The sequence below is a fragment of the Sphingomonas paucimobilis NBRC 13935 genome (assembly GCF_000739895.2).
GTDB lineage: Bacteria > Pseudomonadota > Alphaproteobacteria > Sphingomonadales > Sphingomonadaceae > Sphingomonas > Sphingomonas paucimobilis.
This window is the reverse complement of record NZ_BBJS01000061.1, coordinates 1-57,671: the sequence shown is the minus strand read 5'-3', so window position 1 is coordinate 57,671 and position 57,671 is coordinate 1. Positions and strand designations below refer to the sequence as shown.

General features: G+C 66.4%; 46 protein-coding genes, 2 pseudogenes, 1 riboswitch and 1 other annotated feature (1 of these 50 running past the window's edge). Of the genes and pseudogenes, 33 read left to right on the top strand and 15 right to left on the bottom strand.

Going from position 1 to position 57,671, the window contains the following annotated elements:
• Positions 1–311, top strand: the 3' portion of a protein-coding gene (locus SP6_RS18335; protein WP_007405519.1) for an acyl-CoA thioesterase. Its footprint begins 97 nt before the window's first position; the window shows 311 of its 408 coding nt (coding positions 98–408); its start codon lies off the left edge, out of view; the stop codon is at positions 309–311.
• A 36-nt stretch (positions 312–347) separates the two neighbouring features.
• Here the strand turns inward: SP6_RS18335 and SP6_RS18330 are convergent, their stop codons facing one another.
• Both SP6_RS18330 and SP6_RS18325 read right to left on the bottom strand, forming a co-directional pair.
• Entirely contained in the window at positions 348–1,259 is a 912-nt protein-coding gene (locus tag SP6_RS18330; protein ID WP_007405600.1) for a fumarylacetoacetate hydrolase family protein, read from the bottom strand.
• 28 nt (positions 1,260–1,287) lie between these two features.
• Entirely contained in the window at positions 1,288–2,415 is a 1,128-nt protein-coding gene (locus tag SP6_RS18325) for a cupin domain-containing protein (RefSeq protein ID WP_007405580.1), read from the bottom strand.
• Between the two features lie 103 nt (positions 2,416–2,518).
• Here SP6_RS18325 and SP6_RS18320 point away from each other — a divergent pair, with 103 nt between their 5' ends.
• From SP6_RS18320 to SP6_RS18265, 12 genes are all read left to right on the top strand, one after another.
• Positions 2,519–3,529, top strand: coding sequence for a carbon-nitrogen hydrolase family protein (locus tag SP6_RS18320; RefSeq protein WP_007405576.1), 1,011 nt, complete (start codon positions 2,519–2,521; stop codon positions 3,527–3,529).
• A 17-nt stretch (positions 3,530–3,546) separates the two neighbouring features.
• A complete protein-coding gene (locus SP6_RS18315) occupies positions 3,547–4,302 on the top strand; it encodes a maleate cis-trans isomerase family protein (protein ID WP_007405585.1) in 756 nt (251 codons plus the stop codon).
• Positions 4,303–4,364: 62 nt separating this feature from the next.
• Positions 4,365–4,748, top strand: coding sequence for a hypothetical protein (locus SP6_RS18310; protein ID WP_007405623.1), 384 nt, complete (start codon positions 4,365–4,367; stop codon positions 4,746–4,748).
• Between the two features lie 55 nt (positions 4,749–4,803).
• The gene (locus SP6_RS18305) at positions 4,804–6,957 is read left to right on the top strand and encodes a thiamine pyrophosphate-dependent enzyme (protein ID WP_007405619.1); all 2,154 of its coding nucleotides are present in this window, start codon (positions 4,804–4,806) and stop codon (positions 6,955–6,957) included.
• Positions 6,954–8,543: an indolepyruvate oxidoreductase subunit beta family protein gene (locus tag SP6_RS18300; protein WP_007405618.1), complete on the top strand. Its 1,590-nt coding sequence runs from the start codon at positions 6,954–6,956 to the stop codon at positions 8,541–8,543. The genes SP6_RS18305 and SP6_RS18300 overlap by 4 nt, the downstream gene beginning before the upstream one ends.
• A gap of 49 nt (positions 8,544–8,592) precedes the next feature.
• Positions 8,593–9,075 (top strand): MarR family winged helix-turn-helix transcriptional regulator, encoded by a 483-nt coding sequence (locus tag SP6_RS18295; protein WP_007405570.1) that lies wholly within the window; start codon positions 8,593–8,595, stop codon positions 9,073–9,075.
• 115 nt (positions 9,076–9,190) lie between these two features.
• A complete protein-coding gene (locus tag SP6_RS18290) occupies positions 9,191–10,804 on the top strand; it encodes an AMP-binding protein (protein ID WP_007405543.1) in 1,614 nt (537 codons plus the stop codon).
• A complete protein-coding gene (locus SP6_RS18285; protein WP_007405522.1) occupies positions 10,804–11,973 on the top strand; it encodes a thiolase family protein in 1,170 nt (389 codons plus the stop codon). The genes SP6_RS18290 and SP6_RS18285 overlap by 1 nt, the downstream gene beginning before the upstream one ends.
• Positions 11,970–13,142: an SDR family NAD(P)-dependent oxidoreductase gene (locus tag SP6_RS18280; protein WP_007405501.1), complete on the top strand. Its 1,173-nt coding sequence runs from the start codon at positions 11,970–11,972 to the stop codon at positions 13,140–13,142. The genes SP6_RS18285 and SP6_RS18280 overlap by 4 nt, the downstream gene beginning before the upstream one ends.
• Positions 13,139–13,936 carry a cyclase family protein gene (locus SP6_RS18275; protein ID WP_007405510.1) on the top strand — a complete coding sequence of 266 codons (798 nt, stop codon included), beginning with the start codon at positions 13,139–13,141 and terminating at the stop codon, positions 13,934–13,936. Before SP6_RS18280 ends, SP6_RS18275 begins: the two co-directional genes overlap by 4 nt.
• Positions 13,937–14,057: 121 nt before the next feature.
• Positions 14,058–15,557, top strand: a complete 1,500-nt coding sequence (locus SP6_RS18270) for an APC family permease (protein WP_007405564.1) — start codon at positions 14,058–14,060, stop codon at positions 15,555–15,557.
• Positions 15,554–17,086 carry an aldehyde dehydrogenase family protein gene (locus SP6_RS18265; protein ID WP_007405597.1) on the top strand — a complete coding sequence of 511 codons (1,533 nt, stop codon included), beginning with the start codon at positions 15,554–15,556 and terminating at the stop codon, positions 17,084–17,086. Before SP6_RS18270 ends, SP6_RS18265 begins: the two co-directional genes overlap by 4 nt.
• Positions 17,087–17,095: 9 nt before the next feature.
• On the opposite strand, the gene SP6_RS18260 is transcribed toward SP6_RS18265, so the two are convergent.
• The 3 genes from SP6_RS18260 to SP6_RS18250 are packed head-to-tail and all read right to left on the bottom strand — an operon-like array spanning position 17,096 to position 20,101.
• Positions 17,096–18,388 (bottom strand): NAD(P)/FAD-dependent oxidoreductase, encoded by a 1,293-nt coding sequence (locus SP6_RS18260; RefSeq protein WP_007405528.1) that lies wholly within the window; start codon positions 18,386–18,388, stop codon positions 17,096–17,098.
• Positions 18,389–18,402: 14 nt separating this feature from the next.
• Positions 18,403–18,825, bottom strand: coding sequence for a RidA family protein (locus tag SP6_RS18255; RefSeq protein WP_007405610.1), 423 nt, complete (start codon positions 18,823–18,825; stop codon positions 18,403–18,405).
• A gap of 25 nt (positions 18,826–18,850) precedes the next feature.
• On the bottom strand, positions 18,851–20,101 hold the full coding sequence (locus tag SP6_RS18250; RefSeq protein ID WP_227876566.1) for an ornithine cyclodeaminase family protein: 1,251 nt from the start codon (positions 20,099–20,101) through the stop codon (positions 18,851–18,853).
• Between the two features lie 78 nt (positions 20,102–20,179).
• Here SP6_RS18250 and SP6_RS18245 point away from each other — a divergent pair, with 78 nt between their 5' ends.
• Complete coding sequence (locus SP6_RS18245) at positions 20,180–21,214, top strand: AraC family transcriptional regulator (RefSeq protein WP_037568986.1); 1,035 nt, start codon at positions 20,180–20,182, stop codon at positions 21,212–21,214.
• Between the two features lie 210 nt (positions 21,215–21,424).
• Here the strand turns inward: SP6_RS18245 and SP6_RS18240 are convergent, their stop codons facing one another.
• Positions 21,425–21,925 carry a DUF6644 family protein gene (locus tag SP6_RS18240; protein ID WP_007405567.1) on the bottom strand — a complete coding sequence of 167 codons (501 nt, stop codon included), beginning with the start codon at positions 21,923–21,925 and terminating at the stop codon, positions 21,425–21,427.
• A gap of 54 nt (positions 21,926–21,979) precedes the next feature.
• Complete coding sequence (locus tag SP6_RS18235) at positions 21,980–22,465, bottom strand: DUF6644 family protein (RefSeq protein ID WP_007405535.1); 486 nt, start codon at positions 22,463–22,465, stop codon at positions 21,980–21,982.
• Positions 22,466–22,676: 211 nt separating this feature from the next.
• Between SP6_RS18235 and SP6_RS18230 the strand changes: the two genes are divergently transcribed.
• Positions 22,677–24,086 carry a winged helix-turn-helix domain-containing protein gene (locus tag SP6_RS18230; RefSeq protein WP_126053208.1) on the top strand — a complete coding sequence of 470 codons (1,410 nt, stop codon included), beginning with the start codon at positions 22,677–22,679 and terminating at the stop codon, positions 24,084–24,086.
• A gap of 99 nt (positions 24,087–24,185) precedes the next feature.
• Positions 24,186–25,622, top strand: coding sequence for a serine hydrolase domain-containing protein (locus SP6_RS18225; protein ID WP_007405594.1), 1,437 nt, complete (start codon positions 24,186–24,188; stop codon positions 25,620–25,622).
• A 6-nt stretch (positions 25,623–25,628) separates the two neighbouring features.
• Here the strand turns inward: SP6_RS18225 and SP6_RS18220 are convergent, their stop codons facing one another.
• Complete coding sequence (locus SP6_RS18220) at positions 25,629–26,858, bottom strand: hypothetical protein (RefSeq protein ID WP_007405574.1); 1,230 nt, start codon at positions 26,856–26,858, stop codon at positions 25,629–25,631.
• A gap of 358 nt (positions 26,859–27,216) precedes the next feature.
• On the opposite strand from SP6_RS18220, the gene SP6_RS18215 reads away from it, so the two are divergent.
• Positions 27,217–29,742, top strand: a complete 2,526-nt coding sequence (locus SP6_RS18215) for a TonB-dependent receptor (protein WP_050794195.1) — start codon at positions 27,217–27,219, stop codon at positions 29,740–29,742.
• A gap of 54 nt (positions 29,743–29,796) precedes the next feature.
• Here SP6_RS18215 and SP6_RS18210 read toward each other — a convergent pair whose 3' ends face one another.
• Genes SP6_RS18210 through SP6_RS18200 form a run of 3 tightly spaced genes read right to left on the bottom strand, consistent with a single transcriptional unit; the run spans position 29,797 to position 32,361 of the window.
• Positions 29,797–31,101, bottom strand: coding sequence for a glycoside hydrolase family 183 protein (locus SP6_RS18210; protein ID WP_007405548.1), 1,305 nt, complete (start codon positions 31,099–31,101; stop codon positions 29,797–29,799).
• Between the two features lie 23 nt (positions 31,102–31,124).
• Positions 31,125–31,967 carry a hypothetical protein gene (locus SP6_RS18205; RefSeq protein ID WP_007405533.1) on the bottom strand — a complete coding sequence of 281 codons (843 nt, stop codon included), beginning with the start codon at positions 31,965–31,967 and terminating at the stop codon, positions 31,125–31,127.
• Positions 31,968–31,998: 31 nt separating this feature from the next.
• Positions 31,999–32,361 (bottom strand): DUF6152 family protein, encoded by a 363-nt coding sequence (locus tag SP6_RS18200; RefSeq protein WP_007405525.1) that lies wholly within the window; start codon positions 32,359–32,361, stop codon positions 31,999–32,001.
• Between the two features lie 366 nt (positions 32,362–32,727).
• On the opposite strand from SP6_RS18200, the gene SP6_RS18195 reads away from it, so the two are divergent.
• The 6 genes from SP6_RS18195 (at position 32,728) to SP6_RS18170 (ending at position 40,494) form a co-directional block, all read left to right on the top strand.
• The gene (locus SP6_RS18195; RefSeq protein WP_007405541.1) at positions 32,728–34,764 is read left to right on the top strand and encodes a TonB-dependent receptor; all 2,037 of its coding nucleotides are present in this window, start codon (positions 32,728–32,730) and stop codon (positions 34,762–34,764) included.
• Between the two features lie 135 nt (positions 34,765–34,899).
• The gene (locus SP6_RS18190; RefSeq protein ID WP_037568982.1) at positions 34,900–35,388 is read left to right on the top strand and encodes a hypothetical protein; all 489 of its coding nucleotides are present in this window, start codon (positions 34,900–34,902) and stop codon (positions 35,386–35,388) included.
• Positions 35,385–36,104 carry a HupE/UreJ family protein gene (locus SP6_RS18185; RefSeq protein ID WP_007405531.1) on the top strand — a complete coding sequence of 240 codons (720 nt, stop codon included), beginning with the start codon at positions 35,385–35,387 and terminating at the stop codon, positions 36,102–36,104. Before SP6_RS18190 ends, SP6_RS18185 begins: the two co-directional genes overlap by 4 nt.
• Positions 36,101–36,721, top strand: coding sequence for a hypothetical protein (locus SP6_RS18180; RefSeq protein WP_007405568.1), 621 nt, complete (start codon positions 36,101–36,103; stop codon positions 36,719–36,721). The genes SP6_RS18185 and SP6_RS18180 overlap by 4 nt, the downstream gene beginning before the upstream one ends.
• 157 nt (positions 36,722–36,878) lie before the next feature.
• The gene (locus tag SP6_RS18175) at positions 36,879–39,047 is read left to right on the top strand and encodes a TonB-dependent receptor (protein ID WP_007405581.1); all 2,169 of its coding nucleotides are present in this window, start codon (positions 36,879–36,881) and stop codon (positions 39,045–39,047) included.
• On the top strand, positions 39,034–40,494 hold the full coding sequence (locus SP6_RS18170) for a PepSY domain-containing protein (RefSeq protein ID WP_113667912.1): 1,461 nt from the start codon (positions 39,034–39,036) through the stop codon (positions 40,492–40,494). Before SP6_RS18175 ends, SP6_RS18170 begins: the two co-directional genes overlap by 14 nt.
• 53 nt (positions 40,495–40,547) lie before the next feature.
• Here the strand turns inward: SP6_RS18170 and SP6_RS21725 are convergent.
• Positions 40,548–40,625, bottom strand: a pseudogene (locus tag SP6_RS21725) (integrase core domain-containing protein); the annotation flags it as partial.
• Between the two features lie 101 nt (positions 40,626–40,726).
• Positions 40,727–41,035, bottom strand: coding sequence for a hypothetical protein (locus SP6_RS18165; RefSeq protein WP_007405627.1), 309 nt, complete (start codon positions 41,033–41,035; stop codon positions 40,727–40,729).
• 86 nt (positions 41,036–41,121) lie between these two features.
• A riboswitch (cobalamin riboswitch) is annotated at positions 41,122–41,341 on the top strand.
• Between the two features lie 180 nt (positions 41,342–41,521).
• Between SP6_RS18165 and SP6_RS18160 the strand changes: the two genes are divergently transcribed.
• From SP6_RS18160 to SP6_RS18125, 8 genes are all read left to right on the top strand, one after another.
• Positions 41,522–43,699 (top strand): TonB-dependent receptor, encoded by a 2,178-nt coding sequence (locus SP6_RS18160; protein WP_007405563.1) that lies wholly within the window; start codon positions 41,522–41,524, stop codon positions 43,697–43,699.
• Complete coding sequence (locus tag SP6_RS18155; protein ID WP_007405498.1) at positions 43,686–45,311, top strand: PepSY domain-containing protein; 1,626 nt, start codon at positions 43,686–43,688, stop codon at positions 45,309–45,311. Before SP6_RS18160 ends, SP6_RS18155 begins: the two co-directional genes overlap by 14 nt.
• A gap of 53 nt (positions 45,312–45,364) precedes the next feature.
• On the top strand, positions 45,365–46,036 hold the full coding sequence (locus SP6_RS18150; RefSeq protein ID WP_007405605.1) for a glutathione S-transferase family protein: 672 nt from the start codon (positions 45,365–45,367) through the stop codon (positions 46,034–46,036).
• The gene (locus SP6_RS18145; RefSeq protein ID WP_007405595.1) at positions 46,023–46,385 is read left to right on the top strand and encodes a tRNA-binding protein; all 363 of its coding nucleotides are present in this window, start codon (positions 46,023–46,025) and stop codon (positions 46,383–46,385) included. Before SP6_RS18150 ends, SP6_RS18145 begins: the two co-directional genes overlap by 14 nt.
• A 220-nt stretch (positions 46,386–46,605) precedes the next feature.
• Positions 46,606–47,535 carry an alpha/beta hydrolase gene (locus SP6_RS18140; RefSeq protein WP_007405593.1) on the top strand — a complete coding sequence of 310 codons (930 nt, stop codon included), beginning with the start codon at positions 46,606–46,608 and terminating at the stop codon, positions 47,533–47,535.
• Between the two features lie 784 nt (positions 47,536–48,319).
• Positions 48,320–48,375 (top strand) — a sequence feature (sul1 is cis-regulatory element that is thought to sense ions involved in sulfur or methionine metabolism; They are found in Alphaproteobacteria).
• A 71-nt stretch (positions 48,376–48,446) separates the two neighbouring features.
• Positions 48,447–49,928, top strand: coding sequence for a SulP family inorganic anion transporter (locus tag SP6_RS18135; protein ID WP_007405565.1), 1,482 nt, complete (start codon positions 48,447–48,449; stop codon positions 49,926–49,928).
• Between the two features lie 59 nt (positions 49,929–49,987).
• Positions 49,988–50,989, top strand: coding sequence for a threonine aldolase family protein (locus tag SP6_RS18130; RefSeq protein WP_007405556.1), 1,002 nt, complete (start codon positions 49,988–49,990; stop codon positions 50,987–50,989).
• Positions 50,986–51,906, top strand: a complete 921-nt coding sequence (locus tag SP6_RS18125; RefSeq protein WP_007405584.1) for a DMT family transporter — start codon at positions 50,986–50,988, stop codon at positions 51,904–51,906. The genes SP6_RS18130 and SP6_RS18125 overlap by 4 nt, the downstream gene beginning before the upstream one ends.
• Here the strand turns inward: SP6_RS18125 and SP6_RS18120 are convergent.
• Together SP6_RS18120 and SP6_RS18115 are read right to left on the bottom strand one after the other, a co-directional pair.
• Positions 51,816–52,655 (bottom strand): Rossmann-fold NAD(P)-binding domain-containing protein, encoded by an 840-nt coding sequence (locus SP6_RS18120; RefSeq protein WP_227876569.1) that lies wholly within the window; start codon positions 52,653–52,655, stop codon positions 51,816–51,818. The genes SP6_RS18125 and SP6_RS18120 overlap by 91 nt on opposite strands.
• Positions 52,656–52,810: 155 nt before the next feature.
• The gene (locus tag SP6_RS18115) at positions 52,811–54,517 is read right to left on the bottom strand and encodes a M28 family peptidase (RefSeq protein WP_007405590.1); all 1,707 of its coding nucleotides are present in this window, start codon (positions 54,515–54,517) and stop codon (positions 52,811–52,813) included.
• 139 nt (positions 54,518–54,656) lie between these two features.
• Here SP6_RS18115 and pepN point away from each other — a divergent pair, with 139 nt between their 5' ends.
• Both pepN and SP6_RS21565 read left to right on the top strand, forming a co-directional pair.
• Positions 54,657–57,260, top strand: coding sequence for an aminopeptidase N (gene pepN / locus SP6_RS18110; RefSeq protein ID WP_042469432.1), 2,604 nt, complete (start codon positions 54,657–54,659; stop codon positions 57,258–57,260).
• Between the two features lie 308 nt (positions 57,261–57,568).
• Positions 57,569–57,671 (top strand): annotated as a pseudogene (locus SP6_RS21565) (IS481 family transposase); the annotation flags it as partial.

Below are 57,671 nucleotides of genomic sequence, written 5' to 3'. Positions count from 1 at the left end.
TGGAGGATCTGTTCGCCGACGTGGTCGGCACCGACTTCGCCGCGATGCACCAGCGGCTGGGGCTGGGTGTGCCGACCGTCAGCCTGGAGGCCGAGTTCGTATTGCCGAGCCGGCTGGGCGAGATGCTGGACTTTGCGCTCGACGTGACGCGCATCGGACGCAGCTCCGCGCATCTGTCGGTCGATGTGACCTGCGATGGAGCCCCGCGGCTGCGCGCGACGGTGGTGCTGGTGTGTATGGCGCTGGAAAGCGCGCGCGCGCACCCTTGGCCCGACGATTTCCGGATGGCACTCGAACCGGTCGCGGCGTGAATGCCCGGGTGGAGCGGCGCTCCACCCGGCACGCTGTCACCCCGCGACGACGGGATGGCGCAGTCGGCCGATGCCGACGACCTCGCCCTCGATCACGTCGCCGGGCGTGACCCATTCCTGTGGCGAGCGGCCGGCTCCGACCCCCTCGGGCGTGCCGGTGGCGATGATGTCGCCGGGCTCCAGCGTGATGCCCTGACTGATGTCGGCGATTAGCTCGTCGACCTTGAACAGCATGTGACTGGTGTTGTTGCGCTGCTTCTCGACGCCGTTGACGGTCAGCCACAGGTCGAGCGTTTGCGGATCGGGGATTTCGTCGGCGGTGACGATGCATGGACCCATCGGGCAATAGCTGTCCTGCCCCTTGGAATAGATCCACTGGCCTGCCCGGCGGCAGTCGCGCGCGCTCATGTCGATCAGCGTGGTATAGCCGAAGACATGCGCTAGCGCGTCCTCGCGGCGGACGCGGCGCGCGGTGGTACCGATGATGCAGCCCAGCTCGATCTCCCAGTCCAGCTGGCGCGTGATGTCGGCGCGGTGGACGATCGGGTCACCCGGGGCGATCACGCTGGTCGGCGGCTTGGAGAAGATCACCGGCTGCTTGGGCAGGTCGGGCGAGGTGTCGAGCGCCTGCGCGCTTTCGGCGACATGGTCGATATAGTTCAGACCGATGCCGAACACGTTCTTGCGCGGGCGCGGGATCGGCGCGAGCAGGCGCACATTGGTGAGCGGCAGCGCGCCGTTGACCGGCCAGCGGCCCTTCGCCTCGCTGAGCAGCGCCGCCAGTTCGGCGAGCGCCACCGGGCCCAGGTCGATGAAATCGAGCATCCGTGCTGGCAGCGGTACGCCGGCGCGCGCGCCGAGGCGTGCGACATCGACGACGATCCCGTCGACGATCACGCCCAGTCGAGCTTCGGCTTCGATCCCGGCGCGGTAAGTGACGAGACGCATGGAAATCCTTTCGAATACGAGGGAAAGATCAACGAAGGACGGGCTGCCGGCCGCCATTCTCCGCCAGCCCCTCCGAACGGTAGAGGCCGAGCGCGCGCATGGTCGGCAGGTCGTGGAACGAGAACAGACAGGCGTCCTCGCTCGCCGAGCCGTTGACATGCTCGTGCCACATCCAAGACGGCACGACGAAGATGTCGCGCTCCTTCCAGTCGAGCCGCTTGCCGCCGACGATCGAGTGGCCGGAACCCTTGGCGCACTGGAAGACGAAATTGCCGACCTCGCGATGCGCCAGCGTGTGCTCGCCGGGGCGCAGCAACTGCATCGATGCGCCGATCGTCGACATGGGCGGGCCGCCGTTGAAGGGATTGACATAGTTCATATGGATGCCGTCATAGGGCGACCCGTCGCTGGCACGGGCGTAGCGCAGGAGCGCCTCATAGGTCGGCTCCCACTCATATTTCAGCAGCGGCGAATAGCGTTTCGACCAGGTTTCCCCGGCGGGCAGCAGCGCCGCGTTGCCCCATGTCGCGGTGGAATCGTCAACCGGAAAGCCGACCGCTTGGTTCAGGTCGGGATGCACCTCGTAAAAATTGGCGTCGAGTGCGTTCATCAGCGGGATGTCGAGCCCATCCTGCCAGATGCATACCGTGCCGTCCTCGGTCACGCCATGTTCGTGCCACGTCCCGTTGGGCGTCAGCACAAAATCGTTGCGACCCAGCGTCATCTTGTGGCCATCGACATTGGTGAAGGCGCCTGACCCCTCCATGATGAAGCGCAGCGCCGAGGCGGAATGGCGATGGGCGGAGGCGACCTCGCCCGGACCCATCACCTGCAATCCCGAATAGAGCCAGCCGACCGCCGCCGACACGTCGCGCCGGCCCGGATTGGCGAGATAGACGACGCGACGCCCCGCCTTTTCCGGGCTGACCAGTTCCAGCGCGCGCAGCACATGGTCGCGTAGCCGGTCGTAATGCCAGACCACGGGCTGGGAGCCCGACTTCGGCTCCCACGGCTCGATCTTGTTGGCGACGGTCCACAGCGCGCCGGCGTGCTGGGCTTCCAGATCGCGATAGAAGTCGATCAGTTCGGCGGTATCGCCGACATTGGCACGCCCGGCGACGTCCTCGCGGAATGCGTCATAAGCCTCGGTCGCCATGCACCGTCTCCTCGTGGAATATTGTTATAGGCTTAAAACATCTTGCCAAGCGCTGTCAATCCGGGCAATCGATGGCGGATCGCTCAGGAAGGATCGCTCGCCCATGCTGAACCTGCCCCGTTTCAAGGCCGCCGCCGTGCAGGCGGCGCCGGCGTTCCTCGATCCCGTCGCCACGGTCGACAAGGCGGCGTCGCTGATCCGCGAGGCGGCGGCGAACGGCGCGGCGCTGGTCGCCTTTCCGGAGGTGTTCGTGGCGGGCTATCCCTATTGGAGTTGGATCGTCGATCCGGTCGCGGGAAGCGCGTGGTTCGAAAAGCTGGTCCGTGCCTCGATCATGGTGCCGGGGCCGGAGGTCGACCAACTCTGCACGGTCGCGCGGGAGGCGGGCGTCCATGTCGTGATCGGCGTCAATGAGCGCAGCCCGGTGTCGCTCGGCACGCTCTACAACACGATGCTGTTCATCGGCCCCGACGGCGAAATCCTGGGAAAGCACCGCAAGCTGGTGCCGACCTGGGCGGAAAAGCTGACCTGGGCGCATGGCGACGGATCGACGCTGACGGTGTACGATACCGCGATCGGCCCGCTCGGCGGACTCGCCTGCGGGGAAAATACCAACACGCTCGCCCGCTTTACCCTGCTGGCGCAGGGCGAACTGGTGCATGTCGCCAGCTATATCGCGCTGCCGGTGGCGCCGCCCGACTATGACATGGCGGAGGCGATTCGGGTGCGCGCGGCGGCGCATTGCTTCGAGGGCAAGCTGTTCACGATCGTCTCCTGCTCGACCGTGTCGGAGGAGATCATCGCTGCGATGGAGACGCTGGTCCCCGACGCGCGGGCGCGGCTGGAGCGGAAGAACAGCGCCTTTTCCGGCATCCTCGGCCCCGATGGTCGCACCGTCGGCGCGCCGCTGATCGACGAGGAGGGTATCGTCTATGCCGAGATCGACTTGTCGCGCTGCATCCAGCCCAAGCAGATGCACGACATCATCGGCCATTATAACCGCTTCGACATCTTCGACCTGCGTGTGAACGCCATGCCGCAGCAGCCGGTCCGCATCGCGGCCGAAACAAAGGCCGAGCCCCTGCCGGCGCTCGCCGACGCCCCTTCATCCTGACCCGCCAGAGGACCGCCATGACTCAGCGCAGCTATCGCATCGGCCAGATCGTGCCGTCGTCGAACACCACCATGGAAACCGAGATCCCGGCGATGCTGCGCGCGCGCGAAGCCGTGCTGCCGGAGCGCTTCACCTTCCATTCCAGCCGGATGCGGATGAAGAAGGTGGTGAAGGAGGAGTTGGAGGCGATGGACCGCGACAGCGACCGCTGCGCGATCGAACTCACCGACGCCCGGGTCGACGTGCTCGGCTATGCCTGCCTCGTCGCGATCATGAGCATGGGGCCCGGTTATCACCGCGAGTCGGCGCGGCGGCTGCACGAGCGGACCGTGGAGAACGGCGCGCCGACCCCGGTGGTGACGAGCGCCGGCGCACTGGTCGAGGGGCTGAAGCTGATGGGCGCCAAGACGATCTCGATCATCTGCCCCTATATGAAGCCGCTCACCCGGCTAGTGGTCGACTATATCGAGAATGAGGGGATCGCCGTTCGCGATTTCGCGGCGCTGGAGATACCCGACAATCTGGACGTCGGCCGCCACGATCCCGAGCGGCTGCTCGACATCTATCAGCAGGTGGATCGGGACGGGATCGACGTGTTCGTTGCGTCGGCCTGTGTGCAGATGCCATCGCTGCCGATCATCCAGCGGCTGGAGGATCGGATCGGTGTGCCCGTCGTGTCTGCGGCGGTTTGCACCACGCATCAGATGCTTGACCGGCTGGGGCTGGAACGTCGCCTGCCGGATGCCGGCGCGCTGCTGGGCGGCAAATACTGATCGTCCATCCGTCCCGCGCTAGGTAGGGCGGATAAGGGTAAGAAAAAAAGAGGCGCATCCGGATGTTCGATGCCCAGTTTGATCCACGGCGTTGCCGGCTTCACATCCGCTATACCGGCTTCTGGTCGGCACATGACGCCCATGCGATCGTTGACCGGATGCGCGCGGCGCTGGCCGGGGCGGCGGGGCCGGCGGCGCGCAGCTTCACCCTGCTCGACGACCTGCGCGACTGGCCGGTCCAGTCGCAGGAGGTCCTAGAGATCACCCGGGGCTTCGCCGATCTGGTCCGGCGCGCGCCGGTTTCGCTGAACGCGATGATCGTCCCCAGCGCGCTCTTGCGCTTGCAGGTCGGCCGCACGCTGCACGATCTGCCCAACTGCTCGATTTTCGATACGTACGAGGAGGCCGACCGCTGGCTGGCGAAGGTCGAGACCGTCGCAACCTGATTGACAGGCTCACGCCCTATATATATGCATATGCATATTATTGAGGCGAGGAACCATGGCAGAGCGATCGTTCGCGCGTGAGGTGGAGCATCTGCGGCTGGGGGAAGGCGACGTCTTCAAAGGCGAGGCGATCCTGGCGATCACCAAAGGGCTGCTCCAGTCCGGCGTTGCCTATGTCGGCGGCTATCAGGGGTCGCCGATCTCGCACCTGATCGACGTGTTGGCCGATGCCAAGGACGTGCTCGACGAACTGGGCGTCAATTTCCAGAGTTCCGCGAACGAATCGACGGCCGCCGCGATGCTGTCCGCCTCGGTCATGTACCCATTGCGCGGGGCGGTGGCGTGGAAGTCGACGGTGGGCACCAACGTCGCCTCCGATGCCTTGTCCAACCTCGCCTCGGGCGGGGTGACGGGCGGTGCGATGGTCATCGTCGGCGAGGATTATGGCGAAGGCTCCTCGATCATGCAGGAGCGCACTCACGCCTTCGCGATGAAGTCGCAGATGTGGCTGCTCGATCCGCGTCCCGACCATGGCTGCATCGTCGACCTGATCGAGAAGGGGTTTCAGTTGTCGGAGGCGTCGGCGACGCCCGTGATGCTGCAGGTCCGGGTCCGCACCTGCCACATGCACGGCAGCTTCGCATGCAAGGACAATGTCCGACCCGCCTTCACGATCGCCGACGCCCTGACCAACCCACGGCGCGACTTGGACCGCATCGTCCTGCCACCGGCCGCCTATGCCCACGAGCGGGAGAAGATCGCGCAGCGTATGCCCGCCGCGATCGACTTCATCCGCGATCATCACCTGAACGAACGGTTCGGGCCGGACGAGGGGCCGGTCGGCATCGTCCTGCAGGGCGGCATGTACAACAACGTCATCCGCGCGCTGCAATATCTCGGCCTTTCGGACGCATATGGCAACACGGCGATTCCACTCTATGTGATGAACGTCACCTATCCGATGATCGATACGGAGATCGCCGAGTTCGCGGCCGGCAAGGACGCGCTGCTGATGGTCGAGGAGGGGCAGCCCGAATATCTGGAACAGGCGCTCCACACCGTGCTGCGCCGCCGCGACTTGGCGACGAAGGTACGCGGCAAGGACGTGCTGCCGATGGCGGGCGACTATACCGCCCAGGCGATCATGATCGGGGTGCAGGCGTTCCTGGAGGATCATGCGCCGCGACTGCTCGGCAATCGGCCGCCGGTGCCCGACGCGCGCGCGGTACTGGCTGACCCGACGGTCGAGCGGCTGAAATCGGTCGTGCCCCCCCGTCCGCCGGGCCTGTGCACCGGATGTCCGGAACGCCCGATCTTCGCCGCGATGAAGCTGGTGCAGGAGGAACTGGGCGAGCATCATGTCTCCGCCGATATCGGCTGCCACCTGTTCTCGATCCTGCCACCGTTCAACATCGGCAACACGACGATGGGCTATGGCCTGGGCCCCGCCTCGACCGCGGCGTTCGGGGTAAAGGCCGGCAAGCGTTCGATCGCGGTGATGGGCGATGGCGGTTTCTGGCACAACGGCCTGACCAGCGGCATCGGCAACGCCGTGTATAACAAGCATGACGGCGTGTTCCTGATCGTCGACAATTTCTATTCTTCGGCCACCGGCGGTCAGGACATCCTGTCGTCGCGGGCGGAGAACAAGACCCGCGCCACCAACAACCCGATCATCGACGCGGTGCGCGGCATCGGCGCGAAATGGGTGCGCGAGGTCGATCGCACCTATGACGTCGGTAAGATGCGCAGCGTCCTGAAGGAGGCGCTGACCACCCCCGATGCGGGGCCCAAGATCATCATCGCGTCCTCGGAATGCATGCTGAACAAGCAGCGTCGCGTGAAGCCGCTGGTCGCGCGTCATATCAAGGAAGGCAAGCGGGTGGTGAAGGAGCGGTTTGGCGTCGACGAAGATGTCTGCACCGGCGACCATAGCTGTATCCGCTTGTCCGGCTGCCCGTCGCTGTCGGTCAAGACGCTCGACGACCCGCTGCGCGACGATCCCGTCGCGGCGATCGACAATAGCTGCGTCGGCTGCGGCAATTGCGGCGAGGTGTCGGAGGCGGCGGCGCTCTGTCCGTCCTTCTACCGGGCCGAGGTGGTGCACAACCCGACCGCGACCGAGCGGCTGGGCGAGCGGATGACGATGGCGATGATCCGCTTCCTCCAGCGCCGCCGCGCCGCGCGCCGCATCGCGGTGTCGGCATGAGCGTGGCACAGGGACTGGTACTGCCGCTCGCTCCGGCCGGTCCGCCGACCGAACGGCCGATCGCGATCGCGATCGTCGCGATGGGCGGGCAGGGCGGCGGCGTGCTGACCGGCTGGATCGTGCGACTGGCCGAGGAGGCGGGCTGGGTGGCGCAATCCACTTCCGTCCCCGGCGTAGCGCAGCGTACCGGCGCGACGATCTATTATGTCGAGATCATGCGCGCGGCGAACGGGCAGAAGCCGATCCTGGCACAGATGCCGACGCCGGGCGATGTCGACATCGTGCTGGCATCGGAATTCATGGAGGCGGGCCGGTCGATCCTGCGCGGCATCGTGACGCCCGACCGAACCACGCTGATCGCGTCCAGCCACAGGTCGCTGGCGATCAGCGAGAAGAGCGCGCCGGGCGAAGGTATCGCCGAAAGCGGGGCCGTGGTCGATGCGATCGGCGTCACCGCACGCCAGCAAATCATCTTCGACATGGACGCGCTGGCGGTGCGTAACGGCAGCGTCATCTCCGCCGCGCTGTTCGGTGCGCTCGCCGGATCGGGCGCACTGCCGTTCGTGCGATCCGCCTATCACGCGGTGATCGCGGCGGACGGCAAGGGCGTCGCGGCAAGCATCAAGACGTTCGACGCGGCGTTCGATCGCGTGGTGGCGGGGCCGGAGGGCGAGCCCGAACCCGAGCCGGTCGAGGCACCCACCGCGACGCTTCCGCCCATCGACCCGCGTTTCCAGATGCTGCTGACGCGGATGCAGGACATGGTGCCGCAGCCGGCGTGGGCGATGGTGCAGGCGGGGCTGGCGAAGGTCGTTGATTATCAGGACGCGCGGTATGGCGAGGAGTATCTCGACGCGCTGGCCCTCGTCGTCGTGGCCGACCGCGCCGCGGGGGGCGGGCCACGCGGATGGGCGTTCACCGAACATGCGGCCAAATATCTTGCCAACGCGATGACCTATGACGACGTCATCCGCGTTGCCGACCTGAAGACCCGCGCCGCCCGCCGTACGCGGATCGAGCGAGAGGTCGGCGTCCGCCCGGACCAGATCCTGCGGACCACCGAGTTCATGCACCCGCGGATGGAGGAGGTCGCTGGAACATTGCCAGCCGGGATCGGCCGCTGGCTGGAACGTCGACCGCGCCTCTACGCCTGGCTCGACGCCCGCGTGAACAGGGGAAGACGAGTGCGCACTTATGCGTTGCTCTGGTTCCTCGCCCTGTACCTGCTGGCGGGGATGCGCGTGCTGCGCCGCCGCTCGCTGCGCCATTCGGTGGAGGTCGCGCATCGCGACGCGTGGCTGGGCTATGCGATGGAGACGCTCGGCCACAATTATGAGCTGGCGGTCGAGGTGTTGAAATGCCGGCGGCTCATCAAGGGCTATTCGGATACTCATGCGCGCGGCCTGTCGAAATTCGACCGCGTGATCGCGACGATCCGCGCCATCGAGCAGCGCGGCGACGCCGCCGACTGGGCGCGGCGGCTGCGCGAAGCGGCGATCCGCGACGCAGGGCAGGATGGTCTGGACGGCGTGATTGCCACCATCTCCTCGTTCACCGGGCCCGGGCCGGTCGCTGCCTCGGCTTGACGGCGACCCGGGGTTCCGCCTTTACGCGGAGCATCGGTGGAGTGAGGGCATGAGCGAACGGGATAGCAAAAGGCGCGTTGGCCAGCCGCCGCATACGCAGGCCGCGCTGGAGGATTTCGTCCCCTATCTGGTCAATCGGCTGGCCAGTGCGGGGCAGAGCGCGCAGAACAAGCGGCTGGCCGCCGCCGGGATCAATACGGTGACGCTGCGCACCCTGTCGGTGCTGCACATCCAGAACGGGCTGACCGTCAACGAAATTACGGCCCGCGCCTTTGCCGAGCAATCGACCGCCAGCCGCGCGATCGACGCCATGGTGACCAACGGCCTGGTCGAGCGGCACGTGTCCGAGCAGGACGGCCGCCGCCGCGAGATCGGCCTGACCGAAGACGGCAGCACGCTGCTCCACGCCTGCTGGCCGCAGATGGAGGAGCATTACGCGGTCATGACCGCCGGCATCTCCGAAGACGACCTGGCGACGTGCAAGCGCGTCCTGTTGCGGATGATCGCCAATCTGCGCGGTGACGACGGATGATCGCGCACGCTTGACTTCAGCCGACAACCGGTAGAAATATGCATGTGCATATTATTTGACGGTCGACCGGTGCAGCCTGACGCCTGATCGTACCGCCGGTTCTGGGGGAGCGAGGGTGAGCAGCGAAACGACGTTCTCGAGGTTTGCGGCGACCGCCATCGCCTTTCGCGACCGCCCCTTTCTGAACGTCCTGCCCGAGACCGCGAACGTCTACGGGATTGAGGCAGGCGAGATCAGCTATGGCGCGATGGCACAGCGCGTGGCGACGTGGCGCGACGTGTTGCATGCGGCCGGTTATGGCCCCGGCACGCGGGTCGGCCTGCTGTTGCAGAACCGGCCGGTGTTCCTGGAAATCTGGTTCGCGCTCAACGCGCTCGGTGCGTCGGTCGTACCGTTCAATCCCGACCTGCGGCTCAGCGAGCTGGAATATGTCATTGGCCATTCAGGCATGGCCACCGCCTTCGTGCTACCCGCCCGCCGTGACGAAATCGCGGTCGCCGCCCGCAACGCCGGCAGCGACATGGCCGTGATCGTGCCGGGCGAACCGGTGCCGCCGCTGGCGAGCCCGGCGATCAATGGCACCGCGCCGGATGCGGCGACGGAGGCGGCACTGCTCTACACGTCGGGTACCACCGGCAGTCCCAAGGGCTGCGTGCTGACCAACACCTATTTCCTCCATTCGGGCGACTGGTATCGCGACGTCGGCGGCGTGCTGGTGCTGCATCCGGGCGAGGAGCGGATGCTGACGCCGCTGCCGGTGTTCCACATGAACGCAATGGCGGTATCGGTGATGGCGATGGTGACGGTCGGTGGCTGCCTGACGCTGCTCGATCGGTTTCATCCAAGGACGTGGTGGGATTCGGTGCGGCGCAGCGGTGCGACCTGCCTCCATTATCTGGGCGTGATGCCGTCGATGCTGATGAAGGCGCCGCCGGATCCGCAGGATCGCGCGCATAATGTTCGCTTTGGCTTCGGCGCGGGGGTCGCGACCGAGCTGCACGCGCCGTTCGAGGCGCGGTTCGGCTTTCCGCTGGTCGAGGCGTGGGCGATGACGGAAACCGGCAGCGGCGGCGTGATCTGCGCCAGTCGAGAGCCGCGTAAGACGGGTACCAGTTGCTTCGGCCGGCCGAGCGCGGACGTGGATATCCGCATCGTCGACGATGATGGGCGTGACGTGGCGGGCGATGCGCCCGGCGAGCTGCTGGTTCGCCGCGCCGGGGCCGATCCGCGCTATGGCTTTTTCCGCGAATATCTGAAGAACCCGGCGGCGACGGCGGAGGCGTGGCAGGACGGCTGGTTCCACACCGGCGATATCGTGTCGCGCGACGGTGACGGCGACCTGCACTTCGTCGACCGCAAGAAGAACGTCATCCGCCGTTCGGGCGAGAATATCGCCGCCATCGAGGTCGAGACGATCCTCGCCAAGCATCCGCTGATCCGCCAGGTCGCGGTCGCCGCGACCCCAGACGCGGTGCGCGGCGACGAGGTCGCGGCACTGATCGTCGTCGATCCCGCCGACCGCAACGCCGCGACGGCCGAGGCGATCAGCACCTGGGCGTTGGGCGAGATGGCCTATTACAAAGTGCCGGGCTGGATTGCGTTCGTCGACGACCTGCCGCGCACTCCCACCGAAAAGATCCTGCGCGCCGCGTTGAAGACGCAGGTGGTCGAGGCGATGGCGCGGGGGGCGTTCTTCGACTTGCGCGCGCTGAAGAGACGGCAGGTGTGATGCGCTGCGCCGCCGCCTATGACGATGTCGTGCTCTGCGCGCCGGTGACGGTGCCGTATGAGCGGTTCTCGATCCGTTCGGCGCACTGGTGGGCTGGACGGGCGCTGCGCGGCCTTGCCAAGGCGGCGGGGCTGCGCCCCGCCGATATCGACGGCTTCTGCTTCGCCAGCTTCTCGGCAGCGCCCGACACGGCGGTGGGCATGGTCCAGCATCTGGGCTTAAGCCCGCGCTGGCTCGATCATCTGCCGACCGGCGGGGCGAGCGGTGTGATGGCGCTGCGCCGTGCCGCGCGAGCGGTGCAATGCGGCGATGCCGAACTGGTCGCCTGCGTCGCGGCGGACACCAATCATATCGATAGTTTCCGGCGCACGCTGGCTGGATTCTCGCGCTTCTCGCAGGATGCTGTCTATCCCTATGGTGCCGGCGGGCCGAACGCGACCTTCGCGCTGATCACCGATCATTACATGCGCAAATATGGCGCGACGCGCGAGGATTTTGGTCGGCTCTGCGTCGCGCAGCGCGACAATGCGCTGAGCAACCCGCTGGCCTTGCAGCGCCGCCCGCTGACCCTTGAGGACTATCTGGCGGCGCGGCCGATCTGCGACCCCGTCCACCTGTACGATTGCGTCATGCCGTGCGCCGGTGCGGAGGCGTTCATCGTGACCACGCCCGAGATCGCGGAGCGTCGCGGCCTGAGGACGGCATGCATCCTGTCGACGATCGAGCGGCACAATGCCTTTCCCGACGATCCTGTCCAGTGGCGGGGTGGCTGGGCAATGGATGTCGATGCCCTGTGGACGGCGGCGGACAGGGTGCCGGCGGATGTCGATGTCGTGCAGGTCTATGACGACTATCCGGTCATCATCGCCATGCAGCTGGAGGATCTGGGGTTCTGTGCCAAAGGCGAGGCGCCGGCATTCCTGCGTGCGACCGATTTCCGCATTGCCGGCGACCTGCCGCTGAACACCAATGGCGGACAGTTGTCGGCGGGGCAGGCGGGCGCGGCGGGCGGGTTTCAACTGGTGACGGAGGGGTTGCGCCAGATCCTGGGCCAGCCGCTCGGCGATCAAGTGCCGGATGCATCGCTTGCCGTCCTCTCGGGGTTCGGGCTGGTCAATTACGATCGCGGCGTCTGCACGGCGGCGGCGGTGATCGAGACCTGTGCATGATGCCCCCGCGCGAACCACGCGATCCGCTCGCCCGCCGCAAGGAGCGGCACGTCCCGCCATCCGCGCGTAGCGGCGCGCTCGTTGCCTTGTCGGCGCGGGCGGCGCTCGGCCGCTTCGTGCTCCAGCGCTGCACCGATTGCAGCGCCGTCACCTATCCGCCGCGCGACATCTGCCCGCGCTGCTGGGGTCCCCTTGCATGGGAGGATCAGCCGCGCGGCGCCCGGGTCGTCGCCGCGACGACGATCCGTGTCACCACCGATCTCTATTTCCGCGACCACCTGCCCTGGCGGATCGGCACCGTCGCGCTCGATGCGGGGCCGACCGCAATCGTCCATCTCGATACGCGGCTAAAGCTCGGCGACCGCGCCGTGATGCGGCTGGTGCTGGACCCGGGCGGCGACGCCGCGCTGTTCGCGATGCCGGAAGGGGGAAAGCTGATGGACGACCGACAGGGACGCGCATTCGTGGTGCCGGTGCGCGGCCGCAGCGTCCTGGTGACGGATGGCGACAGCGCGGTGGGGCAGGCGGTGGTGCGTGCCGTGCAGGCGGCGGGTGCGGCCGCAATCGTCGCCGGTTCCGCCTCACCCGCGCAGCCACGGCCGGTCGAAGAGGGTGTGCGCCGGATCGGGCTGGACCTGACCGACACGCGGTCGGTGGCGCAGTGTTTCGCCGGCATCGCCGGCCCGCTGGACATCGTCGTCAATACGGCGCGGCTGGTCCGCCCCGGGGCCGGGCTGGTCGACCAGAAGCGGATGCTCGATTTGGGGGTGGTCGGCCTGCTGCGGCTGACCGAGGCGTCGGCACCGCTGCTGGCCAGTCGCCCGGCGGGGGCGTTCGTCGACCTGTTGTCGACCCATGCCCTGGCGCCGGATGCCGCCTTCGCCGCCTTTTCTGCGGCGGAGGCGGCCCGGCATGCGCTGGTCCAGAGCTTCCGCCACCGAATGCGTAGCGAGGGTGTGCGGGTCATGACGATCTTCGCGGGGCCGATCGACGATCAGGACCATCAGTCGCTGCCGCTTCCCCGCCTCGCCCCCGCCCGTCTCGGTCAAGCGGTGGTCGAGGCGCTGGAGACGGGGCGGGAGGAAAGTTTCGTGGGAGAGACCGCCGCCGACGCCCTCGCGCGCCGGCAGGACGATCCCGCTCTTTATGCACGGGAGAAAAATCGATGACCGGCACCAGCCCGACGCTGTCGACCCTTGTCCAGGATCTCGCGACCGGGCGGGTCCGGGTGCTCGATCTGACTAACACGCTGTCGCCCGACTTTCCAGTGATCGTGCTGCCGGCCGAGTTTGGCCAGTGCGAACCGTTCCGGATGGAGCGGGTGTCCCGCTACGACGCGGATGGGCCGGCGTGGTACTGGAACAATATCTCGATGAACGAGCATACCGGCACGCATTTCGATGCGCCGGCACATTGGATCACCGGGCGCGACGTGCCGAACGGCACTGTCGACGCGCTGGCCCCCAACGACTTCGTCCACCCCGCCATCGTCATCGACATCAGCACCGAAAGCGCCGCCGACGCCGATTTCATCCTGACCCGCGCCTTTCTGGAGGATTGGGAGAGCCGGAACGGGGCGATCCCGCCGCGCCACTGGATCCTGCTGCGGACGGACTGGTATCGGCGGGTCGGCACGCCCGACTATCTGAACCTGAAGGAGGACGGTGCCCATTCGCCAGGGCCGGACGCCGACGCGATGCGCTTTCTGGTGCACGAGCGCGACTGCGTGGGGCTGGGGGTGGAGACGGTTGGCACCGATGCCGGGCAGGCGGCGCATTTCGAGGAGCCGCTGCCCGCCCATTCGGTGTTGCACGGCAATGGCCGGTTCGGCCTGCAATGCCTGACCAGCCTCGATCGGCTGCCCGTGCGGGGGGCGGTGATCGTGGCGGCGCCGCTGAAGATCCTAGGCGGATCGGGAAGCCCGCTGCGGGTCATCGCGCTGGTCCCGGGCGAGGCGGCGTGACGATGGCCGGAACTGCCATGTTGGCGGCCACAAGTGCCATGTCGCGGCCGGGCACGTCGGCGGATGCTCGCCGCTTCCGGTCAGAAGGCCCGGGCATGTCTTCAGGAGCGACAGTGCTTTCATGACCAGAGTCGACGCGTCCCCTCTTTCCAGCGACGTCCCCTCGCGCAACGGCCTGCTGCCGGGCATGTTGGGCAGCACCGATATCGTCTTCATGATCCTCGCCTGCGCGGCGCCCATGGGGGTGCTGGCCGGGCTGGTGCCGCTCGCGCTGGCGTTCGGCAACGGCGCGGGGATGCCCGGTACGCTACTCCTCGTGTGCGGCGCGATGATGCTGTTCGCGGTCGGCTATGTCCGGATGATTCCGCACATCCGCAACGCCGGCGCCTTCTATGCCTATATAGCCGCCAGCATCAACAAGGAGGCGGGGATCGCCGCCGCCTATGTCGCGGTGGTCGCCTATGTCTGCGCGGCGTCGTCCGTACTGGGCGCGCTGTGCTTCTTCGCCGGTGATTTCGTGCAGCATCTGTTCGGTATCGCCACCCGGTGGGAGATGTGGGCCGCGATCAGCATCGCGATCATCGCCTGGCTCGGCTATCACAAGATCACGATGGCGGCGAAGGTGCTGACGGTCGCGCTGCTCCTCGAAGTGGCCGTCATCCTGATCCTCGACGCCGCCATCCTCTATTCGCGGGGGTGGGCGGGGCTGGACTTCACCGGCTTCACGCCCGGCGCGGTGTTGGCGCCCGGCCTGGGCATCTCCGTCATCTACGCGATCAACGGCTGCATCGGGTTCGAGGCGACCGCGATCTATCAGGAGGAGGCGCGCGACCGCGAGACCAGCGTGCCACGCGCGACCTATGGCGCGATCCTGATCCTGGGCACCTTCTATGTCCTGTCGTCCTGGTGCCTGGTGCTCAGCATCGCGCCGGGCGACGTGAAGGCGGTAGCGGGCGCCGATCCCGGCCGGCTGGTGAGCAACGTCGCCCAGCACTATCTGGGCACGATCGGCCGCGACGTGCTGAGCCTGCTGACGATCACCAGCCTATTTGCAGCGATGCTGGGCTTCTTCAACAACATCACCCGTTACCTGTTCGCGCTGGCCCGCGACGGATTGCTGCCCGCGCCGCTGGGCAGAGTCCATGCGACGCACGGCTCGCCCTCGGCTGCGTGCATCCTGCTGACCGCGACGCTGGCGCTGATCGCTGGCGCGTTCGCGCTAGCGGGGCTCGATCCGCTGCTCAGCCTTGCCACCAGCCTGTCGTCGATGGGCGCGGTCGGGCTGATGCTGCTGTTGACCACCACTTCGCTGTCGGTGCCGATCTTCTTCGCGCGGCGGGGGGAGATGTCACCGGGCAAGACGGTGGCGCCATTCGTCGGCGGGGTGTTGATCGCGATCGCGACCTATCTGTCGCTCGCCAATTATTCGACGCTGACCGGCACGACACTGCGCATCGTCAACGACCTGCCGTTCCTGTTCCTGCCGCTCGCGGTGGGCGGGGTGGTGCACGGACTCTACCTGCGCACCCGCCGGCCCGACCTCTATGCCCGCGTCGGCTCGACCCATGTCGAGGCGGAGCGCGACGTGCCGCCCGCCGCTGCCATCGGGGTGCGCGCATGACCCTGACCGTATCGGAGACCGCCATGAACGAACCCACCCACCCGCCGGTCCGGCTGCCTCAGGGACTGCTGCTGCTCGACGGTGCGCTGGTCCCCGCCTTGCAGCCCGGGCGGACCATCGACGCGGTTGACCCCGCGACCGGGCGGACGATCATGGCGATCCCCGCCTGCGGCGAAGCCGATGTCGAGCGCGCCGTGGCCGCCGCGCATCGCTGTTTCGAAAGCGACGCTTGGCGCGGGTTACGCCCGATCGATCGCGGCCGGCTGCTCGAACGGCTGGCGCTGCTGGTGGAGGCGCATCGCGAGGAACTGGCGGTGCTGGAGTCGCTCGACAGCGGCAAGCTCCTCGGCGTGACCCGGGCGATCGACCTGCAGTTCACGATCGACGGCCTGCGCTATTTCGGGGGCTGGGCCTCCAAGATCGCGGGTGAATATGTCGCCCTGTCCCCGCTGGTCGAGGAGCCGGCGCTGTACCGTGCCTATACGGAGCGGCGGCCGGTCGGTGTCGTTGCCGGGATCACGCCGTGGAATTTTCCGATCGGCCAGGCGATCCAGAAGATCGCGCCGGCGATCGCGTTCGGCTGCACCGTGGTGCTGAAACCTTCCGAGGAAACCTCGCTCACCACGTTGCGGCTGGGCGAGTTGATCGTCGAGGCGGGATTCCCGGCCGGTGCGGTGAACATCGTCACCGGATATGGCCATGACGTCGGGGCCGCGCTGGTCAGCCACCCGCTGGTCCGCAAGATTGCCTTCACCGGGTCGACCGCGACGGGGCAGCGCATCCAGGCCGCCGCCGCCGCCACGATGAAGCGCACCACCTTGGAACTGGGCGGCAAGTCGCCGACGATCGTGCTGGCCGATGCCGATCTGGAGCGGGCAATTCCCGGCGCGGCGGCGGCGATCTTCTCAAATTCCGGGCAGATCTGCACCGCCGGATCGCGCCTGCTGGTCGAGGCGCCGGTGTTCGACCGGGTGATGGAGGGGGTGGCATCGATTGCGCGCGACCTCAGGCTTGGCTCTGCCTTCGACCCGGCGACGCAGGTCGGTCCGCTGGTCTCGTCGCAACAGCGCGACCGCGTCGGCGGCATCGTTGCGCGCGGACTGGCCGAGGGTGCCGTGGCAATCGCCGGGGGGGAGGCGGCGGAGGGCGCCGGCTGGTTCTACAAGCCCACGGTGCTCGGCGGCACCGCGCGCGACATGTCCGTGATGCGCGAGGAGATTTTCGGTCCCGTGGTCTGCGCGGTGCGCGTCGACGATCCGGCGGAGCTGGTGACGATGGCCAACGACACGCCATTCGGGCTGGGCGCGAGCATCTGGACCCGCAATCTCGACCGCGCGCACCTGCTCGCCGACCGGATCGATGCCGGGACGGTGTGGCTGAACACCCATAACGTCCTTGATCTGGCGATGCCGTTCGGCGGCACCGGCCTGTCGGGTCTGGGCCGCGAGTTCGGCACTGCCGCCGTCCACGCCTTCACCGAGCCTAAGGCGGTGTGCATGCGGCTCGATCCGGCCGCCGCGATGCGCTGAACGACGCGGTTAGAATCGGTCGGGGCGATAGGGGGCGGGGTCGAGCAACGGCGTCGCCCCCGTGACCAGATCGGCGGCAAGTTGCCCTGCCGCCGGGGCTGTGCCGAAACCATGGCCGGAAAAGCCGGTAGCGAGCGTCAGACCCGGGATTTTGGCGACGGGCGCGATCACCGGCAGCGAATCCGGCGTCACGTCGATCATCCCCGCCCAGGTCTGTGCGATGCGCGCCTCGGCGAAGACCGGCCATGCCGCAATCAGATTCCGCATCGCCTCCGCATTCAGGCCGGCGTTGACCGGCGGATCGATCGTGCGCAGCCGCTCGAACGGCGAGACGGTGTCCGCGGTCCAGCGGCGGCCGAGGCGCAGATCGTCGAGGAAATCCCGCGTCACCGCCACGCGCAGATTGTGCCACTGGGCGCGCAGCGTCGGCAGGTAGCGCAACCCGATCAACAGATGGTCGAGCGTCAGCGGCGCGAACAGCGCCCCACGCTGCGTGATCGTATAGCCGCCGTCCAGCCGCTTGCGGAACGAGAAATCGGGGGCGCCCAGCGCCATGTCGGTCGGCCCCTCCATCGGCGCGGTGCGCAGGACGGAGGCGACGAGCGGCAGCGTCAGCAGCGGGATGCCGAGATGGCCGAGAAACCGCCGCGACCATACACCGCCTGCGAGCAGCACCTGGTCGCAGCGGACTTCACCATGCTCCGTCACGACGCCCGCCACCCTGCCGCCGGCCAGTGACAGGGTGCGGACCGCGCAATTCTCCACGATCAATGCACCCTTGGCCAGCGCCGCCGTCGCGATCGCGCTGGCGGCGAGCGTCGGTTCGGCCCGGCCGTCCGACGGCGTGCAGATGCCGCCGACCCAGCGACCCGTGCCCCCCGGCGCCATCGCGTCGATCTCCCGCGCCGACAGCAATCGCGAATCAAGCGAAAGGTCGCGCACGGATTCGAGCCATGTCTCGTGCGGGGCCATCTCCGCCTCCGTACGCGCGGCGTAGAGGATGCCGGCCCGGCGATAGCCGACATCGGCGCCGACCCGCTCGTGCATCCGCGCCCAGAGCCGATCGGATTCGGCGGCGAGCGGCACGTCGCGCGGGCCGCGGCTCGTCTTACGAACCCAGCCCAGGTTGCGCGACGACTGTTCGCCGGCGATCCGGCCCTTCTCGATCACCGTCACGGGTATGCCCCGTTCGGCGAGCGTCAATGCCGCCATCAGGCCGACAATGCCGCCGCCGATGACGACTACCGTGGTCGCCGCCGGCAGGGTGGGCGAGGTGGTAACAGGGGTGATCGCGGGGCCCATCCGGTGCGGCCCCGTCAGAGCGCGATGGTGCGTTCGGTGACGGTCGCGGTCGATGCGCCGCGATAGGCCGTCACCTCGATCTCGACCTTGTATTCCGTCGAACCCAGCGGCGGGCACGTCATGGTCAGCGTCGGGTTGATCCCGCGCATCCGCTTGCCATAGGCGGTCATCACCGTCTCCACGTCCTGCGGAGACTGCACGAAAACCCGCACGGCGACCACGTCGGCCAGCACTGCATCGACAGAGGCCAGCGCCCCCTCGATATTCGCCAGCACCTGCATTGTCTGCTCCGTCACGTCCTCCGGGATCAGCTTGGTCCGGGGATTACGGCCGGCGGTATTGGACACGAAGATGAGGTTGTCGACCGCGACGATGCGCGAATAACTGCCATGCTCCTCGAACCAGGAGCCGGTCTTGATCTTGGTAATGGTCGTCATGGTATCTGCCCGATGATGAGGGGGGTCAGCGCAGTGCCGGCGTGTCCCAGAGGTTCAGCTCGACGCCGATCCCGCGTTCGATCGCATTGCGATAGACGACGGTGCCCCAGGCGACGTCCTCCACCGGCATGCCGCCGACCGACAGGATGATGATCTCCTCGTCGTCCCGGCGGCCGGGGGTGTCGCCCGCCACGATCGCGCCGAGATCCTCCAGCGTGCCGGGCGCGATGCGCCCTTGCGCGATCAGGTCGAGGAAGCGGATGCCGACCGCCGGGAATATGGCGTGGGCGGGGGTCGGCACCTCCTCATGCCACGCCTCGTACAAGCCGGTATTGTCCAGCACCTTGCGGATTTCCGGCGCCTCCATCCCTACATCGATGTTGCATGGGGCGGGCATCGCCAGGAAGGTGCCGGGCGCCACCCACTCGCGGCGCACGATCGGGTAGCGCGCCGGATCGCCGGTCGGGACCGAGGCGCAGAAGGTGACGATGTCGGAACCGCGCACCGCCGCCTCGTCGCTGTCGACGATCTCGACGGCGATCTGCGGAAAGGTCTCCGCGATCCAGGCGGTGAAGGCATCCAGACTGGCCTTGCCTCGCCCCTTCACCTTCACCGTGTCGATTCGCGGGCACACCGCCATGAACGCGGCGAGCGAGGTGCGGGCCATCACACCGGGACCGACGATGCCGACGACACGCGAATCCCGTCGTGCCAGATGGCGCGCACCCACTCCCGGTATCGCGCCGGTGCGATAGGCGGACAGCAGGTTGGCGGACATCACCGCCAACGGCGCCCCCGTGTCGGCATCGTTCAGGATGAACATCAGGATGGAGCGCGGCAGCCCCTTGTCACGATTGGCGATGTTGGATCCGTACCATTTCATGCCTGCGGTACCGAAACTGCCGCCCAGATAGGCGGGCATCGCCATGAAGCGGCGATCGGTGGTCGGCTTGGGCATGGTCGGGAACGGCGAGTGTTCGGGGAACATCACGATCGATCCGTGCGAATTGTTGTTCGCGCCGGCCATGCGATAATCGCCCCGGTGGAGCAGAGCGAACATCTCCTCCATCGCATCGACGCAGGCGGGCATGTCCGTCACCCCGGCGCGGATCATATCGGGTTCGGAAAGATAGATAAAATTGATCTTGGTTGTGCCGCCCATGTCGTCCACATTGTTGGTCGCAGGTCCGGTGCGGACCGACGATCGGACCGCCGGCCGGGACGTGCCGAAGTGGGCATCACTGTCCCAAGCCGCAGGAACGAGATGAATTGCCAAGGTGGTTGCCACCTTTGCAAAATCGGCCAGCTAGAGGGTTGGAGGGCCATGACCGAGGAACGAGACGAGCCGTCATCCATGACGAAGGGCGACCCGGAACAGGCGACCATCCGCCTTCTGTTCCTGACGGCACTGGTCAACGTGCTGCAAGCTGCCGACCGGCGGATCGAACCGCTGCTCCGCGACCATGGCTTCTTCCTGTCGCAGATCGCGACCCCGTACGAGCGGGCACCGCTCCATCGCTATATCGCGCTGATCGAACATGCCGCCGACAAGTATGACGAACCGTATCTGGGGCTGGAGATGGGCGCCCGGTTCGGGCTGACCGAACTGGGGCTGTTCCAGGCGCTGCTGCGGGCGGGCGGCACGATGCGCGCGGCGCTCGGCTCGCTGACGCTGTTCCAGAGCCGGTTGCAGACCCGCACGCTCCTGGACATGGAAACCGACAGCGACGTCACGACCTACAGCTATCGCATCGAAGATCCGGGCATCTGGCCACGGCGGCAGGATGCGGAATTCACGCTCGCCGGCATCGTCACCGTGGTGCGCCAACTGGCGACCAGCAAGTGGAGCCCGCAGCGCGTCCATTTCGAACATTCGATCGTCGGGCGGGAAGACCGGCTGGCGCAGTTCTTCCGCGCGCCCGTGCTGGGCAATCAGGTCGCCAACCAGTTGGTGATCCGCAACGAGGATCTCGACCGGCCCTTCTCCAGTGCGGCACGGGCGGAGGACGACCGGTTGCGCACGATCCTGGAGACGCATCTCCTCGACCTGATGGGGCCGGGTGCGCCGTCGCATCGCAGCCTGGTCGCGCGGGCGCGGGAACGGATCGCCAGTCGCCTGGGCCGCACGCATGTCGACTGCACGTCGATGGCGGCCGAGTTCAACCTGTCCGAACGCTCGTTCCGGCGGCGGCTGATGGAGGAGGGCACGTCGTTCCGCGCGCTGTTGCAGCAGGCGCGGCAGGATCGGGCACGGGCAATATTGCAGGCGCCGGACCTGCCGCTGGCGGTGGCGGCGGAGCAGCTCGGCTATTCCGACACTGCCACCTTCTCGCGCGCATTCAAGGACTGGACCGGGGTGTCGCCGGGGCGTTACGCGAAGAAGCCATAGGCCTCAGGGGCCGTTCGAAAACGTGCCTTAATACGTCTCGCGGTGCCCCCCACAGCCTTCCCACGATGCTTCACATCGCCGGAAACCTGGGCTGTGACGGGCGCTCCCCCGCGCGACCGCCCATCAAGGATATTCTGTGGGCGTTCAAGTAGGGGAGCGGCCGGTGCGGCCTTGAAAATTCGTTCTTTCGCGAGTTTTTCAGATAGATTTTCAGAAGACCGACAGGGTGAAGCCGATCCAGCGCCCGAACACGATCACCAGCATCCACAGGATCAGCGAGCCGGCACCGGCGATCCGCGCCGCGGTGGGCGGCGATGCATCGTCGTCCCAGTCCACGATTCGGCGATAGGCGGTCATGTGGAACACGGCCATATTCAGCCCGGCCGCGAGGATCGCGATCATCTTCCACTGGAACTGCGCATTGTGCGAATAGGCGACCGCGTTCGACGCGAACAGCAGGCTGCCGGTCACCACCGCCACCGCGAATGCGACCCAGGTGAACGGCAAGAGGTCGACGATCAGTTGTCGCGCGCCCCGCCGGTGCGATCGATAGCCCAGCAGACGCAGGTCGACGATGCAGATCGTCCCGAATACCAGTGTGATCGCCAGCACGTGAAAGGATTCCAGCCACGGGAAATAGCTGGTGTTCTCGCGGATCGCGGAGGACAGGGACGAATCGTAGAGCGACTGGAACAGCGTGTCCAAGGACATGGCGAGCCCCTTTTCAGGAAATGGTGAAATCGGATCGATGCGGCGGGGCGGAGATCAGGTATAGGCGATCCAGCGGCCGCAGAAGACCACCGCGATCCAGATCGCCAGCGACGCCCAGGCCGCGGGTTTCACCGCCGCGCGCCAGTGCGCGTGATCGATGCGGAACTGCGGATCGAGCAGCGGCTTGCGGAACGCCATGGTCAGGGCGAAGGCGGACAGCACCAGTGCCATCTTGATCCAGAACACGGTGTTGGTCAGCGTTCGTCCCGGCTCCGCGACCAGCATGACGATGCCGGTCAGCAGCAGCACGACCAGCGCCCCCCACATCCAGGGCAGGTAGCGGCGCACCACGGTGGCTGGTGTCTCGTCCGTCGCCAGCACCCCCGCCAGTCGCAGGTCGGACACGAGCGCCGATCCGACGACGATCGCGATCGCCAGGATGTGGATGCTCTGCACCGTGGGGATAATCCAGGTGATGTCGCGGATCGATGTGCTGATCGGCGTTTCATAGAGCCAGTTGCCGAAGGTCTCGATGGACATCGCGCGGTCTCTCCCATGAGTGAAGGGTAGGAATCCGGCGACGTTCGTTCCCGCGCGCCTCGTCCCACCTACTGGCGCGAATCTTAAGCACATGCCCGGCGGTCGACGTATCTTGAAACGGTTACTTACGGCAACCGAGCGGATGGAAACGGTTGGAAGCAACCGCACGTCCAAGGGCGATTTCCGCAAAAATCTTGCGAGGAATGCCGCTTTGTCTATGCTGAACAACAATATGAGACAGGGCGACAGCCTGAACGCCAATATGGGCACGGGGGAACTTGCCGGTGCGGTGCGATCGTCGGCGCTGCTTGCCGAAGCGAAGGTCGTGCGTGAGTCGATCGGCTTCAAGAGATCCGACAAGCTGCTGCGCCTGTTCGATTTCCTGATCGACCGGACGCTGGCGGACCGCCCGCCGGCGGAGATCGAGATCGCCAACGAGGTGTTCTCGATCGGGCGTGATGTCGATGTGCCGCAGGATGCCACGGTGCGCGTCTATGTGCATCGGCTGCGCAAGGCGCTGGACCAGATCTATGCCGACCGGCCCGGTCCCCGATTGTCGATCCCCAAGGGCGAGTACCGCGTCGTCCTCGTCGAAGAGCGTCCCGACCCGATCGCCCCGCCCGCGGCCGTGACGGCCGATGCCGCCCTACCGCAGCGACGCTGGTGGCTGGTGGCGGCGGTGCTGGTCGTGCTGGCCCTGGTCAATCTGGGGATTTGGTGGAGCGTGCGCGCCTATCGCGCGCCCGCGTCCACGTCGTCGCTGGCGCGCACATATCTGTGGCGGCCGATCGCGTTCAGCCACCGTCCGATCACGCTGGTGTTGGGCGACTATTACCTGTTCGCTGAGGCGCCAGGCGCGGTCCCACCCGGCGCCCCGGTGCCGTCGCCGCGGCTGGTGCGCAATCCGTCGATCAATGCGCGCGAGGATCTGGACATCTATCTGATGGCGCATCCCGACCAGATCGGCCGCGCGATCGACATGGACCTGCGCTACGTTCCGTCGGGAGCGGTGCTGGCGCTGGGCGACCTGTACGCGGCCCTGCGCCAGTTGCGCGGCGATCCGGCCACGCGCGTCACGCTGATCGCGGCGTCGCAGCTGACGCCCGACATCCTGAAGACGTCCGACGTGGTCTATGTCGGCCAGCTAAGCGGGTTCGGTACGCTGCTGCGCAATCCCTTGTTCCAGGCATCCGGCTTTCGCATTGGCCAGTCGTGGGATGAACTGATCGACACCGCATCGGGCCGCCGCTTCCGCTCGGACGGCGGGATCGTCCAGGCCGACGAGCAGATCGCGCGGCGCGACTATGGCTATATCGCCAGCCTGCCGGGTCCGTCGGGCAACCATATCGTCGTGATCGCCGGCACGCGCGATCCGGCGCTGTTGCAGATGGCCGAGTTGGCCGTCGATGCCGGGCGGCTGAAAGCGCTGAACCACCGAGCCGCGATCAATTCGGGCGGGTTCGAGGCGCTGTATCAGGTGCGCACGATGGGCAATCTGAACCTTAGCGGCACGTTGCTGCTGCAACGCCCGCTCCGCTTTGGCGGCATCTGGGACAAGCCGGACGCCAGCCAGCGCTTCCCGGACGACACCTATGAGGGGGCCGGTCACGCCCGGCCGTGATCCGCTGGCCGGGTTGGCCGTCCGGCTGGCCGTTTCTGCAATCACGCGGCGGCGGGCCGGACGGCAGGATGGCCGTCCGCTACCCCTGATGCCGAGCCGATGATGACCCGATCCGCGATGACCGACCTGCTGACCCAACCCGGCCGGATCGCCGGCCTGGCCATCGCGCTCCTACTGCTGGCGGCACCGGCGACGGCGGATCCGGTCGACGATTATGTGACCCAGGCGATGGCGCGCCAGCATGTCCCCGGCGCGGCGCTGGCGGTGATCCGCCGGGGCGTGATCCTGCGCGCGCAAGGCTATGGCATCGCCAACCTCGAACATTCCGTGCCGGTCCATCCCGATACGCTGTTCAAGAGCGGTGCGGTGGGGATGCAGTTCACCGCGGCGGCGGTGATGCTGCTTGTCGAGGACGGGCGGATCGGGCTCGACGATTCGGTGCGCCGCTTCCTGCCCGATGCGCCGCGTAGCTGGCAGCCGATCACGATCCGGCAACTGCTGAACCATGTGTCCGGCCTGCCCGCGACACCCAATGGCGAGTTCCGCACCGACTATACCGACGACCAGTTGCTGGGGATCATCTACCGCCAGGATCTGAACTTCCCTGCCGGCACGCGGTGGCGGTTCAGCTATACCGATTATATTGTGCTGGGCTTCATCGTGCGCAGGGTCACGGGCATGTCTTACGCCGAGCTGCTTCGGACGCGGGTGTTCGAGCAGCTAGGTATGCGGACCGCGCAGCCGATCGACGAGCAGGCGGTGATCCCCAATCGCGCATCGGGCTATGAATGGCGCGGGGGGCGGTGGCGCCATCCCGATTGGGTTTCCCCGACCGCCAATTCGACGGCGGACGGCACGCTCTACCTGTCGGCGCTGGACTATGCCGCCTGGGCAGGGGGCCTGTCGCGCGGCGCGGTCCTGAGTCCCACGTCCTGGGCCTTGGTCGGCACGCCCGTGACCCTGCGCAGCGGCCGGACCTATCCCTATGGTTTCGGCTGGTTCCTGGAAAAGGAAGGCGGGCATGTGGCATGGCGGCACGCTGGGTCGTGGCAGGGCTTCCGCTCGGCGATCATCCGCTATCCGGGCAAGGAACTGACCGTCGTCGCCCTGCTCAACGCCGACAGCGGCGATGCGGAGGAGATCGCGCGGCATGTTGCCGGGATGATCGATCCCGGTCTCGCCCGTCCACCCGCGGCACCGATCCCCGAGGACACGCCGCAGGTCGGCGCCTTCGTGACACAGTTGCTGCGCGCCATCGCGGCCGGCACCGCCGATCCCCGCGCATTCACCGCAGTCTCGAAGCTCGATTTCACCGAGATGATGGCGGAATATCGCGCGACGCTCCAGCCGCTGGGGGCGTTGCGGGAAGTGGCGCCGTTCGGTCGGGGCGAGGCGGGCGACGACCACCTCCATCGCTATCGTGCGCGCTACGATCAAGGGGTGGTCGAGGTGCGGCTGGGCTATGCGCCGAACGGCCGGATCGGCAGTTTCGACCTGGCGCCCGTCACCGCATGGGACGCGCCGTTGGAGCCCTGATCGCCGTCAGCGGCGATGGTGCTGCAGGGGGCGGGCGACGACGAGTGTGCGCCCGAACACGACATTGCCGGCGGTGCGCACCTCGTACAGCGCCTCGAACGATGTCGGCAATCCGGCACGGCCGCTGAGTTGCGCCAGTTGCACCGGATCGGCGACCAGATCGGCCATGCTCTGGACGGCGGTGCTGCCGAGCCCGGCAATCACGAAGATACGCTTGCCCGCAGGCCCCGGCATGGTGGCGATGTAGCCATAGTCGATGCCGGCCTGCTTGTTGCCCGAGCCGCCGGTTTCCATCGCATAATGCTTGCCCGTGGTCCGATCGACCAGCTCATTTGCCATGAGACTCATGGTGAATCCCGACGCCTGCGAAACCGGCAGGGTGAGAATGCCCAGCGACGCGAGCGGCCCGATATAGATGACGTCACTGCCCTCCAACGTGGGCGGCTTGAGCCGCGACGCGGACATCAGGCGCGGGCGCACGCCTCCGTCGCGGAGCAGCGCCGATAGCGGCGGCAGGATGTTCCAGGCGGCGGCCGCCGTGCCGACCGGGGTATAATAGACGTCGAGATCGTAGAGCGTGTAGAACGTCGAGGGGTGGGTGGTCATATAGCCACCGAAATCGTCGCGGCTGCGGATTGCCGGCTCCATGATCAGTCGCTTGACGTCCTTGCCGTTATCGGTTTCGGCCAGGACATAGCTGTCGCCGATGGCGATCACCGCGGGCGCACCGGGGGTCAGGGCGCGCCAGAACGTTGTGCTGCGCAGCGCGTTCGTCGATCCGTTCGGCGACAGGCCCGGCGCGATCACCCACCACAGGGCGGCGTTCAGCAGGACGACCGCCACCAGCACACCCAGCCAGAAGCGCGATCCCCGCGCGGCCAGGCGGACGGGCCAGGAAGGGCCCGGCGGGGCTGCCGGCGGTACCGGATGATCGGAGAGGACGAGGCGATATTCGCCCTTGGGGATTTGCAGTCGGGCGCCCGGTTGGCCGGCATAGAAGGCATCCAGGCGCTTGCGCAGGCGATGCATCGACACGCGTACCACCGAATCGGGGAGGTCGCCCTGTTCCCCATTGCGGCCGAACACCGCCAGCGCGATCTCGACCTCCTTGGGCGCGCGGTCGTCACCCGAGCGCGCGACGAGAAAGTCGAACAGCTGGAGGAAGATCGACGAGCGGCCGGTCGTCAGCACCTGTCGGAATTTCGCGACCTCCCGGTCGAAAAGGGAGTCGCTCATCCGGTCGGTCGTCCCGGCGTTGGGGAATGGGGGGAGTGCCGGTCTGCCAAAATGTCTCGCGAAGCCTTTCATGGCGGATCGGATGATCGATGATAGCCTTCCATCCCTCCGCGACAAGGTCGAAAACCGGTCAGAACGTCGTGTAACAGCACGGAATGTAACTGTTGCGAACTGTTTATTTTATGCAACAAAGGTTTCTCATGGGCCCGTCTGTGTTACAAACGTCACCGGCAGGCGGGGCTTTGCCGCTGCCTCCGCACCGAATGATGACTGGACGGACTACAGAGCGACATCACCCGCAGGATCGTGAATGCCGCCGGCCGCCATCGTCATCACCTTCAGGAAAGGGAGAGAGAAGATGATGCAGTATCGGCGGGATGGTGGCCTCCATCCCCCTAAGCACGGCCTGCTGGCCGGTGTGCTGATGCCGATCGTCGCGTTGGCGGTTCCCGCCCACGCGCAGGTCGCGCCCGACGCTTCCACGACGACGACGACCGCAGGGGCCCCGGGTGCAACCGCCGCCGATCACGCCAACGCGCCGGATGCCGGAGTGCCGAACGCGACCGCCCCTGCGGCAACGCCGGCGACCCCTGCGGTGGGTCAGGACGCTAGCGGCGACATCATCGTCACGGCCACCCGCCAGTCGCAATCGCTCAGCCGCGTACCGGCCAGCATCGTCGCGAAAAGCCAAGTCGAACTCGACAAGCAGGGCATCCGGTCAATCGGCGACATCGCCCGGCTGACGCCCGGCGTCACCTTCGGCCAAAGCACCACCGCCTTCGGCACCGGCCAGACGACGATCGCGATCCGCGGCGTGGATTCCAGCTCGGGCATCCCGACCACCGGCGTCTATATCGACGACACCCCGATCCAGACGCGGACAGGGGTCAGCCCGTCGCTCAGCAACGCCTATCCGCAGGTGTTCGACCTCGACCGGGTCGAGGTGCTGCGCGGGCCGCAGGGCACGCTGTTCGGCAGTGGTTCGGTCGGTGGCGCAGTGCGCTTCATCTCGCCGACGCCAAACTATGACACGGTCAGCCTCTATGGCCGGAGCGAGGTGGCGATAACGCAGAACGGCGCACCCAGCTACGAGATCGGGCTCGCCGGCGGCGCGCCGATCAAGGAGGACGAGATCGGGTTGCGCGCCAGCGTCTGGTATCGCCGCGACGGCGGCTATATCGACCGGCTCGACCGGTTCACGCAGCAGGTGACGCAGCGCGACATCAACAGCCAGGAAAGCTTCTCCGCCCGCATCGCATTGGGCTGGAAGGCGACCGACACGCTGACGATCACCCCGTCGCTGTTCGTGCAGAACCTCAATTACGACGACGGCTCGCGCTACGAGCTGGCGACGTCGGACCCGTCCAAGGCGCGGTATAATCTCAGCCTCAACGTCCTGCCCGAATATCGCAAGGACCGTTTCTATCTGCCCGCGCTGAAGGCGTCGCTTGATCTCGGCAGCATGACGCTGGTGTCCGACACGTCCTATTTTGACCGGCACACCACATCGACGAGCGACGACACGACGCTCAGCCTCGCGATCTACGCGCGCGTTCCCAATGCCTTCCTGCCGGGCTTCGCGAACTATACGCCCAGCACCACCAGCCACACCCGGCAAAAGGCATTCACACAGGAACTGCGCTTGCAGAACGCGGTGCCGAATGCGCGCTTCAACTGGATCGTCGGGCTGTTCTACCAGCATTCCAACGTCTACGACCAATATGCCGGCAGCGATCCCCGGCTGCTCGACGTCGTCAATGTCGGCCAGCAGCAGAACGGCCTGCCACCCTTCGCTTCGCTGTCGGACAATCCCCAGTTCGGGGTGGAGCTGTATCGCGGGCTCTACTCGACCTATCAGCGCAACATCCATGTCGACGACCAGAAGGCCGCCTATGCCCAGGCCGATTACGAAATCCTGTCGGGGCTGAAGCTGACCGCCGGCCTGCGCTATACCATCGCGGACTATCGCTATGACGGCTTCACCGCCGGCCCGCTGTTCGGCACCGCCGGCAGGGTCGATCAGTTGAAGGTGACCAGCCGGACGGCGACGCCCAAGCTGGGCGTCGCCTATCAGGCGGACAAGCATAACCTGTTCTACATCAGCGCGGCCAAGGGCATTCGCGGCCCCGGCGTGTCGCCGGCCGTCGGCGTCAGCTGCGCGACCGACGCGGCGGCGATCGGTTTCGATCCGACGAAGTCGAACACGATCAACCCGGATTCGGTATGGAGTTACGAGGCGGGCAGCAAGAACCGGCTGTTCGGTGGCAAGTTGCTGGTCGATGCATCGGTCTATCGCGTCAAATGGAAGAACGTGCAGACGCTCCTGGTACTGCCGATCTGCCAGCAGCAGGTGATGCTCAACCTCGGCAATGCGCAGATCGACGGATTCGACCTGGCGCTGACCCTGCGGCCCGTCGAAGGGCTGACCCTGGGCGGGGCGGTGTCCTACGCCAATGCGCGCTACACCACCGACATTCCGGGCGCGGGTGGCACGATCATCCGGCGGGCGGGCGAACCCTTCGCCATTGCGCCTTGGTCGGTGCAGCTCAACGGCGAATACGCCTATCCGATCGGGCTGGACGAGATCTATGCGCGCGTCGACTATGCCTATAGCAGCCACAACGACAAGCCGCTGAACCTGGAATCGCCGCTGGTCGATCCGGCGCTGCCTCGGCCGCCGTCCACCTCGCTGCTCAACATCCGTATCGGCACCCGGCTGAAGACCGCCGACCGGGATGCGATCGATCTCAGCCTGTTCGTCAACAACGTGACGAACAGCCATCCGGTGCTGGCATTGTACCATGACACGCTCGATTCGACGCGGTTTCGGGCCGGCACCTTCCGCCCGCGCACGATCGGTCTGACCGCGACGCTGCGGCGATAGGGTTCGATTCACGGTCGAGGATGCGGGCGCTGGCCCGTATCCTCGACCGGCTGGTCAACGGAGGATCAGGTCGATGCGCTGCGTATTGAGGGAGAAACCGGGCATATAGCGCCGGATGAAGTCCACCTCGACGGCGGTTCGCGCGGCCGGGGTGGTGGCTTTGGCGACGGCGGCGGCCATCAGCGCCTCGTCGCGACCGAAGGCGCGAATACCGTCCAGATCGGCCCAGCTCAGCCAGAAGGAACGGCCGTCCGCCGCGATCCAGCCGGGTGCGATCTGCGGGGCATAGGCCCGCGCCGCCGGATTGCCGCCCGGTGTCCAGGCCGAATCCTCGTGGATCTGCCGCCACGGGCCCCAGGGCGCCTGCGCAATCCAGATGCCGAGATAGCTCGGTTTACCGAATTCGGTGCCATCGGGGGCGGCACCGATACCGGCGCTCGCCATGATGTAGCAGTCGAGCGACGCATTGTAGACGACGCTCGGCAGCCAGGATTCGACCACCAGGTCGCCGGGAAAGAGGTTGGTGCGGTTGACCCAGCCCGCCGGAAACCGTTGAACCACCGCCCGTTCGGCGATGTCCGGTGTCCAGCGCGCGCCGCCATCGGCGGTCTGACCGGCGAAGAAGGTATAGGCGGAACGGTCCGTGACCCGGTCGATCGCGACGCGGAACATCACCAGTTCGTTCATTCGCCCGTCGACGTTGCCGTTGAGACCGTAGATGTAGATGTAGCCGTCGCGGTTGGCGCGGTAATCGGCCCCCATCTGCAGGATCGACAATAACGAGAAACAGCCGTCCGGCTCACCGAAAAAGGCGAAGCGGTCGCCGGACTGTTCGCTCCAATCCTCCCATATCACGGGGGTGCTGCCATCGCCATTGCGCCAGTGCCGCCCGCCATCGTCCGAATAGATCAGCTTGGCGCCGGTCCAGTGGCGCGGGCGATCCTCCGCCCGGTCGAGCGTCGCGAGGAACTGGATCAGTCGCCCGCGCACGGCCAGAATGCCGTGCCCGTGATAGGTCGGCGCGCCGTCTGGGCGATGCGCCTTGTCGAGGTCGGGGTAGCCCGGCACCGGGCGAAAGGCGGGCGCGGTCGGCGGCCCCGTGATCGTCCACAGCGCGCTGTCGTCGAAGGCGGTCGGCGGCCGGGCCCAGCCGGGGCCGTCGTTGACGACCACGAACTGCCGCCCGTCCGCCGCCAGCGTCATCTTGTACCCGTCGCCGATCCCACCCAGCCGGCGGATCGTCGCGTCGCGACGCAGGATGCCGACCGGGGTCCGTGCCCCCGCGCCGAGGGCCGGCGCGGCCAGCAGTCCGCCGGTCGCAAGTAGGCCGTGCGACAGCAGATCCCGCCGACTGAACATGCTGCCGCTCCCGTTTCAGCCGATCACTTCTTCTTCCCGCCCTGAGGCTTGTTCGACGAGGGCGAGGATGAGGGGGCGGGCTCATCGGTCTTGGCGGCGGGCTGTTCGTCGACCTTCATCGACACCTTGCCATCGGCGCCCACCTTGAACAGCGGATCCTCCTTGTCGCAGAGATACTCCTTGATCTCGTAGCCGTCGTTGCGCTTGTAGCCGTAGGTCAGCTTGTACGGCTCGACGAGCATCTTGGGATCGTCGATCGTGATGTTGTTCTCGATCATGTCCGGTGCGGTCAGCGTCATCCGCTCGGTGATGGTCATGTCGGCGCTGTGTGGAATCTCGAAGAACTGCACCTCTTCCTTCACGCCCTTGGTCACGACGACCAGCGTTTTCCCTTCCCAATGGCCGACCGAATAGCCGTAATAGGACGGCGTCAGGTCATCCGCCCCCGGCATCGTCTTGTTGAGGAGGATGCGGCGCGTCTGGGTCAGGAACTCCGCCAATATCGTCACCTGGCCGGGCGTCTGGAGGAATTGCAGCGGGAAGATCGCGCCCATCACCGATGGCATACCCTCTGGCAGGCACAAAGTGCTGGGATCGGCGAGCGGGGTGCCCGCCTTCAGATTGGCGTCGCGCTTGGCGCGCGTGGCTTTCCACTGCGAGGCATAGGGCTCGCGCAGCTTCGGGCCGCCATTGGGCACCGGCAGCTCGATAAAGGTGTTCTGGTCGCCGGCGAACGGGTCGGGATAGATTTCCCACACGCCGGTGATGTTGGGGCCTTCGACCTTCATGGTCGTCTGCGTCATCGCGGGCGCGATCGGCGCCGCAATCAGGGTAAGCGCCAGCAGCGCGGTCGGTGCCGATGTCATGCGATCCTCTCCGGAAATATGGTATCGTTGCTTACCAGGCGCTCAAGGTCTGGCCGCCGGGCAGCGTCACCGTCTTCAGCATGCCGCCGGGCTGGCCGGTGCGCAGCGGGTAATAGGTGATGCCGACCTTGTCGCCGGCCTTGACCGTGCTCAATTTCCAGCCGGCCCGGCTCATCATGTTGGTGCTGTTGCACTCCAGCGTGTATTTCGTGCCGTTGACGTCCAGCACCAGGAACGAGTGCGGATTGGTCCAGCGGAACTGGCTGACCGTGCCCTTGGTGTTCAGCAGCTTGGTCTGGTCGAACATCGCGAACGAGTGATGAGCCGCGGCAGGTGACACAAGGCCGATCAGCCCGATCAGCCCCGCCCACGCCAACGTCTTGCCCGTCGTCATTCTCAACTCCTCAGATACCGACCTTGGCCGGCGATGACGGCATGCCATCGCCGCCGGTCGTGATCGATGCATTTTAGGGGACGCAGCGGGTACGCGAAGGCGTTTACAGTTCCGAAACCGTTACAGAACGGCGTCTGCACAAGGGGTTGGCGGCCTTGCCGAAGGGCGACGGCGCCCGTCGCGACACACGCGGATACGACCGCGCTCTCGACGAAAAGGCCGATCGTAACGTCCCTCCGAGCGATGGTGCGGTTACGCCACGAATCAATAACCGTTCACCGCTTGGCGCCACCGCGGGTACCGCGAACACTGGTGGCCGGCCGGTGCGCAGCGCCCGCCATCCTTTCAGCACAGGCTCCCCCCATCATGCCGCGTTTCAAGACGATGTTATCCTTCGCCCCATTCGCGCTCGTCCTTCTGCCGGACGTCGTATCGGCACAGGCCACGACGCCCGCCGACCCGGATGCCGCCCCGGCCGACATCGTCGTGTTCGGGCGCGGCGAGGCGAAGATCGGCACTGCCGGCGCCGCGAGCGAGGGTACGGTGGCGGGATCGGACCTGCTCGTCCGCCCGTTGCTGCGCGTCGCGGAACTGCTGGAGGCAGTGCCCGGCATGATCGCCGCCCAGCATTCGGGCAGCGGCAAGGCCAACCAGTATTTCCTGCGCGGCTTCAACCTCGACCATGGCAGCGACTTCACCACCTATATCGACGACGTCCAGATGAACCTGCGCACCCATGGCCATGGTCAGGGCTACCTCGACCTGAACGGCCTGATCCCGGAAGTCGTCGCGCGCGAGGATTATCGCAAAGGGCCCTATCGCGCCGATGGTGGCGATTTCGCGATGGCCGGGGCCGCCTATATGCGCACGATCGATAGAATCGCCGCGCCGTGGGTATCGGCGGAGGTCGGTTCCTATGGCTGGCGGCGGCTGGCGGCGGGTGGGTCGACCCGGCTGGGCGTGGGTGAACTGACGCTGGTTGGGCAGGCGAAGACCTATGACGGTCCGTGGCAGCTACCGGAGCGGCTGCGCCATCTGTCGGGTTTCGCCAAATATGCCGTGCCGACCGGGCTCGGTCAGCTGGAGGTCAGCCTGCAGGGTTATCGCGGGACATGGCGGCCGACCGAGCAGATCCCAGAAAGCATCATCGGCACACCGACCTGCCCCGACCGCTATTGCTCGCCCGATCCGACCGCGCGAGGCGAGACCAGCCGATTCATCGGTAATGTGCGGCTGTCGGGCGACAGCTATCGGCTGAATGCCTATGCGCAATATTACGACTGGTCGATGTATTCCAACCCGACCTATGCGAACATCGACCCGGCCGCGCCTGATTACGGGAAAAGCGCGCAGATCTTCCAGTTCGACAGGCGCTGGATCTTCGGAGTCAGGGGCGAGAAAAGGTGGCAGCTCGATCCGGCGCTGACGCTCGTCGTCGGTACGGAGGACCGCTATGACGACATCGGCAATGTCGGCGTCCATCACACGGTCGACCGGGCGTTCGTCTCCAGCTTCGGTGCTTATGCCGTCCGCGAGGCATCGGTGGCCGGATATGGCGAGGCGACGTGGAAGCCGCTGACGGGATTGCGCCTGACCGGCGGGGTGCGCGGCGATTATTATCATTACAACGTGCGCGCCCGGGACGCGGCGGCGGCGGCGCTGGGGCAGGGGAGCGGGGACGCCGCGCTCGTCTCGCCCAAGGCTGCGATCGCCTATGAGGTGACGCCGGCGGTCGAACTCTATGCCAATTGGGGGCGGGGTTTCCATTCGAACGACGTGCGCGGCGCGGTGACGGCGACGCCCGTGCCGGTCCTGGCGCGGGGCACCGGCAAGGAACTGGGCGTGCGATTCCAGCGGCCGAAGCTAGTTCTGACGGCCACTTATTGGTGGCTGGATGTCGCCAGCGAGCTGCGCTTCGTCGGGGACTCCAATACGGTCGAGCCGACCGGTGCATCACGCCGCCATGGTTACGAGCTGGTTGGCTTCTGGCGGCCCCTGCCATGGCTCGCGCTCGACGCCAACTATACCGCCAGCCACTCGCGCTACGATGACGGCCAGTTCATCCCCAACGCGTTCGACAATGCCGGGCAGGTCGGCGCATCGGCGGTGTTCCGCCAATTCGAAGCCAGCCTGCGACTGCGGCATCTAGGTCCCTATCCGCTGGTCGGCGACAACAGTCAGCGGGACAAGGGCAGCACCGTGGTCAATCTGCGCGGGGCGTGGAAGCCGGGCGCGGTGCAGATCTATGCCGAACTGCTGAACGTGCTGGCCAGTCGCGACAAGGATATTGCCTATTATTACGAATATTACGTGCCGGCGGCGATGCCCGCACCCGCACAGGGCCGCGTCAGCCGCGTCGTCGAACCGCGGACCCTGCGCATCGGCATGAAATATAGCTTTTAGGGCGGGCGGTGGTGCGATGGATCTCGCCATCCGGACGGGAGATGGCAGGCGTAACCGGCCTGTAACGGTTCTTTACTTCCCTGGCGGTGCCGACCTCCGGCTTGATCGACCATCGCTGCGCAGGAGGGCACAACCATGACGAACCGGATGTCCGTGACCGCGCCATGCCTCGCCGTGATGGGCTTGGCCATGGCGCTGACCGCCTGCAACCAGAAGCCGACCGAGTCCATCCGCGACATGATGGTCGGGCGGGTCCAGCCGACGGCGCAGACCTATTGGAACGCGGTGCAGTACATCAGCGACGAAAAGGGCACGCACAACATCGTACCCCGCAACGCCGCCGAATGGGACCGCACCCGCAAGGCGGCGGAGGACCTTTCCGACTATGGCAGGCAGTTGCAGACAAGGGCCTATTCGCAGGGGCGCGGCGAGGACTGGAACCAGTTCGCGCAGGGGCTGGTCGATATCGGCGCCGCCGCCGCCGATGCGGCGCGCAGCCGGAACCCGGATGCCGTGTTCGATGCCGGTGCATCCGTCTACAATGTCTGTGCCGCGTGTCATCAGGTGTACCTGCCCCGCACGACGTCGAGCACGAAGGCGCCGGTGATCGAGGGGCCGCAATGACCGGGACGGTCGCCACGGATCGGGTGCGCCGGGCGGCGAGGGTGTCGATGCGCGCCATGTTCGTCCTCGTGCTGGTGTCCGCTGCCACGGTCGCGGATGCGCACGATGTCGCCGCTGTGGACAAGGCCTTCGTCCAAGGCGTCACCGGGCCGGCGATCGGACCGTTCCTGTATCTGGGCGCCAAGCACATGGTGACGGGATACGACCATATCCTGTTCCTTGTCGGCGTCGTCTTCTACCTGCGCCGGCTCAGGCAGGTCATGCTGTATGTCTCGCTGTTCACCATCGGCCATTCGACCACGCTGTTGCTGGGGGTGCTGCTGAACATCGGCGTCGACACCCATCTGATCGATGCGATCATCGGCCTGTCCGTGGTGTACAAGGGGCTGGATAATGTCGGCGCGTTCCGCCGGCTGGGCGTGACGATCGATCCGCGTGCGGCGGTGCTGGTGTTCGGGCTGTTCCACGGCCTGGGATTGGCCACGAAGCTGATGGCCATGTCGGTTTCGCGCGATGGCCTGCTCATCAATCTCGTCTCGTTCAACATCGGCGTGGAGATCGGGCAGGTGATCGCGCTCGTCCTGATCGTGGCGCTCCTGAACCTGTGGCGCGACACGCCCGGCTTCGCGCGGGGGGCGACCGTTGCCAATCTGGCGCTGGTCGCCGCCGGGCTGCTTCTCACCGGCTATCAGTTGACGAGGTATGTAGCGACATGACCGAAAGCGTTTCCCAGGCGCATCGCCGCCGGTTGATCGGGATCGGCGCTGCCGTCATCCTCGCAGCGGCGACCGTGGTGGCGTTCGTGCTGCCGGCCGAATTTGGCATCGATCCGACGGGCATCGGCAGGGCGACTGGCCTGACCCGGATCGCGCAGCCTGCCAATCCCTATCTGGCGAAAGGGCTCCGGCGGACCGGCGTCTTCACGCGCAGCGACGGGCCGCCCACCCCTTTGCCCGGCGCATCGGATCATTGGGAATATGAGCTCGGCCCGTTCGAGGGCATTGAGCTGAAATATGTGATCGCGCAGGGCAGGCCGATCGTCTTCCGATGGTCGGCCACCGGCCCCCTCGACTATGACATGCACGCGCACCCGTTCGAGGGCGGCACCGACCTGACCGAAAGCTACAGCATCGAACGCGCCGACCGGTTGGGCGGGCGCTACGTCGCGCCCTTCACCGGCATTCACGGCTGGTACTGGCAGAACCGCAGCGCCGACCGCGTGAAGCTGACGCTCGATGCGTCGGGCGACATCCAGGGATCCAAGCTGTTCCCGACCGGCGGTGGCGAAATCGATCGCTCGCTGACGCCGAAGCCCGGCCGGGGATCAAACTAGCGTGCCCTGCTGCGCAACCGAGCCTCTCGCCGAAACGACGCCGAAGGGCATCCGCTGGAACGCCGGTGGCGACAGGATTTGACGGCCAATTGAGCATCATGGGGGAGGGGCAATGCGCGGTTCACGGACACTGGGTTCCGGGTTGGCAGCCTGTATCATGCTGGGCGCTGCGGGTAGCGCGCCTGCGTTCGCGCAAGAGGTGCCGGCTGCCGAAGTTCCATCGGCAGGGGCCACACGGCCTGCACCGTCGTCGTCATCCGATGGTCAGATCACTGTCATCGGATGGCGGCTGCGGCAACTGGATCAGGATACGACGACCGCGAGCCGGCTCGGACTGTCGATCCGTGAGACGCCGGCCACCATCGACCAGATCAGCGCCGAGGAGATGCTGTCCCGGGGCTTCCGCACGGTCGAGGAGGCGACGGTCCGCCTGCCCGGGGTGACGTCGGGCGGGTCGCCGGGGGATCCGGCGCTGTTCTCGATGCGAGGCTTCTCGGGCGAGCAGATCACCATCCTGCATAACGGCCTCTATCTCGGGCCGGCGAACATGATAAACCGGCCGGGCAACACCTGGAACATCGCCAGCATCGATATCCTGAAAGGGCCGGGCTCGGTCCTGTACGGGCAGGGAGCGATCGGCGGCGCGGTCAACATCGTCAACAAGAGCCCGGATTTCAGGGCGGACAGTCTCGACGCGCTGGCCTCCTATGCCAGCTTCGACACGCTGAGCCTGGGGGTCGGCGGCAATCATATCATCAATGATCGGGTCGCCGCGCGGGCGGATGTCAGCTATCACCGGACGGGGGGGTATGTAGACCGATCGGGCTCAAACTCGTTCAATGCGACGGCCGCGCTGCTGCTGAAGCCGAGTGACCGTCTGTCGATCGAGGCCAGTGTCGATTACCTGCGCGACGACCTGCCGAACTATTACGGGACCCCGCTGGTGCCCGCCGCGTTCGCCCGCGATCCTATCGGCGGCATCCTGCGGACGGCGAATGGCTATGTCGTCGACGGCCCCATGCGGTTCAGACAGTATAATGTCGCCGACAGTCGGCGGCATAGCTGGCAGGTCTGGCCACGCGTCGTCGTCAAATGGACGCCGACGGACGCGATCACCGTGTCGAATACCGCCTATTATTTCCATGCCGAGCGACAGTGGATCAACGCCGAAAACAATATCTTCAATCCGGCGACGCGGCGGATCGATCGCGACCGGTTTTTTGTCTTCCATGACCAGAACCTGGTCGGCGACCAGTTTTCTGCCACCTGGCGGCATGGCATCTTCGGGCTCGACAACCGGGTGCTGGTCGGTATCGATTACAGCCATCTCGATTTCATCCGCACGCGCGGCTTCCCGGACGGCGACAGCGTGGACCCGTACAATCCGGCCCCCGGTTCGTTCGGACCGCTGGTCCCCCGGGTCAGTCCCACCCGCTGGGATCAGGCGGCGCTGTTCGGCGAGGACGTGCTGAACCTGACCCCTGCGCTGAAGCTGGTGACGGGGGTACGCGCCGAGCGCCTCTATCTCACGCGCGAGAACTATAATGTGGACGGCGGCTTCAGCGCCGCCACCAGTTTCCGGCGGACCTACCGGCTGTTCAACTGGCGGGCGGGCCTGGTCTATGACATCGCCCGCAACGTCACGGTCTATGGGTCTTTCAGCACCGGCAAGGATCCGGTGGGGGCGAACATCTTCCTCGTCAACGCCAATCAGAATTTCGCCCTCAGCACCTCGCGGCAGGTCGAGGCGGGCGTGAAGGCCGATCTGTTGAACGGGCGCGGCTCCTTGACGCTCGCGCTCTACGACATCAGGCGCCGTAACATCCTGACCCAGGTCGCGATCGATACGGTCAGCAACATCGGCGGACAGACATCGCGTGGCGTCGAGTTTTCGGGCGAGGTGAAGGTCTCGCGCGGCTGGACGCTGATCGGCAGCGCAACCTATACCGATGCGCGATATGGCCGCTTCGTCGATCCGACCTATGGCATCGATGCGTCCGGCAATCGGCTCGCCAACGTTCCGCGATGGACGGGCAGTCTGTGGACCACGGTTCGTGACATCGCCGGCCTGCCGCTGGAGGCCGGCGGCGGCGTACGGTATGTCGGGGACCGCGTCGGCAACACCGCCAATACGCTGGTCCTGAAGCCCTATGCCACCGGCATCGTCTATGTGACCTATGCGGTGAACCGGAACCTGTCGCTCACCGGCCGCATCAACAATCTGTGGGACAAGACGTTCGTCCAGTGGGCGGACATCTATTATCCCTCGCAAGTGCAGCTGGGCGAGCCGCGCCGTTTCGAGGCCAGCGCGCTTGTCCGGTTCTAGGGCGCGATACTGGAAGGGCAGAGGCGTCACGGCAATCGTCTGGTTCCATCGCTGGCTGGGCGTGGCCACCTGCCTCGTCTTCGCGCTGTGGTTCGCGAGCGGTGCCGTGCTGCTCTTCGAACCCTTCCCCTCACTGGGCCGGGCGGAGCAACTCGCCCTGACCGCACCGGTCGCAACCGCACATGTCCGCATCGCCCCGTCGGCGGCGATCGCGGCGGCGCATGGAGAGGCGGCGGCCGTCCGCCTCGTGTCGCGCAACGGGCGACCAGCCTATGTCATCGAGACGGATCACGGCACGGCTGTCATCGATGCCGTGTCCGGCGGAAGGCTTGTGAACCTGTCAGCTGCCGATGCCGCCGCGATCGCGGCGCGGTTTTCGCCCGTCGCGATCGAGACGCCCGACCGCTTCGACTATGATCAGTGGGTGGCGCACAACCGGTTCGATCCGCTGCGGCCGTTCTACCGCATCGATCTTGCCGACATGGCGGGCACGCACCTCTATCTCTCGGCGGTGAGCGGCGAACTGGTCCAGCGCACGACGCGGCGGCAGCGCGGTTGGAACTGGATTGGGGCGGTGCTGCATTGGGTCTATTTCACCCCGCTGCGATCCAGCTTCACAGCCTGGGACCAGTCCGTCTGGTGGCTGTCGCTCGTGGCATTGCTGGTCGCCATGGCCGGGACCGTGCTCGGTGTGATCCGGATGCTGGCCGCCCGGCGGCGGCGCCCGCCATCGCTGAGCTATTTTCGCCGGAAATGGCTCCGTTGGCACCATATCCTCGGCCTGTTCGCCAGCCTGTTCGTGCTGGGCTGGACACTCAGCGGCTGGCTCTCGATGGATCACGGCCGCCTTTTCTCGCGCGGCGTCCTGCCTTCCGATCGTGCGACAGCCTATGCGGGAGGAACGATCGCGGACGGAGTCCGGAGATGGAAGCCGCAGACCTTACGCACGATCCGGGACGCGCGGCAAATCGACTTTTCGATCGTCGCGGGACAGCCGATCCTTACGGTCTGGCGCGCGGGAGCCCGTCCCGTCCCGCTGAATGCCGCCGGCAAGCCGCTGACGGAGGCGGAGGTCGACGCACTGGCCGTTCAGGGCATCATGCGGGCATGGTCCGATACGGCGCGGGTTGAAGTCTCACCGATCCGGGCAACCAGCGTCTATGCGCTGGCGGAGGGCTGGCCCGAAACCGCCAGGCTGGTGGCAGGTGACGGGCGGCGGCCCGACATCGTGTTCGACGGAGCGACCGGGCGGGTGCTGACGGTCAACGATGCGAGCCGTAAGGCCTATGGCTGGATCTACTACGCCCTCCACACCTTAAACGTCCCCGGCCTGATCGAGCGACCGACGCTTCGCCGGGTGATCATCCTGCCGCTTCTCCTGGCGGGTTTCCTGTTTAGCATCACCGGCGTCGTCCTGGGCTGGCAGCGCCTGCGCGGTGCTCGGTAGGTCCGCCGCGCCGGACCCCATTGGCCGGCGATCTGGGCGGAGGTGCGCCCGCCAAGTTGGGAGTGCGGTCTGGCGGTGTTGTAGCCGTGGCGCCAGACAGTCAGCGCCGTTCCGGCGTGGGCCAGCGCCATGCCCAGGATGAGGAACCGTGACGCGCCAAGGTAAGATCATCACGTCGTTATCAAGAATGTGGATATAAGGACATCCCTATATTTGGAGGTGCAGGCAAGCATCAGCGCTTGCGGCCTCGCCGTTGGCGGTCGCCGGGTTCATCGTCGGGGGGCTCGGTCGATTCGACCAGTTCGACGACCTCGAAGGCAAATCCTGCCCAGCCGCGCTGGCGCGCCGCGTCGGCTGCCGCTTCCTTCTTGCCCGTCGCGTCCTTCAGCGACTTGGCGTGGCCCCAAAAGACCTCGGTCTTGCCCTTGCCCAGGTCGGCGACGATCCGCCAATAATGGGTGAAGGGCGATGCGGTCGGTCCGATCGTCTTCACATAGCCGTCCGCCATGGTCGCGGTCAGATAGCGGGTCTTGCGTGCCATGCCGGCTGCGATAGCGCGGATCAGGGGCGCCCGCACCCGCTTGACGGCGCACCAAGCCTAGACCAAACAGAACGCGGCCGGAATGACCCGGTCATGATCGCGCCGGTTCTCCCGCAAGGGGGATTAAAAGGGAACGCGGTGAGGGCGAGCGATCGTCCGAATCCGAGGCTGTCCCTGCAACTGTAAGCGGCGAGCGGAAGCGCATGTGATCGGTCCTGCCGATCCAGCCACTGGGGAAACCTGGGAAGGCGCGCCATCCCGCGATGACCCGTGAGCCAGGAGACCTGCCGGCGTCAGGTCGCTCATGCCTGGTCCAGGGGATGGCCGTGGCACGGTGTCTTTTCCGACGAGCGACGCCAATGGTGGCGGAGGCGCATGGGTGACCATGAGAGTGCGGAATAAGCGTCCAGCATGCATGGCACCCGACCGTTCGGGGACGAACGGAAGGTCTCGGCTTGTTCGCAATGAGACGCTACAGGCAATAGAATGTTATATCGTAACTATCATGCAAATCGATGGGGGCTGCTCGGCGGGGTAGCGTTGGTGCTGGGCGGCAGTCCGGCCTGGGCACAGCGCGGCGGCGAGCCGGGCGGCGATGACGGATCGGTACTCGTCATCGGCACGCGCGAGAAGCCCGCGCTTGCCACGCCCAATGCAACCGCCAGCCGATTGGGTCTGACACCGCTGGAAACCCCCGCCACCATCACGTCGCTTGACGGCGAGACGATCCGCGCACGCGGCGACCAGTCGATCGTCGACGCGCAGAGCCGCGCGCCCGGCATCGCCAGCGTCGCCAATCCCGGCAATGGCGGCACCGCGCTGTCGGCGCGTGGCTTTTCGGGCCAGGGATCGGTGCTGCAACTGATCGACGGGGTGCGGCTGTTCCCGGCGGCGGGTACGATCACCTTCCCGACCGATCCGTGGATGGTCGAGCGTATCGACGTGCTGAGCGGCCCCGCCTCAGTCCTCTATGGCCAAGGCGCATTGGGAGGCGCGGTCAATGTCGTGATGCGCAAACCCAGTGAGCGGACCGAGGGGCAGGCCGAGATCGGCTATGGCGCGCAAAACAGCCTTCGCGCGGCGGCGGGGATTGGCGGGCCGGTCAGCGACACGCTGTCCTATCGCCTAGACGCCAGTTATCGGCGATCGGACGGCTATGTCGATCGCGGGGATTCGCGCAGCTTCGCATTGTCGGGGACGCTGTTGTGGAAGCCGTCGCCGACCCTGGCGGTGACGGTGCGCGGCGATCATGGCGATCAGCGGCCGACCCCCTATTTCGGGACGCCGCTGATCGACGGGCGGCTCGACCTCCGGGTGCGGGAGCGCAATTACAATGTCGGCGATGGCCGGATGCGGTTCCGTGACGATCGCGCCTCGGTGCAGGTGGACTGGGCGCCGAGTGCGGCGGTCAGCGTGTCGAACATCGCCTATTATCTGACCAGCGATCGCTTCTGGCGGAATCTGGAAAATTACTGCTGGGTCGGGGTGAGCGGCACCTGTGCGGATGGATCGACCGGCCTGCCGGGGACGATCCGACGGAGCAGCAATTACGGCATTCGCCACGACCAGACCCAATGGGGCGATCAGGCGAGCGTGACATGGCGCACGTCGCTGGCGCCCGGTATTGCCAATGCCTTCGTGATCGGGGCCGACGCCAATCTGGTGCGCTTTACGCATGAGAATGACTTCGGCTCGGATCCGCAGGTCGATGCGGTCGACCCCTTCTCCTTCGATCCGGGGCGCTTCCTGGATATGCAGGGAATCGCGCCCCGTTATCGCACCCGCACCGCCGCGCTGGCGGTGTTCGCCGAGGATCGGCTGACGCTGGGCCCCAAATGGTCGGTGGTCGGCGGTTTCCGCTATGAGGAGAATCAGGTGCGTCGCTGGGCGATCAGCTATCCGGGCGGCACGCGCACCGACAGCTTCGCCTTTGAGAAGACCTTCCGCAACGCCACCTGGCGCGCGGGTGTCGTCTATCAGCCGATGCCCACCCTTTCGCTCTATGGCCAATATGCGACGGGCGTCGATCCGCTGGGGACGCTGACCACCGTGTCCACGGGGCAGGTGGCGTTCAGCAACGCGCGCGGCAACCAGGTCGAGGCGGGGGCCAAGCTGCTGTTCCTGAACGGACGCGGCATGGCGACGCTGGCGGCGTATCGCATCGTCAAGACCGGGCTGCTGGCGCAGCGCACGCTGTCGGGGCCGGTCGAGCAGGTCGGGCAGCGATCGGCGCAAGGCGTGGAAGCGGCGATGTCGGTCGATTTGCCACAGGGTTTCGGCGTGGAGGCCAATGGCACGCTGCTGGATGCGCGGTTCGATGATTTCCGCTCCGGCGGCATGGATTATGGCGGCCGGACGCCCCCCAATGTGCCCGAGGCGCTGGGCAATCTCTGGCTGCGCTGGGATGCGACGCACCGCATACAGGCGCGCGCCGGGCTGCGCTATGTCGGGCGGCGTTTCTCGGACAATGGCAATGCGTTCCGCATCCCCGCTTATGCGACGGTGGACGGGACGCTGTCTTATGCGGTCGGCCCGCACATGGCGGTCGACCTGCGCGTCTATAATCTGTTCGACAAGGCCTATGCGATCACCGCCTATGGCGACCAGCAATGGATATTGGGGCGTCCGCGCTCGCTGGATGTCGCGCTTCGTGCGGCGTTCTGACCGGTCCTGGGGGAAGGCGGCGCTTCGGCTCGCCTTCCTCACCCATCGCTGGGCGGGGATCGTCGCCTGCCTGTTCTTCGCGATGTGGTTCGCGAGCGGGCTGGTCATGCTCTACGTGCCTTATCCATCGCTCAGCCCCGCGCAGAGCTGGGCGAGGGCGCAGCCGATCGATTGGGCAAGAGTGACGACAGGGCCGGGAGAGAGTGGCCGGCGGATCACGCTGGAGATGCGGGGCGACCTGCCAGTCTGGCGGATCGAGACGGTCGAGGGCGAGACGCATATCATTAGCGCGCAGGCGGGGCGTAAGCCGGCCAACGTCGATGCCGATTATGCGCGCCGGGTGGCGGCACGTTTCAGCAGCGCCCCTGTCGACAGCGTCGAGCGGATCGGGGATGACCAATGGACGGTCGCTGGCGGCTTCGATCGCCATCGCCCCCTGTGGAAGGCGACGCTCGCCGATGCGGGGGGAAGCGTCCTCTATATCTCCAGCCTGACCGGTCAGCCGGTGCAGCGGACCACGCGGACGCAGCGCTTCTGGAACTGGCTAGGATCGGTACCACACTGGCTGTACCCCACCGTCCTGCGGCGCGACAATGCGGCGTGGCGGCAGGTGGTGATGTGGGTGTCGGGGCCCTGCATCGCGGTGGCACTGACCGGCATGTGGATCGGCATCCTGCGGATGCGAATCGGGCGGCGGCGCTATCGGGGCGGGCGCATCACACCCTATCGCGGATGGATGATGTGGCACCATGTCAGCGGGTTGCTCGGCGGCGTCGTGCTGACGACCTGGATCGTCAGCGGCTGGCTGTCGGTCGATCCGGGTCGCGCCTTTGCGGGGGGCAGAGCCCCGGAGGCGGCGGCGCATGCCTATGCGGGGCGGACGGGTGTGTCGGTGGACAAGGATCGTTTGGCACGGCTTGCCGGCAATGCGCGGAGCGTCGAATGGAGCGGCGATGGTGGGTTGAAGCGGATCGCGATCGACCGCGCCTCTCCGCATCCGCGCTGGCTGGACCAGGCGAGCCTGGCGGCGATCGACATGCATCATATCCTCCCCTGCAAGGGGAGGTGGCAGGCCGAAGGCCTGACGGAGGGGTGTCCCGGCCGGCGAGGACAGGTTTTGCGACGACCGGGGACACCCCTCCACCATGCTTCGCATGGTCCCCCTCCCCTTGCAGGGGAGGAACGTCGGGCAGCCGATGAACGTCGATCGGCTCCGGCGCCCGCACGGCCGGTCGAAGAAGTGGCGTCGGCGGCGATGCTGGTTCCGCAGGGCCGGATGATCGCGGTCGAGCGACTCTCGCGGCCGGACTTCTACTGGACCGATGCCGCGCGCCTGCCCCTATTACGGCTACGGTTCGACGATGCGGCGCGGACCTGGCTCTACATCGACCCGATGAGCGGCGCGCTGGTCCAGCGACAGGATGCGACGCGGCGCGCCTATCGCTGGGTCTATACGTTGCTCCACACCTGGGACTGGCCGTGGCTGACCACGCGCCGGCCCGCTTGGGATGCCTGGATGTGGTTCTGGTCAATCGCGGGACTGGTCATGTCGGCGAGCGGCGTCGTCATCGGCTGGCGACGGTTGCGCCGTCCCGCGCGGCGGGAGGCGTGAAAACATCGCCATCGGGGTTGGCGGGAAGGGGGCCGCCCGCTTAGATGGGCGGCATGTGGCAACTCTATCAATTCCCGCTCTGTCCTTTCTCGCGCAAGGTCCGGCTGCTGCTGGGCGAGAAGGGCGTGGGCTATGAATTGGTCCGCGAGTCGCCCTGGCAGCGGCGCGACGAGTTTCTCGACATGAACCCCGCCGGCCAGACCCCGGTGATGGTCGATGAGGAGCGCGGCGTGCTGCTTGTCGACTCGATGGCGATTTCGGAGTTTTTCGAGGAGACGGTTGAGAAATCGGCGATGATCAACGGCACCGCCGTCGGACGTGCCGAAATCCGGCGGCTGGTGACCTGGTTCGACACCCATTTCTATCAGGACGTGACCGGCCCGCTGCTCCACGAACGCATGGTCAAGCGCGTCGCGCGCACCGGCAGCCCGGATGCCAAGGGTCTACGTGAGGCGATGAAGGCGGCGGTCGGGCATCTCGACTATACCGACTATCTGCTCGACCATCGCAACTGGCTGGGCGGCGCGACGATGAGTCTGGCCGATCTGGCGGCGGCGGCGCAGATTTCGGTCGCCGATTATCTGGGCGGCATCGATTGGAAGGGGCATGAGCAGACCGCGCGCTGGTATCGCGGGCTGAAGAGCCGTCCCTCCTTCCGCCCGCTGCTGTCCGAACGCATGGAAATGGTCACTCCGCCATCGCATTACGACAATGTCGACTTCTGACGTCGCACCTGCCGAGCGGATCGGCATCGACGACTTCCTGGCGGTCGACATCCGTGTCGGCACGATCATCGCCGCCGAACCCTTTCCGGAGGCGCGCAAGCCCGCGATCAAGCTGACCATCGATTTCGGCGAGGTAATCGGGGTGAAGCGCTCTTCGGCACAGATCACCCGGCATTACACGCCCGAGACATTGGTCGGGAGGCAAGTGGCGGCAGTGGTCAACTTTCCGGCCCGTCAGATCGGACCAATGATGTCCGAGGTGCTGACGCTGGGCTTTCCCGATGCCGGGGGGCAGGTGGTGCTGATCGCGCCGGATTTGCCCGTGCCCAATGGGGGACGGTTGTTTTGAGGTTTTGGAGGTGAGGGTTTCCCTTGGCCTTCGACTTCGCTCAGACTGAACGGGGGGTAGGGATTCGGGCTGGATACTGAAAGCGGTTCAGGCTGAGCGAAGTCGAAGCCCACGCCCCAACCTCCTGTTAGCCTTAACATTTCCTCTTGCGCCGTGCGCTCCGACGCGTACCCTCGCCGTCCGACCGTAGGGACATAACCCACGGAGGCAAGGAGGGGATATGATGTCCAATCGCTGGGCCCGCCATGCGCTGGCCGCTTTGCTAACGCTCTCGGTGGCGGCGCCCGCCATGGCGCAGAGTGACAAGATGGCACCGATTGCGGTGCCCGCACAACCGGGTGCCATCCCACTGAACACCGGTCCGCTGCCCGGCGCGAAGAACGCCGAGAGCTGGCACAGCCAGTATAACAGCGTCTTCGCGCGCAATGTGACTCAGGCGACGCTGACCCCCTTCCTGCCCGATCCCGCCAAGGCGACCGGCGCCGCCGTCATCGTCGCGCCCGGCGGCGGTTTCCGCACCCTATCGATGCAGAATGAAGGCTGGGACGTCGCCAAGGCGCTCGCCGATCGCGGCATCGCCGCTTTCGTCCTGAAATACCGGCTGAACCAGACGCCCGCCGATATGGGCGAGTTCGAAAAGTCGATGGCCGCGATGTTCTCCAGCGTCGCCCGTCCCACCGCACGGCCCAACCCTGAGGAAGCACTGAAGGGCCTCGCCCCCCAGATCGCCGATTCCCGCGCCGCCTTCGCGCTGGTCCGCCAACGGGCGGGCGAGTGGAAGGTCGATCCCAACCGCATCGGCATGGTCGGCTTTTCGGCGGGCGCGATGCTGACCGTCGCGACGGTGCTCGACGGACAGGCCAAGCCCGCCTTTATCGGGGACATCTATGGCCCGCTTCAGCCGATGACGGTGCCCGCCGATGCGCCGCCGATGTTCGCCGCGATCGCCGCCGACGATCCGCTGTTCGCCGGCAAGGGCTTCGGCCTGATCGATCAGTGGCTGGCGGCTAAAAAGCCGGTCGAGTTCCACTTCTATGGCCACGGCGGCCATGGCTTCGGCATGTATCCGAAGGCAACGACCAGCACGGGCTGGTTCGATGCCTTCTACCGCTGGATCGTGATGGAAGGCTTCCTGAAGCCGAAGGCGTAATCCATCCTCTCCTGTAAGGGGAGGTGGCAGGCCGCAGGCCTGACAGAGGGGTGTCCCCGGTCGCGAGCTATATAGGTACCTCGCCAAGCGGATACCCCTCCACCAGCTTCGTCGGTCCTCCCGTGCCCGGGCACAGTTTACCTCTGCTTGGCATGAGATGTCGGTTGAGGAAGAGGTCGAGAGTGATGGCGAGCATCTCCCATGATTTGGAGAAACGCTGGGAGCGGCAGTTGAAGCGGGCCAGATTGTCTTGGACGGAAGAGTGGGTGACCCGATGAGGTGGGTCTGCGCCTTGGTTTGAGCGTGAGGGGTGGTGACGCCGTGGCGCTGGAAGGCGAGGCGGTAGCGGGAATTGGCGTCGGTGAAGAGGGCGGCGATGTCGGGCACGACGCGGCGAGTGCGTTCGTAGCGCTCTATGGCGCTGGAGACGCCTTTGTCGCCGATGTGATAGGCAACAACGCGACGCTGCGTCCGGCTATAAGCAGTCCATATGACGGCCCGCCCCTGTTGTTTGGACGAAGCTGTGGATCTCGTCCATCTCGATGACCGCGGGCATCTGGTCTTCGACCGCTTGCGAGGCTTGCCGCAGTTGTTCGACCAGGCGCTGATGGGCTTTACGGGTCCACTTCAGCACCCCGCAGGCAAGGCGCCTGTGAACCGAGCGATCTTCCGGATGCCGACATTGGTCAGGGGCCATCAGTCAACATTGCCCCTGTAAGGGAGGAACAGGGGGTAGGGGGGCTTGCCCTTCGCCCCTCATCCCGATTAAACGCCCCGTCATTCGCAAGGACCCGGTGAAATCCCGGGTGGCTATTCCGGCCGCCGATCCGCCGGACAACAGACAGCATGGTTCCTCATCTCCGCTCGTAGACGCTCGAGCGGCTTTGCCATGCGCCTGATCCTGGTTTTTCATGACTGTTCAAAACTACCGAACCCAATGGTTCTCCAACCTGGGCGATGCGCGGCGCGATGTGCTGGCGGGTATCGTCGTGGCGCTCGCTCTGATCCCCGAGGCGATCGGCTTTTCCATCATCTCGGGCGTCGACCCGCGTGTCGGCCTCTATGCCTCGGTCGCGATCGCGATCGTCATTTCCTTTCTCGGTGGCCGGCCGGCGATGATCTCGGCCGCGACCGCCGCCGTGGCGGTCGTCGTTACCCCGCTGGTCCGCGAGCACGGCGTCGATTATCTCTTTGCCGCGACCATCCTGATGGGTCTGATCCAGATCGCCGCCGGCTTCCTCCGGCTCGATCTGGTGATGCAGTTCGTCTCGCGATCGGTCATCACCGGCTTCGTCAACGCGCTCGCCATCCTGATCTTCATGGCGCAGTTGCCGCAACTGACCGGGGTGACCTGGCACAGCTATGCGCTGGTCGCCGGCGGCCTGGCGATCATCTATCTGCTGCCGCGCGTGACCAAGGCGGTGCCCTCCCCGCTGGTCGCGATCCTGGTGCTGGCGGGCATCAGCATCGCGATGGGCCTGCCGGTGCGCACCGTGGGCGACATGGGCCGGCTGCCCGAGGGGCTGCCCAGCCTGGTGCTTCCCCACGTGCCGCTGACCTTCGAGACGCTGCGCATCATCCTGCCCTATTCGCTGACCATGGCGGCGGTCGGCCTGCTCGAATCGCTGCTGACCGCGCAGATCGTCGACGACATGACCGACACGGACAGCGACAAGCGCCGCGAGTGCGTGGGCCAGGGCGGCGCGAACATCGCCGCCGCATTGGTCGGCGGCATGGGCGGCTGCGCGATGATCGGCCAATCGGTGATCAACGTCACGTCCGGAGGGCGCAAGCGTCTGTCGACGCTGACCGCCGGGCTGTTCCTGCTGTTCCTCCTCGCCGTACTCGGCCCCGTGGTCGGGCGCATTCCGATGCCGGCCTTGGTCGCCGTCATGATCATGGTTTCGATCGGCACCTTCAGTTGGAACTCCATCCCCAATCTGCGCCGACATCCGCCGACATCGTCGATCGTCATGCTGGTCACGGTGGCGGTGGTCGTCGCCACCCGCGACCTGGCGCAAGGCGTGCTGGCGGGCGTGCTGCTGTCGGGCGTCTTCTTTGCGGGCAAGGTCCGCCGCCTGTTCGCGGTCGAGCGGATCGAGGAGGCCGGTGCCATACGCTACCGGGTGACGGGGCAGATCTTCTTCGCCTCGGTCGATCGCTTCACCCGCGCCTTCCTGCCCGAACAAGGACGCAGCGTCGTGATCGACGTGTCGGCGGCGCATTTCTGGGATATTTCGGGCGTCGGCGCGCTCGACAAGATCGTCGCGCGGTTGCGCCGCGATGGCTCGGCGGTCGAGGTGATCGGCTATAACCAGGCGAGCGCTGACCTGGTCGACCGTTTCGCCCTCCACGACAAGACGGGGTTCGAACTCGGCGCGGTGCCACACTGACGCATGGAATGGGGCGGTAGTGTTGACGCATGGCGCCGCCTCGCTCAAACGCCTGAGCCATGCGCTTTTTCTCGGACAACGCCGCTCGTATCCATCCCAAGGTGATGGAGGCCATCGCCGGCGCTGATCAGATGGACACCGCCTATGACGGCGACCGCTGGTCCAAGGCGCTGGACGGGCGGCTGTCCGAGCTGTTCGGGACGCAAGTCGACGTGCTGTGGGTCCCCACCGGCACCGCCGCCAACTGCCTGGCGCTGGCCGCGCTCTGTCCGCCCTATGGCGGCGTGGTCTGCCACCGCGACTCGCATATCCAGAATGACGAGGGCGGCGCGCCCGAATTCTACACCCATGGCGCCAAGCTGATGCTGGCCGATGGCGAGGGGGCGAAGCTGACCCCCGATACGATCCGGAGCGTGATCGACGCCATCGCCAACGACGTGCACCGGGTCCAGCCGCACGCCATCTCGATCACCAACGCCACCGAATATGGCCGCGTCTACAATCCGGACGAGGTCGCCGCGATCGGCGCGCTGGCGAAGGAACGCGCGCTCGGTTTCCACATGGATGGCGCACGCTTCGCCAATGCGGTGGCGCGGCTGGGTTGCACGCCCGCCGCGCTGACCTGGCAGGCGGGCGTCGAGGCCTTGTCCTTCGGCTTCGTCAAGAATGGCGCGATGAGTGCCGAGGCGCTGGTCTTCTTCAAACCCGGCCTTGCCGACGTCACCCGCCGCCGCCGCAAGCGCGCCGGGCTGCTCATGTCCAAGGGCCGCTATCTGGCGGCACAGGTGCTGGCGATGGTCGAGGATGATCTGTGGATCGCCAATGCCGCGCTGGCCAATGCCTGTGCCGAGCGGCTGGCGGGCGCGGCGGCTAGCCGCTTGGTCCACCCGGTTGAGGCCAATGAGGTCTTCCTGCGCGCTACGCCCGAGGAGGCCGCCGCTTTGCGCGCGCAAGGGTTCGACTTCTACGACTGGGCGGAGGGAGAAATCCGCCTCGTCACGGCCTGGGACACGGACGCGCACGATGTCGCGCGCCTCGCCGATGCGATCGCCGCGCTATGAGCGAGTTCGACACCGGCCCGCGCTCGACGCGCGCCTCCGTCCTCATCCCCTTTGCCATCGTCACGCTGATCTGGGGTTCGACCTGGCTGGTCATCCGCGACCAGATTTCGGTCGTCCCCGCCACCTGGTCGGTCAGCTATCGCTTTCTGGTCGGCGGGCTCGCCATGGGCGCCTTCGCGCTCGCCAAGCGCGAGAGTTTCCGTCTCGGCACCACCGGCTGGCTGTTCGCCGCCGGGATCGGGCTGTTCCAGTTCGTCCTGAACTTCAACTTCGTCTACCGGGCGGAGGCGTATATCACCTCCGGGCTGGTCGCGGTCGTCTTTGCGATGCTGCTGATCCCCAATGCCGGTTTCGCGCGGCTTTTCCTGGGCCAGCGCATGGGGCGGCAGTTGCTGATCGGCTCGGGGATCGCGATGGCGGGCGCGGCCCTGTTGTTCGTGCATGAGGCGCGAGTCGATCCGGCGGGCCCCGCGCGCGCGCTGACCGGGATCGTGCTGACCATCGTCGCGATCCTGTCCGCTTCGACCGCCAATGTCATGCAGGCGACCAACACCGCCAAGCGTTTCCCGATGCACGCGACCTTGAGTGTCGCGATGCTGATCGGATCGGCGCTGGATGCGGTCATCGCCTATACGCTGAACGGCCCGCCGGTGTTCGAGATGCGCGCCGGCTATGTGCTCGGCATCCTCTATCTCGGCCTCTTCGCCTCGGCGCTGGCCTTTCCGCTCTATTACCGGGTGCTGCGCACGATCGGCCCGGCCAAGGCGGCCTATTCCAGCGTCATCGTGCCCGTCATCGCGATGAGCCTGTCGACGGTGTTCGAGGGCTATCGCTGGTCGCTGCTGGCAAGCGCGGGGGCGGGTGTCACGGCGCTGGGGCTGGTCATCGCGCTCAAGGCGCGTAGGCCCAATCGGTAATTGGGATAAAGCGGGCGCCAGTTCAGTACCCGCTTGGCCTTGCCATTCGCCACCCGCCGATTCTCGGCATAGAAACCGCGCGCCGCCGCCGACAGGCTTTCCAGCGGCACCAGCGGCGGCGGCGGCAGGCCCGCCAGCGTCGCGGCGTACGAAACCACCGCATCCTGGTCGCACGGAAAATCGTCGGCGAGATTATAGGCCCCCGCCGGACCATCGAACCCGGCGATCACACCCGAGACGATATCGGCGATATGCACCCGGCTGAACACCTGGCCGAGCAGCCCGACACGGTGCGCCCGTCCCGCCCGAACGCGGTCGATGGGCGAGCGGCCGGGGCCATAGATGCCCGGCAGGCGAAACACACGGGCGCCCAGCGCCTGCCAGTCCGCGTCCGCTGCCGCACGGGCAGCCCTGCGACCCGAGCCGATCGGCGCCGTCTCATCGACCCAGGCACCGCCAGCATCGCCATAAACGCCCGTCGAGGACAGATAGCCGAGCCACGCATCCGAGTGCGCGAGTAGCGTGCCATAGGCGACCAATACCGGATCGACCTCGTCCTCGGGAGGGACGGAGGACAGGATATGCGTGGCGGCGGTGATCTCCGCCATCACGCGCTCGCGGTCGTCGAACCTCAAAGTACCGCCGCGCCCGTCACGGGTCGTCCCCGTGACGGACCAGCCCCGGCCCTCCAGCAACGCCGCCAGATGACCGGCGGCATAGCCCATGCCGAAGACGAAAAGACGACCCACCAACTCAAACCTCCGTTCGCCCTGAGCGAGGTCGAAGTGCACGCCCCCGGATAGGCCACAAGCCCAAGGTCATCCCATGGCCTTCGACTTCGCTCAGGCTGAACAGGCGTGGGGGAGATTTGGCCTCAAACAGCCCGAATTCCCTGTCACTCCTTTCACTTCGCCGCCATCGGCCCCTTGTAGAGCGTGCCGAAATAATCGCCCTTGTTCCACACCGGCCGCTCCGCGCCATCGGCGATCTCGCGGGCGATGGCGTAGTTCACGCTGACGAAACGCGGGCCCTGGCTCCAGTCGATGCCCTGATCCACCTCATCGCCGGGCTTGTGATAGCGGTGGCTCATGAAGTCGGCGACCGCCGCCTTGCCCGGTCCCGCCTGGCCCGGCCAGAGGAAGACCGAGGGGATGCCTTTCTGCACGAAACGGAAATGGTCGGAGCGGACGAAAATCCCCTCCTCGGGCATCGGATCGGGCGCGACCGGCAACCCCATCGCGCCGACCGCCTTGCGAACGATCGGCCCGAGGGTCGAGCGGTCCGCGCCGAACACCACCATATCCTCGAACTTGTAGGTCAGGATCGGCATGTCGAGATTGACGTCGGCGACGATCGACGACAGCGGCACGGTCGGATGGTTGGCGAAATAGTCGGAGCCGACCAGCCCCTTTTCCTCCGCCGTCACCGCCAGGAACATGACGGTGCGCTTGGGCGCGGCCGCCGCCTTGAAGCGCTTGGCCTCCTCGATCAGGCTGGCGATGCCGATCGCATTGTCGAGCGCGCCATTGTTGATCCGGTCGCCATCGCCGCCCTCATTGACGCCGATATGGTCGAGATGCGCCGACAGGACGACGACTTGGTCCTTCAGCTTGGGATCGCTGCCTGGGATCAGGCCGATGACGTTGCTGCTGTCCATCGGCTTGAAGCTGGTCTTGGACGCGACCGTCATCTGCCCCTTGGCGGCGACGGGCGTGAAGCGGGGCTTGGTCGCGGCGGCGGCCTTGGTGATCGCCGCCCAGTCCTTGCCGAACAGCTTGGCCGCGCCGCCTTGCGACAGCGTGCCCAGCACCGGTGTCGTCGGCGTCATCGCATGCGCGGTGCCGTCCGGGTTCGCCCAGGTCACGCGCTGCGCATCATAATAGCGGGCGAGCGTTGCGAAGGGACGCTGTCGCGCGTTGGCGCGTGGCATGTCGATCTGCACCGCCCCGACCGCCCCCCGCGCCGCCGCCAGCGCCGCCTTGTTCACCGCCGATCCGAAAAAGGCGCGCTCCTCGCCGCCCAGACCCTCGGGCGTGCCGGGCAGGAAAGCGACGATCTTGCCGCGCACATCGGCGCCCTTGTAATCGGCCAGGCCATATTGCGCGGCGTCGATGCCATAGCCGACGAAGACGACCGGCGCGGTCAGGCTGGTTTCCCGGGCATTGGGCACGGGCGAGGGGACGAAATCCTCGCCAAAGACCAGCTCCTGCGCCTGGCCGCCCGCCGGCGTCCACATCGCACTGCCCTTGTCGGCGAGCTTGTAGCCGACCAGCGGCACCTTCTGCAGATAGCCGCCCTCGTCGCCACCCGGGCGCAGGCCCGCCGCATAGAATTGCGCGGCGACATATTGCGCAGCGATGTCGTAATCGCGGGTCCCCGCCTCGCGCCCCGCCATCGCGTCCGACGCCAGGAACATGACATGCGCCTTCATCGCCGCCTGATTCTCGGGCAGCGGGGCGGTGATGGTTGCGTTGCGTTCGGCAGCGCTGCGCTGGGGTGTCGCGGTCTGGGCCGTGGTCGGGGCAGTCTGCCCATGGTCGTGATCATGGTCATAGGCAAAAGCGGCGGTGGACAGGAGAAGCAGCGGCAACAGAGCCGTCGAACGCGACATGCAGGACCTTTCGGGAAATGACAGGCCCTAAGGGGTATCATGCCGCCCCCCGCGATCAAGCGGCATGCCTTGTCATATCACGCTTTTTTCCTGTGCGCCCGCCATGGTCCTATGGGATCGGCAGGGCTATATTCCCGCGATGGATATCCAGCACAGCGCGGCCCAGCCCAGCACCACCCCCGCCGCCATCCGGCGCGAGGATTATTGCCCGCCCGCCTGGGCTGTGCCCGAGATCACGCTGGATTTCCGGCTCGACCCCGCCGAAACCCATGTTCGCGCCGCCCTGTCCGTCACGCGCAGCAGCGCCCATGGCGAGCCGCTGCGCCTCGATGGCGCGGGCCAGACGCCGGTGTCGGTCAAGGTCGACGGGGTCACGATCAACGACTGGCGGATGGAGGGCGAGCAACTGGTCGTGCCGCTGTCCGGCGACACCCATGTCGTCGAGACCGAGGTGGTGATCGCCCCCGATCGCAATACCCAGCTGATGGGCCTCTACGCCTCGGGCGGCAATCTGTGCACCCAGTGCGAGGCCGAGGGGTTTCGCCGCATCACTTTCTTCCCCGACCGGCCCGATGTGCTCAGCGTCTACCGGGTACGCATGACGGCGGATGCGCAGCGTTTCCCGGTGCTGCTCGCCAATGGCGATCCGGTGGCGCAGGGCGCGAATGACGACGGCACCCAATGGGCAGAGTGGCATGATCCCTTCCCCAAGCCCTCCTATCTCTTCGCGCTGGTGGCGGGCGATCTGGCGGTCAACCGCGCGACCTTCACCACGATGAGCGGGCGCGAGGTCGAGCTCGGCATCTGGGTGCGCGCCGCCGATCTGGCCAAGACCGATCATGCGCTCCATGCGCTGAAGCTGTCCATGGCCTGGGACGAACGCGTCTATGGCCGCGAATATGATCTCGACGTGTTCAACATCGTCGCGGTCGACGATTTCAACTTCGGCGCGATGGAAAATAAGGGGCTGAACATCTTCAACAGCCGCTACATCCTCGCCGATCCCGACACCGCTACCGATTACGACTATGACGCGATCGCCGCCGTCGTCGCGCATGAATATTTCCACAACTGGTCGGGCAACCGGATCACCTGCCGCGACTGGTTCCAGCTTTCCTTGAAGGAAGGCTTCACCGTCTATCGCGACCAGTGTTTCTCCGCCGACCAGGGATCGGCGGCGGTCAAGCGGATCGAGGAGGTGCGCGGGCTTCGCGCCAGCCAGTTCCCGGAGGATTCGGGGCCTCTCGCCCATCCGGTGCGCCCGGAAAGCTATATCGAGATCAGCAACTTCTACACGGCGACCATCTATAACAAGGGCGCCGAGCTGATCCGCATGATGGCGACCATCCTGGGCCCGGTGAAGTTCCGCGCCGCGACCGATCTGTATTTCGACCGTTTCGACGGGACGGCCGCGACCTGCGAGGATTTCGTCGCCTGCATGGAGGAAGCAGGCGGCGTCGATCTGCGCCAGTTCCGCCTCTGGTATAGCCAGGCCGGCACGCCGCGCGTCTCGGCCGGGCTTTCCCATGAGCCCGGCGGCGGCCGCGCGGTGCTGCGCCTGGCCCAGCATGTCCCGCCGACGCCCGGCCAGCCGGTCAAGCAGCCCATGGTCCTGCCGCTCAAGGTCCGGTTGTTCGGTGCGGAGACCGGCCGTCCGCTGACCGACGAGCGGCTGATCCTGCTCGACCAGGTGGCCGAGACGATCACCTTCGAAGCCATCACCGAACGCCCCGTGTTGTCGATCAATCGCGGCTTCTCTGCCCCCGTCGTCATCGAAAGCGACCGTACGGCCGAAGATCTCGCGTTCCTTTCGGCGCATGACGACGATCCCTTCGCCCGGTACGAGGCGATGCAGCAATTGATGCTCGACACGCTGGTGGCGGGCACGATCAACGGCACGATGAACAGCGAGGCGGTGATCGACGCCGTCGCGCGCACGCTGGAGGCCGAGGGGCTGGAGCCGGCGTTCCTGGCCGAAGCCGTCCTGTTGCCGTCGGAGAATTTCATCGGTGACCAGCTCGCCATGGTCGATCCCGATGCGATCCATGCGGCGCGCGAGTCGCTGCGGGAACAGCTTGGTCGGGCTTTGGCGCCGGCGTGGCGGCGGCTCTATGCCGAAATGGCGCAAGGGGCCTATGTCTATTCGCCCGAGGCCAAGGGGCGCCGCCGTCTGCGCAACGTCGCGCTCGGCTATATCGCGGCCAGCGGTGCCGAGGATGCCGCCGCGCTTGCGCTCGCCCAGTTTGACGACGCCGACAATATGACCGACCGGCAAGCGGCTCTGACCACGCTGGTCGGCACCGACGCGCCCGAACGCGAGGTCGCGCTGGAGCGTTTCCATGCACGCTATGCCGACAATGCGCTGGTCCTCGACAAATGGTTCCAGACCCAGGCGCTGTCGTCGCGCGACGATACCGGTGCGGTCGTGGCGCGGCTGGCCGAGCATCCCCACTTCACGCTCGCCAACCCCAATCGCGCGCGGTCGCTGATCGGCGCCTTCGGGATGAACCAGCGGGCGTTCAACGCCGCCGACGGCTCGGGCTATCGCTTCCTGGCGGATCAGCTGATCGCGCTCGACCGGCTCAACCCGCAGACGGCAGCCAAGCTGCTACCGCCGCTGGGACGCTGGCGCCGGTTCGACGCCGAGCGGGCAAAGCTGATGCGCGCCGAACTGGCGCGCATCGTCGCGACGCCGGGGCTGTCGAAGGACCTGTTCGAACAAGCATCGAAGAGTTTGGATTGATCCTCCCCGTTCCGGAGCAATGTTGACTAAGGGCTGTTAGGTTGAACCCATGCTTTGGTAGCAAGGCTGGAGGATGGGATGGTGTGTTATCATGGCGGTAGCGACCAGATGTCCGCGGTTATCGAGATGGACGAAATCCACACCTTCGTCCAAAAAACAGTGCCGGGCCGTCATATGGACTGCTTATAGTCGGACGCAGCGGCGCGTTGTTGCCTATCACATCGGCGACAAAGGCGTCTCCAGCGCCCTAGGTGTTTGATGCCACGGTTTGATGGTGCGATCCTTTCGTTGGAATGGAAGGAAGCCGTATGGGACAGGTTCGTCACGGGTGCGCGACGACCACGCACGCCGTCCGAGCAGCAATACAGCGATCGCAAGCTTCGCTCGCGGCGCTGAGCCGTGAGCTGGGGA

Coding starts and splice junctions, on each gene's coding strand:
- SP6_RS18165 (WP_007405627.1), bottom strand. CDS start 41,035: ATGGCACGCAAGACCCGCTATCTGACCGCGACCATGGCGGACGGCTAT.
- SP6_RS18185 (WP_007405531.1), top strand. CDS start 35,385: ATGACCGGGACGGTCGCCACGGATCGGGTGCGCCGGGCGGCGAGGGTG.
- SP6_RS18200 (WP_007405525.1), bottom strand. CDS start 32,361: ATGACGACGGGCAAGACGTTGGCGTGGGCGGGGCTGATCGGGCTGATC.
- SP6_RS18210 (WP_007405548.1), bottom strand. CDS start 31,101: ATGTTCAGTCGGCGGGATCTGCTGTCGCACGGCCTACTTGCGACCGGC.
- SP6_RS18220 (WP_007405574.1), bottom strand. CDS start 26,858: ATGAGCGACTCCCTTTTCGACCGGGAGGTCGCGAAATTCCGACAGGTG.
- SP6_RS18315 (WP_007405585.1), top strand. CDS start 3,547: ATGACTCAGCGCAGCTATCGCATCGGCCAGATCGTGCCGTCGTCGAAC.
- pepN (WP_042469432.1), top strand. CDS start 54,657: ATGGATATCCAGCACAGCGCGGCCCAGCCCAGCACCACCCCCGCCGCC.
- SP6_RS18150 (WP_007405605.1), top strand. CDS start 45,365: ATGTGGCAACTCTATCAATTCCCGCTCTGTCCTTTCTCGCGCAAGGTC.
- SP6_RS18285 (WP_007405522.1), top strand. CDS start 10,804: ATGCGCTGCGCCGCCGCCTATGACGATGTCGTGCTCTGCGCGCCGGTG.
- SP6_RS18245 (WP_037568986.1), top strand. CDS start 20,180: ATGACGAAGGGCGACCCGGAACAGGCGACCATCCGCCTTCTGTTCCTG.
- SP6_RS18270 (WP_007405564.1), top strand. CDS start 14,058: ATGACCAGAGTCGACGCGTCCCCTCTTTCCAGCGACGTCCCCTCGCGC.
- SP6_RS18275 (WP_007405510.1), top strand. CDS start 13,139: ATGACCGGCACCAGCCCGACGCTGTCGACCCTTGTCCAGGATCTCGCG.
- SP6_RS18225 (WP_007405594.1), top strand. CDS start 24,186: ATGATGACCCGATCCGCGATGACCGACCTGCTGACCCAACCCGGCCGG.
- SP6_RS18180 (WP_007405568.1), top strand. CDS start 36,101: ATGACCGAAAGCGTTTCCCAGGCGCATCGCCGCCGGTTGATCGGGATC.
- SP6_RS18190 (WP_037568982.1), top strand. CDS start 34,900: ATGACGAACCGGATGTCCGTGACCGCGCCATGCCTCGCCGTGATGGGC.
- SP6_RS18330 (WP_007405600.1), bottom strand. CDS start 1,259: ATGCGTCTCGTCACTTACCGCGCCGGGATCGAAGCCGAAGCTCGACTG.
- SP6_RS18325 (WP_007405580.1), bottom strand. CDS start 2,415: ATGGCGACCGAGGCTTATGACGCATTCCGCGAGGACGTCGCCGGGCGT.
- SP6_RS18255 (WP_007405610.1), bottom strand. CDS start 18,825: ATGACGACCATTACCAAGATCAAGACCGGCTCCTGGTTCGAGGAGCAT.
- SP6_RS18295 (WP_007405570.1), top strand. CDS start 8,593: ATGAGCGAACGGGATAGCAAAAGGCGCGTTGGCCAGCCGCCGCATACG.
- SP6_RS18240 (WP_007405567.1), bottom strand. CDS start 21,925: ATGTCCTTGGACACGCTGTTCCAGTCGCTCTACGATTCGTCCCTGTCC.
- SP6_RS18300 (WP_007405618.1), top strand. CDS start 6,954: ATGAGCGTGGCACAGGGACTGGTACTGCCGCTCGCTCCGGCCGGTCCG.
- SP6_RS18260 (WP_007405528.1), bottom strand. CDS start 18,388: ATGGGCCCCGCGATCACCCCTGTTACCACCTCGCCCACCCTGCCGGCG.
- SP6_RS18265 (WP_007405597.1), top strand. CDS start 15,554: ATGACCCTGACCGTATCGGAGACCGCCATGAACGAACCCACCCACCCG.
- SP6_RS18215 (WP_050794195.1), top strand. CDS start 27,217: ATGATGCAGTATCGGCGGGATGGTGGCCTCCATCCCCCTAAGCACGGC.
- SP6_RS18145 (WP_007405595.1), top strand. CDS start 46,023: ATGTCGACTTCTGACGTCGCACCTGCCGAGCGGATCGGCATCGACGAC.
- SP6_RS18205 (WP_007405533.1), bottom strand. CDS start 31,967: ATGACATCGGCACCGACCGCGCTGCTGGCGCTTACCCTGATTGCGGCG.
- SP6_RS18195 (WP_007405541.1), top strand. CDS start 32,728: ATGCCGCGTTTCAAGACGATGTTATCCTTCGCCCCATTCGCGCTCGTC.
- SP6_RS18115 (WP_007405590.1), bottom strand. CDS start 54,517: ATGTCGCGTTCGACGGCTCTGTTGCCGCTGCTTCTCCTGTCCACCGCC.
- SP6_RS18135 (WP_007405565.1), top strand. CDS start 48,447: ATGACTGTTCAAAACTACCGAACCCAATGGTTCTCCAACCTGGGCGAT.
- SP6_RS18235 (WP_007405535.1), bottom strand. CDS start 22,465: ATGTCCATCGAGACCTTCGGCAACTGGCTCTATGAAACGCCGATCAGC.
- SP6_RS18320 (WP_007405576.1), top strand. CDS start 2,519: ATGCTGAACCTGCCCCGTTTCAAGGCCGCCGCCGTGCAGGCGGCGCCG.
- SP6_RS18140 (WP_007405593.1), top strand. CDS start 46,606: ATGATGTCCAATCGCTGGGCCCGCCATGCGCTGGCCGCTTTGCTAACG.
- SP6_RS18125 (WP_007405584.1), top strand. CDS start 50,986: ATGAGCGAGTTCGACACCGGCCCGCGCTCGACGCGCGCCTCCGTCCTC.
- SP6_RS18130 (WP_007405556.1), top strand. CDS start 49,988: ATGCGCTTTTTCTCGGACAACGCCGCTCGTATCCATCCCAAGGTGATG.
- SP6_RS18175 (WP_007405581.1), top strand. CDS start 36,879: ATGCTGGGCGCTGCGGGTAGCGCGCCTGCGTTCGCGCAAGAGGTGCCG.
- SP6_RS18310 (WP_007405623.1), top strand. CDS start 4,365: ATGTTCGATGCCCAGTTTGATCCACGGCGTTGCCGGCTTCACATCCGC.
- SP6_RS18280 (WP_007405501.1), top strand. CDS start 11,970: ATGATGCCCCCGCGCGAACCACGCGATCCGCTCGCCCGCCGCAAGGAG.
- SP6_RS18160 (WP_007405563.1), top strand. CDS start 41,522: ATGTTATATCGTAACTATCATGCAAATCGATGGGGGCTGCTCGGCGGG.
- SP6_RS18305 (WP_007405619.1), top strand. CDS start 4,804: ATGGCAGAGCGATCGTTCGCGCGTGAGGTGGAGCATCTGCGGCTGGGG.